The organism is Mycobacterium sp. D16Q13, assembly GCF_002013375.1.
GTDB lineage: Bacteria > Actinomycetota > Actinomycetes > Mycobacteriales > Mycobacteriaceae > Mycobacterium.
This window is the reverse complement of record NZ_MAEW01000020.1, coordinates 57528-115198: the sequence shown is the minus strand read 5'-3', so window position 1 is coordinate 115198 and position 57671 is coordinate 57528. Positions and strand designations below refer to the sequence as shown.

The following is a 57671-nucleotide window of genomic DNA, read 5'->3' as shown; positions in this document are numbered from 1 at the left end:
GGTGCTGTACTGAATAGGTTGCTGTTCGCCGTTGGCGGCGGTCTGCCATGTCCCGTCGGGGTTCTGGCCACGCTGGGCCTGGTTGGGGTATGAGTTGCCCTGACTCGGAGCACTCTGGACTCCGCTGTTGTAGATGGATACTCCGTTGTTCTGATCTAGCGGCGGCTGGTTTCCTCCGGTGTAGTCGGGCATTGATGGCATTGAGGGCGGGACGAATTCAGACCCGCCACCGGGAGGGCCGGTCATTCCTGCGCCTCCGGGTCCCGTCGGCCCGGTAGGGTCTGCTGCTGCTGTCTGAACAGTTGAAAATCCGCTGCCCGGGGCTGAGTAGATGCTGGCGACCTTTGCTCCACCTATAAGCAGTGCGATGATCGCGACGCTGGCCGCAGCCCGTCGTAGAACTGTCGGTGTCCGGCATTGGCCGTTCATCACGATCGGAGGGGTTTTACCCCCCTCCCTATGGGCGCTGCCATGGACTGGGCTAACCGGTCGGGAACGCACCAGATCATAAGATTCGTTAGGTTCCATAGCTTTCCGTTCTGATCGCGTTGTCATCGGCAGTATCTGTTTCCATTTGAGGGCAACAGACGTGTATTCGACTGTGGCGTAATGGGTTGGCACAGCGGCCCGGTGAGCATGTTGGCTTTTACCCAGGCGACTTCGTCGCTGGCGATGTGCTGGCAGGTGTCGTATTCGTCGCCTTGTTGTCCGAAGGCCGAGGTGCAGTTGGTGGACATGTTGGCGAACAGGGTGTTGTTGCAGACATCAACCGAGGTGTCCCGCGGTGTTGCGTCCAGGCACATCTGCTGGCGTTGGCAGGACACGGTGAAGTCCGCAGTACGGCCATCCGGCGACCGGAACTCGTTGGGTCCGCCCTGGCACATCCCTGAATGCCGTTCGGCATACAGCACCGGATCAACCCCTGCGGGCCGGTACTTGCCGCCTGGATCGGTGACGTAATCAGCTGGGACGGTGATGATTTGGGGCGGGCTGACGCCGGCAGGCATGCCGTCCCAGTCGGCGGTCAGCGCGCCCGAGGTGGGGGTGTTGGAGGCCCGGTACGAGAGGGTGATCTCGATGGGGAAGGCGAAGATGTTGGCCTGGCCCAGGTTGATCAGGATGTTGGTCTGGTTCGGGAAACCGGGCCCAATACCCGGGGATACCGACACCGGAGCACCCTTTGCGTCGCGGGCCACCGGAATCGAGAATGTGCCGATGACTGTTGCGGGGCGACCTGGGTGCGGGTCGGATTCGACCACGACGACGTTGGCGCCCTGACGCAGATGGGTGCCCTCAGGAATCCTGACACCGACCGCCATGTCCGATGGAGAGAAGATGGTTTTGCGGCGGATGATGATGTCGCCGCCTCCGCCGGAGAACGGGATCACCTGGTAGTCAACATCATTGGATGTGTAGGTGGCGCCGCCGTCACCGGACCAGGCCGCGGCCTGCAAGGTCATCTCACCCGGTAGGTGGATGGCGATGTTCTTGCCCGCCCACGTGGTGGGGAAGAAGATGCCGTCTTTGGCGAACATCGGCACGGTGAAATTCGACAGCTCGCGTGCGGCCGCCAGAGGCTGTCCCATCCCGTTGCCCTCACCCTGGGGCGCGCTCGACGAGACTTTCGCACCACCAATATTGTTGATACGCGGTGCATCCTGAGGCATCTCCCGCGACGCCGGTAGCGGCGGCGGAGTCGGAACGATCGGGTCGGCCGCCGCCACACCGGCGATCATCTTCGACCCCGCGGTGGGCAGCACCATGAATGTCGCAGCCAGGAGCGCCAGGCCCAACACAATCAGGCAGCCTCGCACAGTCGTTAACGAAGTCTTGGTCATCAGAGGTCTTTCGGTTCGCCGTAGACGGTTTGGGTGTCGTTGCCGTTTTCGGTGCGGATCCGGAATGTCGCGAAGGACTGGATCTTGACCTGGCCACCGCAGCCATCGGCCTCGACATTCTGGTTACGCACCTGCGAAACCGCATGCATATTCCGGAAGTTGATCCGGTCCATCGGCAACTGTGCCAAGCCACCGGGCTTGAGCAGCACACGCATATAGCCGCCGATGTGCTCCTGCGCACCGAGCGATCCGCCAGCCGACGCGCCACCGAAACCACCGCCCTGGCCACCGCCACCACCCGAGCCGCCCTGGCCACCGCCATACGCCCCGCCGTAGCCCTGGCCGAACACCGACTGGTTCAACGTCAAACCGAGGTCGCCGCCAAGCTCCACACCCGAGGAGGAATCGGTGCGGCAGCCCACGAAATACCCGGTCTCCAACTGCGCATCCTGAATGACCGCTGAACCCGCCCCCGAGATCGTCGCCTCGGCCCGATACGACACCCGGGCTTGCCACGAGTTGCTTGCCCCGGCGATGTTGTCGATGTGATCAATCACCTCATTGGTCAACGTCAACCCCACCGTCCACCCGTCATCAGTCACGAACTGCTGATACTGATCCGGCATCACCTGCGGGTCAGCGAAGGCATACGGGGCGCCGGCCAGGAGCGTGGCCGCAACTGTGACTGATGTTGCGACCCTGGCGCCACGGCTTGGACGCCTTCGCGTTAATGCAGTAGTCAACGGTGTATCTCTCCGTCGGAGCACGAACCTGTGCACGGGTGCCGTCCCCTTGGCTGGCACACGCAGATTTATAACAGTCAATGCTCCCTATAGCAACACTTACCGGCAAAACTATGCTTGTAGTGCGCTTACTGGTAAAGAATTGCGATAGACTGGCCGGCGGCCGGGAAAGCCGAAGAACGGATGGGGACAATGCCAAACAAGGGCCACGACCGACAGGTTGCTGAGGACATGCGCGCAGAGAGTCTGGCCGCTAAGCTCACCAAGTTGTACGAGGTGATGAGTCCTGCAGGCGAAGCTGTCTCCGATGCGACGGTCGCTGATGGAATCTTCGAGAAGACGGGGGTTCAGATGAGTGGGCCGTACCTGTGTCTGTTACGCACGGGCAAGCGCACCAACCCGACCGTGCAGAACGTGCAGGCCATCGCCGAATACTTCGGGGTACCCGCGTCCTACCTCATTGACGCCGGCGCCGACGCCGCGATCGAATCCGAGCTGCGCCTCGTCAAGGCCATGCGCGACAACGGCATCCGTGACATCGCCACCAGACTCTCCGGGCTCACACCCGAGTCGATCGGGAATCTGGCCGGCATCGTCGATCGCCTGCGCGAACTAGAGAACCTGCCGCCGATCGGACCGTCTGATGAGCCTTCGACGTAAACGCCCACAACACAAGGGCTTACCCGAAACTGATATGCGTCAGCTCATCGGACAACTTCCCGTACCCAGCCCCTTCGATCGGCTGGCGTTCGTGCGCACGGTCGAACAGTTGCGCGGGCGTCGTATCACCCTGCTGCCCGTCGACGCCGCGCTCTTGGCGGGAAGTGCATGTGGCCTGTGGCTGGTCCGCGAACACGACGATATCGTCCTGTATCAAGACGGAACCTCCCAGCTACACGCCGATCAGATCATCTTGCACGAGCTCGGGCACATGCTGCTCGGCCACGATAAGAACGCAAAAACCGATACCGCACAGATGGTCTCAGCGCTCACACCGAACCTGAACCCCGGCGCCGTCAAAGCCGCCCTAGGTCGCAGCGCCTACGACACCACCGCCGAACACGACGCAGAAATGTTCGCCAGCCTCATCCTGGCCCACACACCCAAAGATCGAACCCTCACGGACATTCTCCTGGGCCACGAGTGACCAGCGCGGTACCCGGCTTGATCTCGTGGCCCGTCTTCGCCTGTTTCGTGTTGGTGCTCGCATTTCGACGGCGTTGGCTCAACACCGGGCTCGCCGCCCGCCACCGCAATCGCGCACTGACGTACCTTGCCGCAACCCACCTGGCCAGCGAACCGCAGATACAGCACCTGCTCGCCGCCACTATCCCCAGCACGACCGGCACCACCTCCCAAATCCCCCTCGCACTGCTACTGCTGACATGCCCCGAGGTCATCGGCATCATCGCGATGACCGACGGCATCGATCCCGCCGCCTTGGTCCGCGGTTACCGCCACTACCGGATCGCAACCGTCGTCACCCTGATCGTGCTCTACTTCGTCGCCATCAGTCCCCGCAGGCAGGATCAACCCATCGCCCTGGCCGGTGACAACTCTGAAGTACTGGCCGCCGCCATCTGGTCGGTCCTGTCGGTCACCGCAACCGCCGTGATCCTGTGGCAGCTCGCCAAGAACCTACGCCAGACACGCACAACCACCGCCCAACGCCTCATCGCCGTCGAGCTGGGCGCAATCGCCGCTTTGATCTGCTTACCCGGCTTGAGCATCTTCACCCTGGCCCTGCTGGAGCGCCTGGACCTGGCCCATACCCTGCCTGTGCGCCAAGCCATCTACTCCTACGCCAGCTTCGGAGCCCTCCTGGCCGCCCTGCCCCTAGCGCTGGGACCCTGCTTCGTCGCCGCCCAATCCCTTCTGCACCGCGACGCCAACGGCCGCACCTGGAAGAAACTCCAGCCCCTATGGACCGACCTCACCACCGCCTACCCCGACACCGTCCTCAACGCGTCCCCGCAACGATTTCAACCGGTCACCGACTTCCAGTTGCACCGCGTCATCATCGAAATCCGCGACGCCCTGCTCCAACTGGCGCCCCACATCACCGAACTCGCCGACACCGACCGACAACGACTCGCTCAAGCCTGCGGACAATCAACCGTCGACCAGGGCGCACTACAGGCGTTACAGATCGCCAACGCCATCGCACACCCAACCAGCACAGACCCCTCGCCCACCAGCAGCGCACCCCTCGCGACCACCGCGACCCGCGACGACGAACTCACCCAGCTCATCGACATCGCCGCCTGGTGGCCGACAGTCACGCACATCGCGCAAGAACAGAGTCGGGTTCGGTCGTATTCGTAAATTGGCAGGCAGATCAGTTTGCCAGTAAGTTCATAACGCCTAAATATTGACTGATACAGCTATCCGGGCTTACGGTCGCATCCAGGGCCCGGTTCAAGGTCCGCCAACCGGCCTATCTGGTGGCCGCGAAAGGATGGTGCGTAATGGTCAATGTGTCTGATCAGCCGGTGCGGAGCCTGGATCCGTACGTCCTGTATGTACACGACCTGGTCGGATTCGGGGTTATGTATCAACACACCACAACCACCATCACGGTCCGCAAATCCAGTGTCGAAATGCGCGTCGCAGACAATCGCTGGCCGGCGGAGTCGGTCATCACGCGCCCCGTGAGTGCGGAGGTTTGGGATCGATTCGTTGATGCCGTGATCACGATCGTGCAGACGGCGCCCTCGCCGCCCGCACAGGCTAAGCAGGGGTATCCGATCGACGTCAACTACTCGCTTAGCTACCTCGGTACACCTACGGTCTATCCGACCGTGCATGTGCATGTGGTCAACAACGCCGCCGATGCGACCGCCGAGGCCATCACCGCGGCGTTCGCGCCCATCCGGCAATTGTTCGATGCCACCGAACCCAACCCGCTTGCCACGGCTGTCGATTCGTAACCGCCCGATTCAGCCGCAGCAGGCCCGTCCGCACGTGTAAATCTGCACAGAACAACTCGGGAACAGTGCGGCAGCAAGCACATTCCGACGTGGGCCCGCCCGCGCTCGGATGGCCAATCTACGTATGCCGCAGCAAGATGTGAGTGCAGCTCTATTTGCTAGCGTTATCGCAGGTGCGTGCCCATTGGCGCTAAGCCAACTAATTAGGGGTGGCGGTGAAGGTTGTCCGGATTGCCGCCATGCTGGCGGCCGCATCACTTACAGCACAGGCTTGTTCAGATACCTCGGCGCGCACACCGGCGGCTGTGCTGGGCAAGGCTGGGTCCGATGTCGTCGGGCGGCGAATTGAGGCACAACGGATGTCGAGCGCGGTGATCGGCCCCTGGGAGGTGGATCCCGATCTAAATCGCAAGGACATGCCGTACGCGGTAATGAAGTCCGAAGCACTACGTGATGTCTTCAGTCAAGAGGCGGTGCGCATCGCCATCGACCACGGCTACGTCACGGGATTCGCAAATGCCCGGTCCACCAACGACTCTGAGCTACCGCATGACCGGCGGCTGAAGAATTTCGTCATGAGATTTCCCGACGCCGATGCTGCGGCGGCTGCTGCTCCGTTACTGGCGGCCGCGGATCGATTTGGGCCAGGGCCGGTCTCGCCGATTTCCATACCGGACCATCCGGATACGCACGCAGCTGCGGGAGTCAACGACAAGGGCAAGCACGTGGTGGCGGCTTTCACCCCGCGGAGTCGATTTGTGTTGCACGAGTGGGAGGGAAGCGTCACAGCTAGTAGGCGCAACGCTAGACGAGCGGCTTCCCGCAATCGACCAGTTCACACCCACCGATGTCGCGGAGTTGATGAACCTGCCGCGCGATCCATCGGGATTGGTAGCGCGCACCATCCAGCAGAAAGCAACCCATTGCTTCTGCTCCATCCAGGGTTGTGGTTCGTTATCGCTTGGGCTAGCCGAGCGGCGAGGACTTACCGCTGGTGGGCCGGCTTGCCCCAGGTTCAAATAAGAATGCCCCGACTTCAATGAGAACGGACAACAGACGACCCCACAGAGGCGAGTCCTGTTCGACGAATCCGGCGATGACATAGTCAGTCCTGCATCGCGATCGCAGTCAAGCACCGCGGCCTACCCTCTGAACTTGGCCATGATCAGTGCGAACCACGTCTCTGGATACAGCGCACGGTCGATACCGTCAATGATGTGAGCCAGTCTTTCCTGCCGTAGCAAGGCTTCCCCCGTCAGTTCGTGCACCTTCCGTGCATAGCCATCCCTATCGTCCTTTCCTCGCAGCGATTCCAGTTTGTTGATGCTCTGTTGACCGAAGGCGTCGATGTGAAAGCTCCGCTTGTTATCAGTCAATGTAGAGAGCAAGCGGCGCGAGCTTCGGGGAGCACAGCGAGGCAGCACCCCTCTGGTGTCAGATGCGGTGGCCTCGACGCGGATAGCTGTCAGCTTCTCGTCGATCTGTTCACCTATCGAGACCAATCGGGACAGCTCCTCGGCGATCATCGCAGGGTCGGTCATGCGGTCGCCCGCGGTGATCGCGCCCGCGCGCAGACCGTACGGGTCCGGCGACTCGGCCTCATCTGTCGCACCCGCGCACACAGAATGCGGCCCTGCGGGTGCGGCCCGTGAAGCAATGTCAGCCCAGGACTGGATCGCCGAAATCTCCAGCCCCAGAATCTCGTAGGCCAGCGCGCGGACCCGGGCCAAGGTGTCGTAGGCATCACTGACATGTTGGGTGCGCCAGCTCGCCAGCCCTCGGCGCTTCCAGCCGACCACGTCCTTAATGGCGAACGTGACCATCGTAAAGAGCAAGGTCCAGAACGCAATTGGTGCCGTAGAAGCGTTGAAATCGTACAGGGCCCAATGCGCGACACTACGCAGAGTGTCAGGATGTACCGTCCACAGCGCTGCGATCAGTCCCAGCCCCCCGCCTGTGGTGAACAGGACCGCCGGAGCGAACACGCGGAACTCACGGAACACGTCAAGGACCCGGATAACCCTCCGGGCCCACAGGTTTGAATGTGCAGACTCCAACAGCACGGTGAAGTCGCCCTCCCCCATGAGCCCCTCGGTCTCCACCGGCCCGCGTGCCCTGATCGCCGCCGTTCGCGACATGACGCGAGTGAGCCAGCCTGCGTTGCGGCGACGCTGCTCAAGGTCTGCCCCACGGTCGGCGATCATCCAAAGTCGTTCGGCCACCGCATCAAAGCCCCTGGTGGCCCAATCCACTGCCACCCCCATCACGACGAACACCATCGTGTACAAGATGCTGCCCAATACCCACACAGCGAGCGTATTCAGCAACCACAAATCAGCGCCGCGGCCAACAAGCTCTGCAGCGACCGTGTAGGGCAACAAGACAATGTCGACCGCCAGGTCCATGCAGTCTCCCTCCGAGAACTGCTCACTCACACCCTTCGGCGACGCGCCGCCGCCGGTGAGCTCACGCCACCATTGTGACGTAGCTGGTGCGCAATCCTCCAGACACTCGGCAACTCTCACTCAACTCTCAGACGCGCCGCCCCCGCCAAACGCACAAGACCTGTAGTCCTCTTCGTGAGCCCAACGCCTGCCAGCATGTCTGCATCGGCTGAACTGGCCAACCGAGTCGAGCAAGTCTTAATCGAGATCAACGGCACTTATCACCCAGATGAGCTATCCCCAACCCCGCGAGTCATCGATGATCACCACCCCCGTGCTTGGGATACTGCGCGCCTTACCGCGGTTCATTGCTCGTCATCAACAGCGACGGGTTCTTCTTGTGCTTTCTGCCGAGGCTTTTTGGGTCTGTGCAATGCGGCCGAAGTACGGGATCTCACCACGGTGGCCGCGTCTGCTACTTGAAGTCTCCAAATCCTGTACCGCGTCACTGGGCTCCCGCGGCGCGGCTTCCTTACCTCACGAAGCTCACCGGTAAGAGCGTCTAGCCGCCATTTCCGGCCACGCGCATCATTGAAGTAGACGGCTAGCGACAGGAAGGGTGCAGACAGGTGCCCCCTGTGCACGAAGGTGATGCCATCTTGGGGCACGAGGGTGACGTGCTGGCCCCGGGTTGGTTCCTGCGTAAAAGAAGTCGCTTCTATAGCGTCCGGACCGTTCTCGCGCTTCCACTCGGACCTGGTGTATTCCGGCGCAAGCCTTTTACGCTGGTCGTCACCATACTCAGCACGCAACCGCATGAACTGATGTCTGTAGCGCCGATAGGAAACCGTCTCGGGCCCGCCATGCACGGTGTGTATCGACGACGACGAGTGGTTGTTGACATAAATCCGGAAGATATGGCAAGGCTTGCCCGACGCCGGGTCCATATCGGGGGAGGAGGGCTCCGCGTGTGCGCTGACCAGAGACGCCTGCTCGCGCCGCCTGCCCACGCTCTCACGCTTGATGACCAATAGCGTTGTGGCAAAAGCACTACCAGTCAACAGTGACGAAGCCCACTGGCCAACCGTCCCCCAAATGGTCACATCGAACATAACTTCCTCCCCCATGCACAGTATCGGAATCGGGTGCCGACAGCGCCCTGTTCGGGCAGTCAGCATCGCCGCAGAGCCAACTCAGGCCCGTACATGTGTGGCCGGTTGTCAGTGTTGATCGGCGCACTTAGCTCATAGGCCATCAGCGCATCGAGGATGACGGCAAAACAACTGACGCAGAAAACAGCACCGTGGTGGAGCTTCAGACTTGAGCTAACTCTTGCACAGGGCTTCAGAAGCCGCTATCTTGTCAGTTAATACTCAGTCGGCAGTCGTTAACTGTCAGGCATGATGCCCGGCGGGAGACGAATCAGAAGTTTCTAAAATTCTTCTAGGTTTTGGAGAGGTTCTCAAATGACGACCACATTTGCTTGGCTCGAAATAACGGGAAAGTGCCAGCTGGAATGCGCACATTGCTACGCAGACTCGGGACCTGCTGGGACCCACGGACAAATGGGTACCGCAGACTGGGTGCGGGTGATCGACGAACTCGCCAATGCGGGCTTAACCATGGTCCAGTTCATCGGAGGCGAACCGATGTTGCACCCCAGCCTCGGAACACTCATCGAGAGAGCTCTCGACCACGGGCTAAACGTCGAGGTGTACTCGAACCTCGTGCACGTACCTGCACATATCTGGTCGCTACTTGAGCGCGAGGGCGTCTCCCTCGCGACGAGCTACTACAGCGACAACCCCCAAGAGCACAACGACATCACCGGACGAAATAGCCACGCCAGAACTCGGGCCAACATTGAGGAGGCCGTGCGGCGAGGCATTCCTTTGCGCGCCGGGGTAGTCCAGGTAAATGGCGGTCAGAACGCGGCCGGCGCCGTTACAGAGCTCAAGATGCTCGGCGTCAAAGACGCAAGCACCGATGAGAACAGAGGCGTTGGGCGAGGCCGCATTCCGGATGTCTCGCAACTCTGCGGCAATTGCGCTTCCGGGGTTGTTGCTATCTCTCCGACCGGCGAAGTTTGGCCGTGCGTATTCTCTCGATGGCTGCCGATCGGCAACGTTCTCGACGAAACGATCGAACGAATCCTCGCGAGCGCGGAGGCAGAACAGACGCGCGCGGACCTAGAGCGGGAGTTCGCAGGCCGTACCGTAGCTTGCTCGCCCTGCCTGCCAGATACGGACGATTGCAACCCAAGACGTGTCTATTGCGATCCGTGCGGTCCGAACTGCAAACCATCCCACGGAGGACGTGGCCATGCGTAGCACCCACTAAGTTGTTGGCTCGCAGCGTCACATGGCGGCAACATCGGGTCGCGCTCTCGCCAGGGTTGCTGTCGCCGGGGCGTGCAGAGGCATACAACGATGTCGTCAAGCAACTCCCTCATTTCAGGACTACCGTGCCAAGCCATGAGTACACAGAATGGGATGAATTCCCTGCCGGGTTGAATCGTGACCTTGTCTCTCTATTCAGGAGCGAGATTTTCGTATCAACAGTTGAGAACCATTTGGCCATAGCTAACCTAAAGATCGACAAACTGAAATGCTGGGCTAATCGATTTCGTACAGGCGAAAGCATCGCCCGACATTGCGATGGAGAAGGAGATTTCCAGCTCTTGGTCTGCCTGAAGGCGCCCAAGCCGGAGGCGGGCGGAGTCCTTCACCTACAGACCAGCCACGGCGAGTTCGCTTGCCCACTGGCTGCCGGGGATGGCCTGCTATGGGAAGCCACCTCTCTCGAACACTGGACCACGCCGATCATTGCCACTACCGCTGAACCTGCGCCCGAACGGGTGACCTTGGTCGGTCGCTACTTCCTAAGCTAGTTGCCCACCACATGTCCAGGGGGGCGAAGGAGGCTCTCAGTTCGCGCACCCTCCGCAGACGAGTAGCACCCCGCTGTTCAAGCACGTCGCCATGTCCCTAATCATCCACTTGATTGAGTTTCATTTCGGTACCTGACCGGATTTCGGACCATCTCACTGACCCGTGCGAAGCCGAAGCGTCCACGGCAGCCGAGTGTGTAGGACACCGGTGCCTGCCAACACCGTCGCTTCACCAGCGATGATGCACGGTCTTGCTGTGAAGTGAACAGTCCCCCCCCCCCGATCTTGGTCCTCGCACAGATACGGCGGTCATTTGGAGGTTCAATGGTGTTGCCGGATGGTTGTTTTCGACTTCTTCAGGAGTGTGTCGCCCATGACCGAAATAGCATCAGCCTGGCGTAGCGTTGAGGCCGGGTAGCACCTCCAAGCCGACGTTCTGGATTGGATCGACCGCTGGTGGCGGGCAGCCAACTACTTGTCGGTTGGGCAGATCTATCTGTTGGACAACCCTCTGCTACGGCGCCCTTTGCCACGTGATGATGTCAAACCGCGGTTGTTGGGGCACTACTCCTGGTTTGAATTTTCTGTATGCGCACCTCAATCGTGTGATCAAGACACGCCGCCAGGCGACCTGGCAATACCTCGAACAGTGCGTCAGTACCGGATTAGCGATCGGAGAACACGCGGGACCGGCAAGGGATCGCAAGGCCGGTCAATGTGTGGAGATGAGCTCGGGGTGCAGCGTGTGCTGGGCGTAATCGCTGGCTGGGTCCGGCCGCCAGGACACGGGTAGATCATGGTCATCGATCACCCGACCGCAGCGGCGCAGTAGGTCATCGGTCAAGGGCTCGCCCAAGTGTGCGCGTAGTTGGGTTTGCGGGTCTTTCGGGAAAGCCCGCCAGATGGCGGCTGCGTTGAGAGACAACACGGCCGTGATGGGCAGACAGGCTCCGGAACCGGACCCTGTCACAGAGTGGACAGGAACTCCCGGATTCTCGACACGTCGGCCGGAGGCGGGACCAGTTGGTCGCGGATTGTCGAGGAGTCAACTGTGTGCCCGCGGGAGCGGCAAACAGCCGCGAGGCGGTCTGCCAGGTCCTGTTCGTTGCGGATGGCGATTGCGGCGGCGACTATGTCGTGGGCCTCAACGTAGGGGATCTGTCGGTCACTGAGTACCACCACAGCCCGATGGCTTCGAGCGTGCTCTCCCGCCCGTCCCAGGTTCTGCGCCATGTGTTCGACATCAACTGCCAGCCCGGCGATTAGAAGGGGGCGATAACCTCGAGCCCGCTTAGGCGCTCTGTCCGCCGCCTGCAGGGTCATCAATTGCCGTGCTATTGGGGTCGTCATCGACGCCTGGTTGTGTTATCCCTTGCAGGGTCCATTGCGCGATGCTCCGATGGCGCACTGCGTTTTTGGGGACATCGGCCAGGGTCACGTAGAAGTAGGGATCGTTTCCAGGTTCGAACTTCACTTCAAAGCCGTCGGCATTGCCGGCGTCCAGGGCGGCGATCGCTTCGGCACCGTTGATCGTTCTGGCCGCCGGATGTGTGACATACACGGGCCCGATTGGGATGTCGCGTCCGGCGACGCTCAGAACGTAGTTGCCGGCATCCCACAGGATCGCCCGTGTCTCCTGCAGGCTTGCACGGGTTTCCGGAGTGTCGGCGCCGGTGAGTTTCATGGTGAATAGTTCCGCGCGAGGATCTGCGACGACGTGCCCTTCGAGTAGCAGACGTGCAACCCGTAGCTTCACCCGATCTGCGGGCTGCGTTGCTTCGGGGATGTCGAAGTAGGTGCTGGTTTTTCGCTGAATGTAGGCCAGATCACCGGCGTACTGCTCGATGACAATCAGGGTCGGGTTGTACCTTTCCGGGCTCTCGGTGGTCGCGCGGTCTGCGATCGTCAGGGGTTCGCCGTTGACGGTGCACTCGAGCTTGTCAGCGAGGCTGAGTACGCGCGCGGTCGCTAGCAGCTCTTCGACCGCTGATGGGCGCCACGTGTTTAGCGCATAGGCGATATCGATTCCGGGTCCTGGGAATTCGGTGTCGTCGTCGATCTCGAAGGCGACGTCCTGCGTGATCACCGAGTCGTCCGCACCGTCGTCGACGCGGGGTAGTCGGAGTCGTAGTTGGAGCCGGCTGTCGCAGAAATCGGCCTCTATCGAGCCCCCGATCAATCCCGGGGCGGCATGGGTGATCGCGCCTTCATAGCTGGCCACGAAAGTGCCGCGGTAGAATGCCTTGATTCCCAACCGTCCACCGATCGCGCCGGACGGCGCAGTCGTCACATGAAGATCACCGGGAGGGTACTCCCCCGCGACGAAGTCCGGCCCTGAGATCACCACCCTTTCGACGAGCTCGCGTGGAATGTGCACCGGATCGGTCGTCGCGTACCCAATGTTCCTCTGCAACTGCTGATTCAACTCAGCGTGCTCCTCACCGAAATCGCCCAACTCGACCGCCAAGGTGATGGGGCTGCGGCTCGGGGCATCGGGATCGCGCGGACGGATCCGCACAGAGCTGGTGCCCTCGGACGCCGCGATGTCGACCGCCCAGTCCAGGTCGGTCGAATTCACGATGCCGCCCAGGTCCCGGACCCGCGCCAGGGCGTCGGGGACACCACCGAGCAGCGCGGCCTGCTCTTGCGTGTAGATGCGGGCAAGCCGCTCTAGCTCGCCGTTGGTGGTGCGTTGGACGTAGGAGTCGAGGTTCGGTGAGTCGGCGGCCCAGGTGTCCAGGTCGTCGCGGTCGAGGATGCTGATCGCTGGAAGTGTTTGGCCGCCGCCAAGGTTGCGCACAAAATTCGCCTCAGGGGCAGTGCACAGACATGGCGCAATCAACGACCATCTCACCGGATTATGCTGTTGCGCAGTCTGATACGACTTCTTGATCGACGCGCGGCGTTGGCCCCACATCGACGAGAACCCTTCGGGGTAGTACTTCAATTGCATGATCCACAGCCGGTCATTGCGCAGACGGACCTCGATGTCGATGCCTTCGTCGCCGCCACGACCGTTGACGGCTCTCACCTTGTCTCCGAATCGATATCGGATGAGAGCTTCGACGTATCGGTCGAATGCCGGTTGCCCCAATTGATCCCAGTCGATCACGCGCGTTATCCTGCCCCGTATCGCCGCGCTCGCGCACGGACTTGGTGTTTGGATGCCGCCGGCCGCCTATCGGCCATAGGCCATCCAGTGGCTCCGCGGCCACCGACACGATTATCGCCGGGCATGGCGACAAACCCATCCCCGACGACACGGCAACACGCCGCGTGCGTCACCGCTTGAGAATTTGTGCGACTGCGCCAATGACGGTGACCACGGCGGCGGCGTTACCGATGTCGGCTAGGTCGGGGGTGCTGCCGGTGACCGCGATCCCGTACGCACAGAGCGCCAGTTAGGCGCTGGCCAGGATCATCAGAAACACGAATGCCGCAATTTTCACGAGCGGTTCTGCCCTTTAGGGCTTTGCGCTGGCACACCGAGGGTCGAGCTGCACGAGCTCGTGACGGTCTCTACAGACAGGGGTGCACACGGGCGGCATGCGGCGCTGCCTAACGCCGGGCACTTCCGGCCAGCACGAGAAGATCCGGGTGATCGGCGTGTTTGGATTGCTTGTAGAGGTTGTTGAACTCCACCGCCCGCGTTGCATAGTCGGGGTAGGCGGGCACCGCGATAACCCCCCATCGCTAGCCGCGCATCATCGATCTGAGATTCTCATTTCGACGCCATTTATGACACGGCTATGACATCGCGGCTGAGAAAATGACACCAGAAATGAGAACCTACAACCGAATGTAGTTACCGCGCCATGTTGGTAAAGCGCGACAGGTGCAGCTGGTGCGCCACGGTGATGGTGGCCGTCGGACCGTTACGGTGCTTGCCAAGAATCAGGTCCGCCTCGCCGCCGCGCGGATCATCACGCTCGAAGGCATCCGGACGGTGCAACAGGATGACCATGTCGGCATCCTGTTCCAGCGAGCCAGACTCACGAAGGTCCGAGACCTGCGGGCGCTTGTCGGTGCGCTGCTCGGGACCACGGTTCAGCTGACTGATCGCGATGACCGGAACTTCGAGCTCCTTGGCCAGCAGCTTCAGATTTCGGGAGAACTCCGAGACTTCCTGCTGACGGGATTCGTGCTTCTTGCCGGAGGTCATCAGCTGCAGGTAGTCGACGACCACCAGCTTGAGTCCGGCCTTCTGGTTGAGCCGCCGCGCCTTGGCGCGGATCTCCATCATGGTCAGGTTCGGGGAGTCGTCGATGTACAGCGGCGCCTCGCTGATCTCACTCATCCGCCGCGCCAGCCGCGTCCAGTCGTCATCACTCATCCGGCCCGAACGCATATCACCCAGCTTGATCTTCGCCTCGGCCGAAAGCAGTCGCATGACGATCTCGGTCTTGCTCATTTCCAGGGAGAAAATGACGCTGGGCAGCTGGTGCTTGATCGAGCACGACCGCATGAAGTCCAGGCCCAAGGTCGATTTACCGACACCGGGTCGCGCCGCCACGATGATCATCTGACCCGGGTGCAGACCATTGGTGATCTCGTCCAGATCGGTGAAGCCCGTCGGCACGCCCTTGGACATACCGCCGGCCGACGCGATCGCGTCGATCTCGTCCATCGTCGGCTGCAGCAGCTCTTCCAGCGGCACGTAGTCTTCCGACATCCGCCGATCGGTGACGTCGTAGACCTCGGCCTGGGCGCGGTCCACCACCTCGGCCACATCGGCACCCTCGGCCCCGGCATACCCGTACTGCACCACGCGGGTCCCGGCCTCCACGAGCCGGCGCAGCAGCGCCTTCTCGGCGACGATGCCCGCGTAGTACCCGGCGTTGGCGGCGGTCGGCACGGTAGAGATCAGCGTGTGCAGATACGGCGCCCCGCCCACCCGGCGCAGCTGCCCGCGCCGGTCCAGCTCGGCGGCCACGGTCACCGCATCGGCGGGCTCTCCCCTGCCGTACAAATCGAGGACAGCCTCATACACGCTCTGATGATTGGGCCGGTAGAAATCGTGCGGCCGCAGCTTCTCCAGCACATCGGCGATGGCGTCTTTGGACAACAGCATCCCGCCCAGCACGGACTGCTCGGCAGCCACATCCTGAGGTGGTTGACGGCCGAACTCCTCCTCGGGAGGAGCAACCGGACCGGAATGGCCCAGATCGTCGACTATTGCCACGGCGCGCGGTCCTCCTACTCACATCAAGTCGAACACATGATCGCGGCAAGGTCCGACAAGTACGGTTCATCCCGGCGCGCCGCGGTAGACGTTAGATGTTGCTAGCGACCCTGCCAAGTGGCCCTGTGGATGAGCCTGGGCATGGGGTGTGGACTACTGTCCAACCCGGTGTTAGGGGGTTGGGGACAACCTGGGGATAGATACCTACATTCCTGCACTTTTCCCAGTTGGCAGCCGGTCAACTAATTGACAGGACTGTGGATGGGAATCCGTCCGGCGTGTCGCATCAGGTTGCGTACTCGGGCGTGTTCTGTTACCCCTCTCAACCCTCTAGGTTAACTAGAGGTAGCTTCGCTGGAGTGGCACACGCGTACAATACGTTCGCCAGCAGATACGGCAACGGCGCCGCGGAAACCCACGGCGCCGTTGACCCGGCACTATTTCGGATCGATCAGCCTGCGGCGACTACATCCACAGTGACCTTGGTCGCCACACCGGCGTGCAGATGCACGTCCAGTGCGTACGAACCGATCTGCTTGATGTGTGCCTTCGGCAGGGTGACGGTCCGCTTGTCCAGGTTCGGTCCACCGGCGGCCTTGATGGCACCCACCACGTCAGCGGCGGTCACCGAACCGAACAGCTTGCCCTCGCCGGCGGTCTTCACCGTCAGCTTCACAGCACCCAGACCCTCGATCGCCTGCTTGATCTCGTGGGCGTGCTCGACGCCGCGGATCTCCTTGGCCTCGCGGGCGCGACGGATGTCGGTGGCCTGGCGCTCCGCACCACGGGTGGCGACAATCGCCAGTCCGCGGGGCAGAAGGTAGTTGCGTCCGTAACCGTCCTTGACCTCAACGGTGTCACCGGCAGTGCCGAGGTGCTCGACCTCGGTCGTCAGAATCAGCTTCATCAGATGTCCCTCCGGTCCTACCGCGTCGCCGAGCTGAACGGCAGCAGGGCTACTTCGCGCGCGTTCTTCACTGCGATCGCGATGTCGCGCTGGTGCTGAACGCAGTTGCCGGTAACCCGGCGGGCACGAATCTTGCCGCGCTCACTGATGTACGTGCGCAGCAGGTTGGTGTCCTTGTAATCGATGTTCAGCGCCTTCTTGGTGCAGAACGCGCACTTACGTGTCTTGACCGGCTTTTCCGGGGCAGGACGGCGCTTAGTCGTCTTGGCCATGGTGAATCTCTTTCTTTCTAGCTAGATAAGTTGTGTCGCCCAGATCAGAAGGGCGGTTCGTCGTCCGCTGCGGTGGAACCGGAGGCCGGGGCGCTGCCCCACGGATCGTCGGCGGGCTCGCTGGGACGGGAAGTCCCGCCGCCACCTCCGCCGCCGAAACCTCCACCGCCGCCACCACCACGCGAGGCCTTGTTGACCTTGGCGGTCGCGTACCGCAGAGACGGGCCGATCTCGTCGACCTCGACCTCCATGACGGTGCGCTTCTCGCCCTCGCGGGTTTCGAAGGAGCGCTGCTTGAGCCGGCCAGTGACGATGACACGGGACCCTCGGGTCAGGCTCTCGGCCACATTCTCGGCGGCCTCACGCCAGATATTGCACCGCAGGAACAGCGCCTCTCCGTCCTTCCACTCCGAACTCTGTCGGTCGAAGATGCGGGGGGTCGACGCCACAGTGAAGTTGGCGACGGCGGCCCCGGACGGGGTGAAACGCAGTTCTGGATCGGCGGTCAAATTTCCGATGACCGTGATGGTGGTGTCACCTGCCACGGTTCCTCCTCGTGTCTGTCAGCTGGCGTGGTTAACCGGCAGCCTACGGAAGTCGACTGACTTCCGTAGGACCTCTAGCGGGCTCCGGTGCGCAGGACCTTGGTCCGTAGCACGGACTCGTTGAGGCCAAGCTGGCGATCAAGCTCCGATACGGTGGCGGGCTCTGCGACCACGTCGATCACCGCGTAGATGCCCTCGGCATGCTTGGCGATCTCGTAAGCAAGACGACGCTTGCCCCAGACCTCTACCTTCGAAACGGTTCCGCCGTCACCCCGGATAACGTTCAAGAACGTATCCAGCGATGGAGCTACGGTGCGCTCGTCAAGGGTTGGGTCGAGAATGACCATGATTTCGTACTGACGCATGAGAAACTCATCACCTCCTGTGGTCTAGTGCGGCCACGGCGTATCCGTGGCAGGAGAGTCGCCTGCGTCGGCAACCGGCCAAGGCTACCGCACAGCCCCCTGACCGGCGAAATCGCCGACTGAGAAACTACGCGCGGGCGATATGCGGTGTGGGTTTACGCGGCCGCAGCCAGGAGGGCAGCCATGCCGGAGCGTCGTCGGCGGCCCCGTCGCACGGCCCACCCGCCGGATCGTCGGTGTTGTCGCTGTGGGCGCGCACCAAATCCTCGCTGGGGTGATAGATCTGGCGCAGCACCAGGGCGCACAGACCGATCACCGCGATGTCCCGCACCAGCACCGTGCCGGTGAACCACTGCTCGGGAAGTCCCTTGTTCTCCATACCCAGCAGGTAGTACATCCGCGGAATCCATACGAGCGCATCAACGGTCATCCATGCCAACAGGATTCGGCGGTGCGGCACCGCCACCACGGCCAGCGGCACCAGCCACAGCGAGAACTGCGGGCTCCATACCTTGTTAGTCAGCAGGAACACCGCCACCACCAGGAAGGCCAGCTGCGCTACGCGCGGACGCCGCGGCGCCGTCAGCGCCACGTATCCGATACCCACACAACAGATCCCGAACAGCACCGCCGAGACCGCGTTGAGAATGACCGGGGGCTCCCAGAAGCCCAGCGAGCCGTCGAAGCCCTGCCACCCCGTGAAGGATTTGAAGACGTTGTACAGCGAATCCATGTCGTCGCCGCGCCGGGTGTTGAGCCGGAAGAACTCCCCCCACCCTCGCGGAAAGAGCATCGCCACCGGCGCGTTCACCACTACCCAGCTGGCCAGTGCGGCGGCGGCGGTCTTCGAGAACTCGTGCATCTTGCCACCCCGCAGGCTCACCAGCAGCAGCGGAAACAGCAGCAGTAGCGGGTAGAGCTTGGCGGACACCCCCAGCCCGATCAACACACCGGCGAGCCACGGTTTCTTACGCGCCCACGCCAAGAGCGCCGCCATGCTGAAAGCCGTTGCGAGAGCATCGAAATTCGTGAAGATCTGGAAGATCACAATCGGGGAAGCGGCGATCATCACCACATCCCATGGACGTGTGCGCGGGCTCAATCCCGCACTGGCCCAAATGGTCACCAGCCAGGCCAGCGCCAACCCGAAGGCCACGATGTTGAAGAACATCACGACTTCGGCGACGATGGGCAGCCCCAGCAGGTCGCTGGCCTGGGTGTACGTCTTGGCCAGGGCCATCGCGGTGTACTGGTACACCCCGGTGACCACCGGGTACTCCATGTACCGGACCGCCGGGGTGCCGTCGTACTGAATCTTCTGATGCCCGCTCGAGTCGGTTTCCAGCCAGCTCGACTTGTACGGGAAGCGGCCCTGGTTCAACAGCTCGGCGCCGTACAGCGGCACGGTATCCGAGTAGCACAGTTGGTAGTAGGCGCGGTTGTTGTCCCAATTGGCCACGCGCTGGGAGCCGCTGCCGGTTCCACTCTGCTGCAAACAGGGCGCCTTGCTGGTCCATCCCAGGATGAGGAACCCCAGCGCGATGATGAACACCACCCGCAGCGGCGTCCAGAACGGTTGCCTGCCGACCAACGCGTGCCGACCCAGCGGTCCGCCGACCACCTCGGACAGCTCGGCGCCCATCACATCTGTGCGACTGGGGAAGTCACGGTCGTCGGCGCTGCGCAGATCACCCGCGAGTTTTTCGGGAGACACCGTCGCACCCTGAATGTCGCCGACGCTGCGGCTCACAGACTCAATGTCGCCGACGCTGCGGCTCCGGGATTCGGCCGGCACCTGCCTACTGCCCCGGAGGTGGCGGTACGTCACCCGCCGGTGGCGCCGCCGGGCCAACCGGAATCGTTGTCGGGGGCCCCACCGGAATGGTGATACCCGGTGCGATCTCGATGGTCGGCTGGATGACCGTCACCTCGCCACCGCCGCCCGGCGCGGGCGCAGGCGGACCATTCGGCGCCGGAGGCGGGGGTACGTAGACGGGCACACCGGCATAACCACCGATGGCACCTGGCTTGGGGAAGGTCTCCTTGGTGGTGCCGTCCAGCGCACCATCCATGGTCTTCTTCCAGATGTCCGACGGCAGACCGGAACCGTAAATCGGCCCGCCCCAACTGTTCTTGATCGGCTTGCCGTCGTCGGTTCCCACCCACACCGCTGTCGAGAGCGACGGGGTGACACCGACCATCCAGGCGTCCTTGTTGTCCTTGGTGTCGCCCAACTGGGCGGTACCGGTCTTCGCGGCCGACTCTCGGCCACCGGCCAGCCCATGTCCACGCGAGTAGCCCGCAATCGGCTTCATCGCCGAGATCGCGTTGTTCGCAACGTCATCGGATATGCGCTTCTCGCCGGTGTTGTCGGAGGAGCCCGCGTCGAAAAGCACCTGACCGTCCGCGTTCACCACCTTCTGGATGAAGTGCGGCTTGCGGTAGGTCCCTGACGCCGCCAAGGTCGCATACGCCGAGGCCATGTCGATCACCCGGGTCTGATACTGACCCAACACGACGCCGTTGTTCGGCGGGCCGCCCTGACCGTCCTCGGACAGAGTGTGCGAGACGCCGGGAAAGTTCTCGGCGATACCGGCGTTGTGCGCGGCCGTCGCCACATCATCGGGCCCGTTCTTCAGCTTCAGCATGAGCCGGTAGAAGCTGGTGTTCAGCGAGCGCTTGAGCGCCTCGGCCACCGAACACGTTCCACACGAAGCATCTTCGCTGTTCTTGATGGTGATGCCCTGATACGTCAGCTCCGAGCTGTCCAGCTGATAGCCCAGGCCGATGCCCTGCTGCAATGCCGCCACCAAGGCAAACACCTTGAACGACGAGCCGGTCTGCAAACCCTGCTGCGCATAGTCCAGGCCCTGCGCGTTCGATCCGCCGTAATAGGCCTTCACCGCGCCGGTACGCGGGTCGACGGAGACCACCGCCGTCCGCAGATCAGGGTTCTCACCCTGCAGGGTGCTGTTGACCGCGTTCTCGGCGGCCTGCTGCGCCTTGGTGTCGATGGTGGTCGTGATCTGCAGACCCTCGGTGTTCAACGTCTGCTCATCGATGTTGAACAGGTCGGTCAGCTCCGCCATCACCTGACGTTTGATGAGGCCGTTCGGGCCCGTGGTCGCGTTCTGTGCGGCGGCCTGCTCGGGCGGCACCGTTGCCGGGTACACCTGCCCGGCGCGATCCTGCGCGGACAGGGCACCGATGGTCACCATGCCGTCGAGCACCCAATTCCACCGGTTGGTCGACTCAGGCAAGTCCACCGCGGGATCCAGTCGTGAAGGCCGTTGGATTAGCGCGGCCAACAACGCACCCTCGGACACGGTCAGCTGTTCGACCGGCTTGTCGAAGTAGGCCTTCGATGCCGCCGAGATGCCGTACGCACCGCGCCCGAAATAGATGATGTTGAGGTAGGCCTCCAGCACCTGATCCTTGGACCAGGACTGGGACATCTTGGTGGAGATGACGATTTCTTTGGCCTTACGGGTGAGGCCGCCGAGGCCGGCGCGCTGCGCGCCCACCATCGCGTTCTTCACGTACTGCTGAGTGATCGTCGATCCACCCTGAGTGTCGCCACCGAACATGTTGTTCTTGACAGCGCGCAGCAGCCCTGAGAACGAGAACCCAGGGTTGCCGTAGAAATCACGGTCCTCGGCGGCCATCACGGCCGCACGCACATGCTGGGGCACCTGGTCGATCTTGATATCGACCCGGTTCCCATCCGGTGGAACAACTTTGGCGAGCTCGGTGGTGCCGTCGCTGGCCAGGATGGTGGACACCTGGCTGGTACGAATGTCACCCGGCTTCGGGATGTCGACCACCGAATACGCCAGTGCGAACGTCGCCAGCGGGATAACGATCGCCAGCAAGACCAGCGCGATCATCACACGACGGAAAATTCTCCAGCCGTTGGTCTTCCGCTTACGGCGGCGCTGCGGCGGACGAGACTGGCCACCGGGCCTGCCGGGTGGCGGCGGCGGCTCGTGCCCCATGCCCTCGTCGTCACGTTCCAGTGCCGCGCGCGCGGCGGCCACGGCGTCCTCGTCGCGCCGGTACAACGGCAGATCCTCGACGGGGTCGAGGATCGACGTCGGGCGATCGTCCATGCTGGGGGTACGCGGTGAATCCGAGCCGCTGCTGGGAGCTACCGGATTCTGCCCGCCAACCACGCCGCCCTCACCTTGTGGCCTATTCACTGGCCGTCCGGGCACGAGTTGTCCGCTGACGTGGGGTGGTCCCCTTCGGCGCCGGGAGGGCGCCCATGACATACGACTTCACCAAATGATTCCAACTGCAGGTCCGGCATACCTCGACAACGTGCACGGCGAACTCCGGGTACCGAGTGGCAAGCATCACGAGTTCCTCGGCCGAACGGGCCGACCCGGATACCGCTCCCAAGTGCTCGCCGAAAACCCACGACACCAGCGTCAGTTGCTCCTTGCGGCAGATCGGGCAGACCACGGCACTCGATTTGCCGTGGAACTTAGCCGCGCGGAGCAGGTACGGGTTCGCGTCGCAGACTTCGGCCACGCCGGTACGCCCGGAATAGACCTCGGCCAGCAGGGATCGCCGCTTGAGCGCGTAATCCACCACCTGTCTCTGCAATCGCACGGTAACCAGAGTACGTCCGATTACCCGCAGGCAGACCCCGGGCCACACAGACAGCATGTCCTTTGCGAAGCCGAAGTCTGTCTGCGTTCCACTCGTTACGATGGGTCGGTTGTCAGGAAGAGGGGGCAAGGTGACATTTCTTCGACTTTCGCCGGCGCTTGCCGGCTTTGCGGTCATCGCCGTGATCACATCCGGATGCGGGAAATCTGCCGACATCTCGTCGACGCAAGCAGCCACCTCAGCGGCTACGTCGACGACGCGGCCGGCCCCGGTCGACGGTCCCGCGGCGACCGCCTCCACGCCCGTTGGGGTGAAGGGCACCGGCAAGATCGTCGGGTCCGCAGTCCTGAAGGTGATGGGCGCCGGAACGGCAACCGTCACCTGGCAGGAGAACGGCGGCCCCGCCCACATCGAGAAGGATGTCTCGCTGCCCTGGGAGCACACCATCGACGTCGTCGAGGAGGCGAACTCCGAGGTCCAGGCCAACGGCGCCGGCGCCACCGGCTGCACGATCACGATGGGCGACATGCTGGTGTCGTTCAAGAACGAACCGAACCCGGTCTGCGAGTTCGCGTACTGGGGCTGATTCCGGCCACTCTACGATTCCTCGCATGGCGACCCGTGCCAAGGACTCTGACCGAGACGTCACCTGCAAGGCGCTCGATGCCGCCTTTGGCGAAGGCCAGATCTCCTCGGAGGAACATCGTCAACGGATCGCCGTGGCCACCTCTGCGCAGACTCTCGGTGAACTCAACGGCGTGGTCTCCGATCTGCAGATCGCCGCACTTCCGGCCCACGTACCCGCACCGCAGCCGCAGCGGCGCCGCTGGCCGGCGATCGTTGTCACGGCTGTCGTCGCCGCCGCCGTCGGAGCCGGGGTGAGCAGCTACGCGACGCGGCCGGTGCCACCGGACCCGGGCGCGGCCGCCGACGGCGTCGCCCCCGTGGTGATCGCGCCGACCAAGCTGTTCTCCGTCCCGGGCCTGTCCGGCCTGCTGGATCAGATGCGCGCGAAGTTCGGCGACACCACGGGTATCGAGCTGACCGTGCGCTGGAACAACGCGTCGCTGGTCCGCATCGAGGCCGCGGATCCGGAACTGCCCATCACCTACCCGTATCAGGGCGGGTTCCGCGACGGCGGCGCGCAGCCCGGCACCTGGCGCAACGTGAAGATCGGCGACCTGAGCCGGTTCGATCCGGCCAAGATCGTCGGCGTCCTGCGCGGCGCACCCGAGACCCTGAACGTGCCCACAGCCGGAGAGAGCGGAACCGTCATGGTGATCCGGCCCAGCGACGAGGGCGTCGACATCACCGTCACCGTCTCAGAGAGGGACCGCACCGGACGGATGGTCGTCGCGGGTAACGGCGAGCCCAAAGAGGTCACGCCCGCATCCTGAGCATCAAGATCGCTCTACGATTCCTCGCATGGCGACAGTCACCCGGGCCAAGGACAGCGACCGCAACGACACCTGCAAGCTGCTCGACGATGCGCTGAGCGACGGACAGCTGTCCATGGAGGAGCACCGGGAAAGGGTCGCTGCGGCCACCAACGCCTCCACACTGAGCCAGCTGAGCGCCCTCGTCTCGGATCTGCAGAACGCAAAGTCCGCGGCGAGCATGCCCGTCCTCCAGGGGTCGCAACGCCCCTGGTGGCGGCGGTGGTACGCCCCCGCCGGGGTGGCCACGGCGCTGATCCTGGTGGGTGTTCTCGTCGGTTGGGGCGCGTACGGAAACACCAACTCTCCTTTGGACTTCCAATCAGACCCGGGCGCCAAGCCCGACGGCGTGGCGCCGATCGTGCTGACGCCGCCGCGGCAGTTGATGTCGCTGGGCGGTCTGACCGGGCTGTTCGAGCAGATGCGCCAAAAGTTCGGCGACACCACGGGGTACGAACTGAACATCTACGGGGAGTACGCCCTGCTCACCCGACCCGATCCGCGCGAGCCGCGCCGCACCCTGCGGTACCGCTACGAGGGCGGGTGGGACCACCCCGATGACGACAGTGGGTCGCATGCCGACCACGTAGTGGATCTCGGCAAGTTTGATGTGAAGACCATCATCGGGATCCTGCGCGGCGCACCCGAAACCCTCGGCATCAAGGCCAGCGAGGTCAAGAACACCTACCTTTTCATCAAGCCGAGCGAGGATAAGACCGCGCCGCCGGACACCGTGCAGATCGACATCTCGGTGAGCGGTGAGTTCCAGAATGGCTCGATCTACGTCAATCCCGACGGCACGCCGATTCGGACGATGTATCCATCCGAGAGATAACCCTCCCCCGTGTGGCGCCCGCATATATCGCGGCGATACTATGGCGCGATCGGTGCACGAGAGATGCTCCGGCGTCATACACGGTGTTGGGAGGTGACTTCATGTTGGAACTGGCAATCCTGGGCCTGCTGCTTGAGTCACCCATGCACGGCTACGAGCTGCGCAAGCGCCTGACGGGCCTACTGGGCGCCTTTCGGGCCTTCTCCTACGGCTCGCTGTACCCGGCCCTGCGCCGCATGCAGGCCGACGGGCTTATCGCAGAGGACTCCGCGCCCGCGGGCACCACGGTGCTGCTTCGCGGCAAGCGGGTCTATCAGATGACGGCCGCGGGCCGCGCTCGCTTCAGCGAGCTGGTGGCGGACACCGGTCCACAGAACTACACCGACGACGGCTTCGGTGTGCACCTGGCATTCTTCAACCGCACCCCGGCCGAGGCCCGGATGCGCATCCTCGAAGGCCGTCGTCGTCAGGTGGAGGAACGCCGGGAAGGTCTGCGCGAGGCCATTACCCGGGCGAGCAGTTCGTTCGACCGATACACAAAGCAGTTGCACCAGCTTGGCCTGGAATCCAGTGAACGAGAAGTGAAGTGGCTCAACGACTTGATCGCCGCCGAGCGCACCGCGCAGGCACGGGTCGAGGAGCGTTAAGTATGTCCATCGGTAAAGGAGAACCGTCCATGTCCAACAACACATCTGAGGTGCGGGTAGCCATCGTCGGCGTCGGCAACTGCGCGTCCTCGCTGGTCCAGGGTGTGCAGTATTACCAGGATGCGGACGAGAACTCCAATGTTCCGGGTCTGATGCACGTCAAGTTCGGCCAGTACCACGTGCGCGACGTGAAGTTCGTCGCCGCGTTCGACGTGGACGCCAAGAAGGTGGGCTTCGATCTCTCCGAGGCCATCTCGGCCTCCGAGAACAACACCATCAAGATCGCCGACGTGCCGCCGACCGATGTGATCGTGCAGCGCGGCCCCACCCTGGACGGCATCGGCAAGTACTACGCCGACACCATCGAGGTCTCCGACGCCGATCCGGTCGATGTGGTGAAGATACTCAAGGACAACGACGTTGACGTCCTCGTCTCCTACCTGCCGGTGGGCTCGGAAGAGGCCGACAAGTTCTACGCACAGTGCGCCATCGACGCCAAGGTGGCGTTCGTCAACGCGCTGCCGGTGTTCATCGCCTCGGACCCGGTGTGGGCCAAGAAGTTCGAGGACGCCGGTGTGCCGATCGTGGGCGATGACATCAAGAGCCAGGTGGGCGCCACCATCACCCACCGGGTGATGGCCAAGCTGTTCGAGGATCGCGGTGTCACCCTGGACCGCACCTACCAGCTCAACGTCGGCGGCAACATGGACTTCAAGAACATGCTCGAGCGTGAGCGTCTGGAGTCCAAGAAGGTCTCCAAGACCCAGGCCGTCACCTCGAACCTGAACGGCTCGCTGGCCGACAAGGTGTACGACAAGAACGTGCACATCGGCCCGTCCGACTACGTCGCCTGGCTCGATGATCGCAAGTGGGCCTACGTCCGCCTGGAAGGTCGCGCCTTCGGCGACGTGCCGCTGAACCTCGAGTACAAGCTTGAGGTCTGGGATTCCCCCAACTCGGCCGGCATCATCATCGACGCGGTGCGCGCCGCGAAGATCGCGCTGGACCGTGGACTCGGTGGCCCGATCCTGCCGGCCTCTGCCTACCTGATGAAGAGCCCGCCCAAGCAGCTCGCCGACGATGTCGCGCGCGTCCAGCTGGAGCAGTTCATCGAGGGCTGACCGCTCCCCGTACTCCTCAACAGGGAGGGCATACCCGACGGTATGCCCTCCCTGTTTATATGTTGGCGCGCAATCGATTCGCGATCACGGTGAGCCTGTCGAGCTCCACCAGCGTTTCTGTCTCACTTCGCGGATCAAGGTGAAACAGCACCCGATCCACACCGGCCGCCAAATACGCTGCGGCAACACGCTCGTCCCCGGCCGTGCCACTCACGCTCACGGGCAGGTCCGCGCGACCATGCTCGGCGAACAGACGGCGCGCCTCGCGCACATCATCGGGTGTCGACGTCGCCGCGTAGGGCAACCAGCCATCACCGAGCCGCACCGTGCGTCGTTGTGCCGCCGGGCTCGGACCACCGACATAGATCGGGAGCGGCGATTCCGGACGCGGACTCGCTGCGACGGGCCCGAAATCGACATGCTCTCCGTGGAACTCAGCCACCTCATCGGTCCACAGCAGCTTTAGGGCAACCACCTGCTCGTCAAGTTTCGCACCGCGCACCTTCGGGTCGGTGCCATGGTTGCGCAGCTCGCCCAGATTCCACCCGACACCGACTCCGAGCACCGCACGGCCACCAGACAACGTCGCCAGAGTCGCCCACGCCTTGGCGGTGTGCAGGACATCGCGCTGAGGTAGCAGCGCAACCCCCGAGCCGATCACAAGCCGTTCGGTGGCCGCGGCCGCGTAGGCCAGCACCACGGGAAGGTCCCGGATCAACGGAAGCCGGGCACGAAACTCCGCATCGATCTCATCGGGTGTGTCCATCGGGAAGTACGAGTGGTCATCGAACAACAGCCAATCGAATCCGCGCTCCTCCACCGCGCGGGCGATCGCGTCCGGACTCACGTATCTGTCGGCCGATGAGGTGGAGATACCAAAGTGCTTCACGACCACCAGGAACCTCCCGCCGCCCAACGAAATTCCTGGCAACGCGCTGCACGATCTGGTTACGGGGTGCAACATCGACCTACCCGGCTGAAGGAGACACCCCATGGGCACCACGGCGGAAACGCCCGACGGCGGCGGTCTGCAGCACTCGCTGCAGAAGCGCCACCTGACGATGATCGCGATCGGCGGCGTGATCGGCGCCGGTCTGTTCGTCGGGTCAGGTGCGACCATCAAGGCCGCCGGACCGGCTGCCTTCCTCACCTACGCCATTACCGGAGTGCTCATCGTGCTGGTGATGCGCATGCTCGGCGAGATGGCCGTGGCGAATCCGTCGACCGGCTCCTTCGCCGACTACAGCCGCCGCGCACTCGGTGATTGGGCCGGATTCTCGGTCGGCTGGCTCTACTGGTACTTCTGGGTGATCGTCGTCGGGTTCGAGGCGGTGGCCGGCGGCAAGATCGTCCAAGATTGGTGGCCGGATACTCCCCTGTGGCTCATCGCACTAGTCCTCATGGTGGCCATGACCGCCACCAACCTTTTCTCGGTGCGCTCCTATGGCGAATTCGAATACTGGTTTGCGAGCGTGAAAGTGCTTGCCATCATCGCGTTTCTGGTCCTCGGCACCATGTTCGTCGTGGGCTGGTGGCCGGATAGGCAGATGGACTTCTCTAACCTCACCAAGGGCGGGTTCGCACCGAACGGCACCGGTGCGATCTTCTCCGCCATCGTGGTCGTCGTGTTCTCCATGGTCGGCCCGGAAATTGCCACCATTGCCGCTGCCGAATCCAAGGACCCCGCGCGGGCCATCAGCAGGGCCACCAACTCGGTCATCTACCGAATTGGGCTCTTCTTTGTGGGATCAATCTTCCTTATCGCGGTGATCGTGCCGTGGGATAGCCCGACCCTGGGCACCTCTCCCTTCGTCACCGCATTCAAGACCATGGGGATTTCGCACGCCGACAACATCATGCGGATCGTGGTGCTCACCGCCGTACTGTCCTGTCTCAACTCGGCGATGTATACCGCCTCCCGCATGCTCTTCGTGTTGGCGGGACGGGGCGAGGCGCCACGCAGCTGGCTACGCGTCAATTCTCGCGGTGTTCCCGTGCACGCCATCCTGGCGTCCTCGTTCATCGGATTCGTCTGCGTGATCCTGGCATACGTCGCCGAGGACACCGTATTCCTGTTCCTGCTCAATTCCTCCGGCGCGGTAATCCTCTTTGTGTACTTCATGATTGCGATATCACAGCTGGTGCTCAGGCCCCGCACGCCTCCGGAGAAGCTGATCGTCAAGATGTGGGGCTACCCGGTGTTGACGATTCTCACCGCCGGTGCCATCGTGGCGATTCTGGTCGCCATGGGCTTTCAGGACGGCACCCGGTCGCAGCTGTGGGCCAGCCTGCTGTCCTGGGCGGTGATCCTGATCGCCTTCGTGGTGCTGCGCCTGACCCGGCGCCGCGACCCGTCACCCGAGGAACCGGTCACCCGGTAATTGCCATCGCCCGCCTGAACAGCTGCAAAGTCAGGCTGTGGAGGTAATCACCCACCGCCACAGGTGCTTTCCCAGCGTAGGCACGAGCATGCGTACCCTCCAGGATGATGCCTAGCTTGAAGCAGGCCAGCACCGTGTACCAGTCCATCGCGCTCAGATCGCGATCCGTGCGTTCGGCATAGTGCGCGACGAGTTCCTCGGGCGTGGGCAAGTTCCCGGCCTGCACGAGTGCCCCGCCCAGTGACGCATCGTCGGTCTCGGACGGCCAGGTCGCCAGCAGCCACCCCAAATCCAGCAGCGGATCGCCGATGGTCGACATTTCCCAATCCACGATGGCCGCCAACTGCGGGCCGTCATTGCGGAACATCATGTTGGCCAGGTGGAAATCCCCGTGCATGATTCCCGGCTTCCACTGCGACGGACGGTGCTGCTCAAGCCAATCCGCGACGGACCGCAGGCCCGGAATATCCGGACCCGGATATCCCTCGTGCTTGGCATACGAGTCGAGTTCCTTGAGCCAGCGCGGCACCTGGCGCTCCAGGAAGCAGTCGGGATTTCCGTAGCCGTCCAGTCCCAGCGTCTGGTAGTCCAGTGCGCCCAGCGCAGCGATGCCGCCGACAGCCTCCAATCCCATCTGATGCCGGATATCCGCTCTACCGGCGTGCAACTCCGGCAGGGTAACCGAGGCGTTGAAGCCGTCGACCGGCTCCATCAGGTAGAAGACCGCGCCACCCAGCACCGTCTCGTCGACGCAGGCCGCGATGAGCTCCGGTGCCGGAACTCCTTGCCCACGTATGGCTCCCAACAATCTCGCCTCGCGACGGATCACATTGTTGCTAGCCTCACGCAGATGCTTGGGTGGTCGCCGCAACACGTACTCGCGGCCACCCCGGGTGAACCGCACCATGATGTTCTGCGTGCCCCCCGTGATCGCGGAGACATCCGCAACCTCGCCCGCGGGGAGCCTCTGCTCGTCCATCCAGCGCGAAACAATGTCGAAATCAACGCTTTTCGGATCTACATGCTGCGGTGCGGCCATTACAGATTGCCCACCCGGTGCTCGAGCCGAGCCGCCACATGCGCCCGCGCCTTCTCCGTCAGCGCCGGGATGTGGCTCGGCGGGAACAGCCCCTCATACGGGGTGTAATCCTTGAGGACCTCCTTGGCGATGGTTACCTTGTGCACCTCGGTTGGGCCGTCGACCAGACCCATCACCTCCGAGTACAAGAACATCTTGGCCAGCGGCATCTCCTCGGACACCCCGAGCGAGCCGTGCAGATGCAGGGCGCGCTGGGCGACATCGTGCATGACCTTCGGCATGGCGGCCTTGATCGCCGCGATGTCCTTACGCACCTTCAGATAGTCCTGGTGCTTGTCGATCAGCCAGGCGGTGCGGAGCACCAGCAGACGGAACGATTCCATCTCGATCCAGCTGTCGGCGATGCGCTCCTGCGTCATCTGCAATTTGGCGATGGTGCCGCCACGCGCCTCCCGGCTGATGACGCGCTGACACATCATGTCGAATGCCTTGCGCACCTGGGCCACCGTCCGCATGGCATGGTGCACGCGACCTCCACCCAGACGGGTCTGGGCGATCACGAACGCGGCACCCTCGGCGCCCAGCATGTTCTCGGCGGGAATCCGGGCGTTGGTGAAGCGGGTATATGCCTCGTCCTCGCTGAACCCGTGCACGGTGATGTTTCTGACGATCTCGACTCCGGGGGCGTTCGGGTCGACGATGAACATGGACATGCCCTGGTACGGACTGACGTCCGGGTTGGTGACGGCCATGACGATCCAGAAGGCCGCGTGCCGCGCTTCGGAGTTGAACCACTTCTCCCCGTTCAGGATCCACTCGTCACCGTCGCGCACCGCGGTGGTCTTGAACAGCGTCGGATCGGATCCGCCCTGCGGCTCGGTCATGACGTAACAGGAGCCGATATCACCGTCCATCAGCGGCTGCAGATACGTGGCCTTCTGAGCTTCAGTACCGTAGTGCGCGAGGATCTCCGCGTTGCCGGTGTCGGGTGCCTGACATCCGAATATCGAAGGCGCCCAGACCGACCTGCCCAGGATCTCATTGAGAAGCGCCAGCTTGAGCTGCCCAAAGCCCGGGCCGCCCAGTTCGGGCCCGAGGTGGCAGGCCCACAGGCCGCGCCGCTTGACCTCTTCCTTGAGCGGGCGTACGTAGTCCATGGCTTCTTTGTCCGACTTGTCGTACGGATTGGGGAACACGTAGTCGAGTGGTTCAACCTCCGTGCGGACGAACTCCTCGGCCCAGTCCAGCAGCTCCTGGTACTCGGGGTCGGTTTCGAAATCCCATGCCATGTCAGTCACTTCCTGTCGGTTCGGATTCAACGAGACGGTTCATCTGGACACCGTCCAAGACCATGTCGGCGATGCGCTTGGCGATCTGTGCCGGGCTCTTGCCGTCGGCGCGATACCAGACCGCCACCATGTTGAGCATCCCGAGGATCGCATTGGTGATCAGGTGATCGGACGTGCGAAACACCCCGGCCTCGTGACCCTCGTCGAGGACGCGCTGCCAGCAGCGCTGCAACTCGTCACGTAGTTCCTGTAGTTCCGCGGCACGCTCACCGGTCAGCGCGGAACCGTCACGGACCTGTATGGCGACCTGCTTGCGGTACTTGACGATGAGGATGACGTAGGAGCCGATCAGCGTGCGCAGGCGCTTGGCCGGCGGGGTATTCATACCCGCGATATGGGCAGCCTCGGTGAGCATCTCGTCGATGTAGCTGCGCAGGATCTCCCAGAGAAGTTCCTCTTTTGATCCAATGTGATAGTACAGCGCACCACCGCGTACGCCCGCCGCCGAACCAATCTCTGCGACACCCGTAGCGTGAAATCCCTTGTCTGCAAACAGCTCTGTTGCCACATCCATGATCCGCCGACGGGTCGCCGCCGCATCACCGTCGGACGCGGGAGGCCGGCCTCGCCGCGGTTTGGCGCCGGCCTCCGTCACAAGATGCCGCCGTCCAGGCGAATGGTCGTTCCCGTGCAGTAGGCCGAGGCTTCGCTCGCGAGATACAGTGCCGCGCCGACGATGTCCTCCGGTTCCCCCACGCGGCGCAACGGAATGCTCGGAATGAGCGCCTCAGCGAACCCCTCCGGCCAGGCCGCCGCGATATCGGTATTGAACAGCCCGCACTGAATCGTGTTGGCGCGTACGGCCGGCCCGAAAGTGTGCGACAGCCCGAGGGTCAGGGCATTCAAACCGGCCTTGGCCGCCGCGTACGGCAGGGCGGTGGCGTCGGGCCGCACCGCTTCGATCGAGCTGATGTTGATGATCGAACCGCCCGCACCTGCCGCCATCTTGGTGGCAATCGACGCCGACAGCCGGAACGGGCCCTTCAGGTTGACCCCGATCACCTTGTCGAACAACGCTTCCGACACCTGATCCAGGCTGGGGTACAGCGGGGACAGCCCCGCGTTGTTGACCAATACGTCCACGCGGCCGAATTCGCGGTACACGGTCTCGACCAGCTCATCGCATTGTTCCCAGGAGCTGACATTGCAGGCCACCGGGAGCGCGCGGCGTCCATGCTCAGCTTCCACCTTGGCGGCCAGCTTGTTACAGGAGTCGATCTTGCGGCTCGCGATCACCACATCGGCGCCATGGGCCGCGAATGCCTGCACCATCGCTCGCCCCAATCCGCGGCTTCCGCCGGTGACGACGACGACCTTGTCCTGCAGCATTCGAGCCTCCTCCATTAATGTGGCGATCGATACATTAAAGACGCGACACCGATAACGCAAGGGCTGCTGCGATCGGTCACCGAGCGAGCTTGTCCAGCAACAACGTGAACAGCGCTTCGGTCTTATCGTCGTTGGGGTCTAGTCGGCAGAACATCACCGAGGCGACGTAGTTCGCGCGCTGTCGCGCCACCAGACGGCACGACCACGGTGAGCGGTCGGTGGTGCGCGTCCAGTTCACCTCGTCCTGACCGCTGTGCACGATGCTGAGCGTCCAGCTCTCCTGGACACCGGCAACCGCGGTAGAGCCATGCACTCCATCGCATCTGGACATGCGCTGGGCAAACTGCTCGAACTGCTGGCTCGCCGAACTGGCGGTCTCGAACGCGATGAGCGCGGTGCCGATGGTGTGCCTGCGCACCCCTCCGACGGTCTCGGAGTACGCCTGGATGCGTGCCGCGCTGAAGCTCAGGTACTGCTGCCGTGTGGCCAGGGAGTATCCGTACGCACAATCGGACACGGTGTTCGCCGTCGAGAGCACCGTGTCAAGCGGCGGGATGGTCTTGACCTCCGGAAGGCCCACTGCCGCACGAATATCCGATGCCGACAGCAGGCGATCTTCGAGGTCGGCCTGCCTCGGTGGTAACACCGGGTAGAGCTTCTCCGGCTTGGCGGGCGCGGCGGCGTCACCCGCGACCGCATGGGTGCACGAGGTAAACAGCACCGACATACTAAGCAAAATGATTGGCGCCCAGCGCATTAGCCTGTCTCCGAGAGTTTCAGCGTCAATCGGTTCAGCACGTCGCCCGCCTTATTATCGGAACCATGGGTGCAGAACATGGACGATGCCACAAAGTTGGCTCGCTGTCGTGCAGCCATATAGCAGGTCCAACTCGAGTCGACCACGCTACGCGTCCACGCCACCTCGTCAGCGGTATCGGCACTGGTGATGCTCAGCTTCCAGGTGTCGGCGGCGTCACGCCTCTTCTGCGTGGTGACGCCATCACATTGCGACATCCGGCCGGCGAATCTCCGAAACTCACGCTGCGCGGTGCGCGTATCACCGAAGACGACCAGCGCGTTCGCTACCGAGTACTCCCTGACCTCCTCGGTCTCTTGCGAGTACCCCTCAATACGCGCGGCCTCGTATCCCGAGTACTGCACAACCTCGGCAAGCGAGTAACCCAGCGCGCATGGCAGGCCGGGGTCGGTCGACCCGAACATGCCGTCTACCGGGTCCCATACCTTCAGAAGTCTCGGGAGGCCGGTAATTTCCCGAAACCTCCTCGGGAGTCAGCAACCGCCCACCGAGCTTGCCGTCAACCGGCCGAATCTCTCGGCCGATGCTCCCTCTGTCCGCCGACACCAACGCCTCACCATCGGAAATCCGCGTGCAACCAGCCAAACTAAGCGCCGCGCACAGCAGCACGATACCTCGATGCATGCACACCCCCTGTCCCCGAAACCCCCGATCGGGGTTTGCTAGGAGTGTAGCTACACCACCAGTGCCATGCGTGGATCGGTCAACATCGCACCCAGATCCGCAAGGAACTTCGACCCCTGCTCACCATCGACCAGCCGGTGGTCGAAGGACAGCGCCAGCGTGGTGACATCGCGGACCGCGAGCTCTCCGTTCACCACCCACGGGCGTTTGGCGATCGAGCCCAGCGCCAAGATCGCCGCTTCACCCGGATTGAGGATCGGTGTGCCCGCATCGATGCCGAACACTCCGATGTTGGTCAGCGTGAACGTTCCGCCGGTCATCTCGGCGGGCGCGGTCTTTCCCTCACGCGCCGTGCTCACCAATTCCGCGAAGGCCACCGCCAATTCACGCAGCGACATTCCGTTGGCGCTCTTGACGTTCGGAACCACCAGTCCGCGCTCCGTCGCGGCGGCGACTCCGAGGTTCACGTAGTGCTTGATGACGATCTCGCCGGCCTGCTCGTCCCAGGCGGAGTTCAGTGAGGGGTGCGACCGCAGGGTCAGCAGCACCATCCGCGCGACCAGTGTCATCGGAGTGAGCTTGAGATCGGGGTACTTGGCTTTCAAATCGGCAAGCAGTTCCATCGTCGCGGTCACGTCGACCGTCAGGAACTCGGTGACATGCGGCGCGGTGAAGGCGCTGCGCACCATGGCCGCGGCGGTGTGCTTGCGGACGCCCGCGATGGGAATGCGTGTCTCCCCTCCCACCGGCGCCGCGGCGGGTTCCACCTGCGGAGCACGGGCGGTGAGGCTGCGGGTGTAGGCCTCGACATCCTGTCGGGTGATGCTGCCCCCGATCCCTGTGCCGCTGATCAGGTCGAGCGTCACCCCGAGTTCGGCGGCGAGCTTACGAACCGACGGTTTGGCAGCGGAGCGGGGCTGGTCCAACGCCGCCGGCTGAACCGCTACTGGTGTGGGCACCTCGGTCTCTTCCACCAGGGCAAGCGCGGCGGCCCCAGTTCCCGCACGACGTCGACGCCGGGCCAGTCCACTCGATTCCGACGGACCGTAACCGACGAGGTTGGCGGGCGCGTCCGGTTCCGCGCCGGCCACCTCGATCGAGATCAGCGGTGAACCGACCGCAAGGGTCGAATTCTCGGCCGCCTCCAAGGCCACCACAGTTCCTTCGTAGGGTGAGGGCAGCTCGACCATCGCTTTCGCCGTCTCCACATCGGCGAGCACCTGGTTCAGCTTTACCTCGTCACCGACCTTCACCTTCCACGAGATCAGATCGGCTTCGGTGAGCCCCTCACCGAGATCTGGAAGCAGAAACTGTTTGACTGCCATGGATTTCGCACCTCTCCTAGGCAGCGATGGCGCGGTCGACCGCGTCCATCACGCGCTCAGCATCGGGCAGGTAGTGGTGCTCCACCTTGTTGGCGGGGTACGGCAGGGCGAAGCCGCCGACGCGCAGGACTGGAGCCTCCAGGTGATAGAAGCACCGCTCGGTGATGCGCGCGGCGATCTCCGCGCCCAATCCCATGAACACCGACGCCTCGTGAACCACCACCAGCCGTCCGGTCTTGCGCACCGACGCCTCCAGGGTCTCGAAGTCGACCGGCGAGAGGGAGCGCAGATCCACCACCTCGATCGACACCCCCTCCGCGGCTGCCATATCCGCCGCAGCGGTAGCGACGCCGACCATCGGACCGTATGCGGCGATGGTCGCGGCGGTACCGGGCCGGACGATACGGGCAGAGGACAGGGAAAGGGGCGGAGCCGCTGTGTCTTCCAGGTTGACCTCACCCTTCTCCCAGTAGCGGCGCTTGGGCTCGAAGAAGATGACCGGGTCATCGCATGCCACGGACTGGCGGATCATGTCGTAAGCATCCTGCGGCGATCCGCAAGCCACCACCCGCAGCCCGGCAGTGTGGGCGAAGTATGCCTCCGGCGATTCCGAATGATGCTCCACCGCACCGATTCCGCCACCAAACGGGATGCGGATGGTCAACGGCATGCCCACTACCCCCTTGGTCCGGTAGTGCAGCTTGGCCACCTGACTGACGATCTGGTCAAAGGCCGGGTACACGAAGCCATCGAACTGGATCTCACACACGGGGCGATATCCACGCATGGCCAAACCCACCGCGGTACCGATGATTCCGGACTCGGCGAGCGGCGTATCGATGACCCGATGGTCCCCGAAGTCCTTCTGCAACCCGTCGGTGACTCGGAAGACACCGCCGAGCTTGCCGACGTCCTCCCCCATGACGATCACCTTGTCGTCGTCTTCCAGGGCCGCACGCAAACCCGCGTTCAGGGCACCGGACATGGTCATTCTGGTCATGATGCGATCCCTTCATCTTCAAATCCCGCAAGGTATTCCAAATAGTCACGACGTTCCGCGGCGACAAGCGAGTGTGGTTCTGCGTATACGTGATTGAACATGTCCGCGGCGGTCGGCTCGATCGTGCCGAGGCACCCCGCGCGCATCTCGGCGGCGACCTTATCGGCCCTGGCCGCGATGCGCTGCGTGTCCGAATCCGTCAGGGCTCCTCGCCGCGCCAAGTACTTTTCCACCCGCGACAGCGGGTCCTTGGCGCGCCATTCCTCGAGCTCGGCAGAGTTGCGGTACTTGGTGGGGTCATCGGAGGTGGTGTGCGGTCCCATCCGATAGGTGACCGCTTCGATGAGAGTGGGCCCACTGCCCTCCCGCGCGCGCCGCAGCGCCGCCCGTGTCGTGGCCATCACCGCGAGCACATCGTTGCCGTCCACCTGAATTCCCGGCACACCGAATCCGGTGCCGCGCGCCGCCAGTGGCAGATGGCTCTGCACCCGGACCGGCTCGCTGATGGCCCACTGATTGTTCTGACAGAAGAAGACAACGGGCGCACCGAAACTCGACGCGAAGGCGAACGCCTCCGATACATCGCCCTGACTGGTGGCGCCATCGCCGAAGTACGCGATGACCGCGGTATCCGACCCATCGAACTTGACGCCCATGGCGTATCCGGTGGCGTGCAGCGTCTGCGCGCCGACGATGATCGCGGGTGCGGTGACGTTGTGGTCGCGGGGATTCCATCCCGACTGGGTGGAACCCCGCCAGAACTGGAGCATGGCGGTGGGTTCGACGCCGCGGCAGTACGCGACACCGTGCTCACGGAAGCTGGTGAAGGCGAAGTCATCGTGCGCCAGCGCACGCGCGGAGCCCACCTGCGCGGCCTCCTGGCCCAGCAGCGGTGCCCACAGCGCGAGCTCACCCTGACGCTGCAGAGCCGTGGCCTCGGTGTCGATGCGGCGGACCACCACCATGTCCTCATACAGCGCCACAAGCTGCTCGTCGCTGACATCAGCGACGAGCGGCGTGTACGCCGAATTCTCGACCCGGTTGCCTTCCGGATCCAGGAGCTGGATGGTTTCCATACCCGCCTCGCTAACGCAGTGAAGCACCGCCTACCGATAACCACCACCCTGTGGTTGTGTCATGACTCACAGTGCATCAGATAGTCATACTGCGCAACCGATGCGTGTCACATTGCGCATTCTGCCCATAATTGCCGTGCCGTTCTGTGCGATACTGCGCGCTATGACCACTCTCGACGCCACCGACGCCAAGTTGTTACTCGCGCTCACGCAAACACCCCGCGCGTCCGGAGTGGAGCTGGCGCAGCGTCTGAATCTGTCCCGCAACACCGTGCAGGCACGGCTCACCCGTTGGGACCAGCACGAAGCGCTAGCCGGTATCGACCACCAGATCGTGCCGCGGGCGATGGGCTATCCCATGACGGCCTACGTGACGGCTCGCATCGACCAGCACCAGCTGAGAACCATCGGAGTAGCGCTCGCCGACGTACCGGAGATCGTGCAGGTACACGGCCTGGCGGGCGCCGATGACCTGATGATCAAGGTGGTGGCGGTCGACAGCGACGACCTCTACCGCATCGCGGGAAACATCCTCGATATCCCGGGCATCACCCGCACGTCCATCGCGATCGCGATGCACGAATTGGTCGCATTCCGGATGACCCCACTGCTGCGCCGCCTCGCCGGGCAGGACTGATGCTCAGCCCAGCCAGTCCAGAACCGCTGCGGCCGTCCAGGATTGCTGCATGCTGCCCAACGGCTCGCCGGTAAACGGCTCGTAGTACTCCGCAAAGGATCCGTCACCCGCCTGACGCAATCCTTCCTGCCGTAGCAGGAACGCACGTTCACTCCATCCGCGCCGCTCGAACGCCCAACAGAACAGCCAGGTGAGCACCGGCCAGACCGGACCCCGCCAATACTCGCGCGGACGGAAGTCCCGAGACACCGGCGACGTCGACGGGACCAGCGCGTATCGCAGGTCAGGATGACCGCAGAATCGCGGACCCTCCAACAGCCTCAGCAGTGCCAGCTCCTGCGGGCGCGGCAGACCACCGGAGAGCAGCGGCGCGAACATGGCCACCGTGTCGGTTGCCACCCACTTCCCGGTCTTGACATCGAAATCCCTTGCCGCACCGCTACGTTCCTCGGTGGTATCGACAACTCCACGCCGGAATCGATCGGCCCAGCCGTGCAGTTCGCGCACATCAGCGCGCGGCCGGGCGTGCTCCTCGCCGATGGTGGCCAGCACCTCGCAGGCCACCGCGAAGATGGCCGAGACGAACACGTCCTCCATGACGAAACTCATCACGTCCGGCAGGCGGGCATCGTCGTACCCCACCGATTTCATCTCTTCGAGCAGCCAGAGGTACACGTCGTACTCGGCGTCCTTGGGGCGCTGCGAGGCGTCGGTGATGATCGCGGTGTCCTCCCGCACATACGGCGGCAGCTCGCCCGGAACCACATTGGCGTACGCGCTGTCCCAACGCGGCGAGTTGTCCATCCCCGATTCCCACCCGTGGTACAGGGTGATTCGACCGTGCTGGTTCTGATCTCGCGCCTCCGCGAGCCAACGATGCCACCGCATCAAGTCGGCCCAGCGCCGGTCCAGGAAGGCCTCGGCGATCCCCCGGGCACTACGGCCCCGGCGGCGCGCGTGGTCCAAAATGCGTTGCACCGCTATGGCATGTACTGGCGGCTGGGTGATACCCGAGGTCTGATAGTTCGACGGCGCGTTCGCGGCCAGTGTCGAAGTCTGCCAGCGTGCCGGCCCGGGAAAGTAGCCGTCGACACCATTGGCGAAGACGATATGCGGGATCATCCCGTTGGCCCATTGCGCGGAGAGCAGGGTGTCGAGTTCGGTGACGGCACGTTCGACGCTCAGCGGCGCCAGCCCCACCGCCACAAACGCCGCGTCCCAACTCCACATATGCGGGTACAGCTTGGGTGCGGCACTGGTCATCGTTCCCCGGTCATTTCCTCTGAGCAGGTACGCCGCACGCGCGGCCAGCTGCGTGGGAGTGAACATCGGGTGGGACGGCATCCGTCCATTGTGCGGCGTACCCGGCCATTCCCTCTCGCCGAAAGCGCAGTTTCGGTGCGAAAGTGCCAGGAGAAGCCGCCCGAGGTCGACATTTGGCGGAAGGAGGCTAGCCTGGCGCGCATGCCCCTGGCTCTCATCACCGGCGCAAGCGGCGGACTCGGCGCCGCGATCGCGCGCGCACTCGCCCCTACGCATGCACTCCTGCTTGGTGGACGGCCCTCCGGACGGCTCGACGAGTTGGCCGCGGGATTGGGCGCGACCGCGTGGCCGGTTGACCTGGGCGACGAGGACGCGGTGCTGACGGCCGCTGCCGATATCGGCGAACTCGACCTACTGGTGCACAACGCCGGGGTTTCCTACCCGGCGACGATCGCCGACTCGAAGCTGGCCGACTGGCGAAAGACCTTTGAGGTCAATGTATTAGCACCGGTAGCGCTCACCCAGGCGCTTCTTCCCGCCCTGCGCGCGGCGCAGGGCGACGTGGTCTTCATCAATTCCGGAGCGGGGATCAACGCACACCCGGGCATCGGCTCGTACTCGACGAGCAAGTTCGCGTTGCGCGGATTCGCCGATGTGCTCCGCGCCGAGGAACCGCTGCTTCGGGTGACCTCGGTGCATCCCGGCCGGATCAGCACACCCATGCAGCAAGAGCTCACCGAACATGAAGGGCGCGCGTACGATCCGGCCGACTACATGCGGCCCGAGTCCGTCGCGCAGCTGGTCGCCGATGCCGTGAACCTTCCGCGCGACGCGCGTGTGCACCAGATCGTAGTGCGGCAGAACTAAATCAGCTGTCGTCGCGGTGGCGCAGGGGCAGGCACCAGATGTCGCTGTATGGCAGCGCCTGATTCAGGTAGGCCAGGAATTCACCCTTACCGCGATCACCTGCACGGATCGTGGCTGCGACCGCCTCGGCAACGGCCGCCAAACCCGGCATCACCCCGGCGTCGGTATTGCGTGCGTCCATCTGCCCATCCTGGCCCCCGTGATCTTGAAATGGAAGGCTCTATCTGAGCGAGCGCCCTAGACGACCAGATTCACCATGCGACCCGGCACCACGATGACCTTCTTCGGAGTGGCACCCGCCAGGAACTCCAGCACCTTCTCCTCGGCGAGCGCCGCCGCCTGGATATCGTCCGCCGGTGCATCGGCGGCAACCGTGATGCGGCCACGTACCTTGCCGTTCACCTGGATCGGGTACTCGACAGTGTCGGCCACCAGCCATCGCTCATCGGATTCCGGGAAGGGCCCGTGGGCCAACGACACGTCGCGCCCGAGCTGGCTCCACAGCTCCTCGGCCAGGTGCGGCGCCAGTGGCGCGAGCAGCAGCACCAGTGGTTCCACCGCCGCGCGCGGGGCACCCTCCGGGTACTCCTTGGTGAGGTGGTTGGTGTACTCGATCAACTTGGCCGCAGCGGTGTTATTACGCAGGGCCGCATAGTCTTCGGTGACTCCAGCGATCGTCTTGTGCAGCGCCCGCAGCGTGTCTTCACTCGTCAGGTCGTCGTCGGTAACTCGGATCTCGCCGGTCTCCTCATCGATCACCGCACGCCACACCCGCTGCAGGAACCGATGTGCGCCAACGACATCCTTCGTCGCCCAAGGGCGTGACAGCTCCAGAGGGCCCATTGACATCTCGTACACACGCAGGGTGTCGGCACCGTAGTTGTCGCAAATGTCATCCGGTGAGATCGAGTTCTTGAGGCTCTTACCGATCTTGCCGAACTCTTGTTTCACCTCGACTTTCCCCTCCGGACCGGCCCAGAAGAACGTTCCGCCCTCCTCAACCACCTCGGCGGCCGGGACATACATGCCGCGCGCGTCCGTGTAGGCGTAGGCCTGGATGTAGCCCTGGTTCAGCAGCCGTCGATACGGTTCCCGGGAACTGACGTGCCCGAGGTCGTAGAGAACCTTGTGCCAGAACCGCGAGTACAGCAGGTGCAGCACGGCGTGCTCCATGCCGCCGACGTACAGGTCGACGCCACCGGGATCATTCGGACCATGCTCGGCCGGGCGTGGACCCAGCCAGTAGGCCTCGTTTTCCTTGTCGCAGAAGGCTTCCGCGTTGTCGGGGTCCGCGTAGCGCAGCTCATACCACGAGCTGCCAGCCCACTGTGGCATCACGTTGGTATCCCGCGAGTACTGCTTGAGTCCGTCTCCCAGGTCCAGCTCGACGCTCACCCAATCGGTGGCCTTGGAAAGGGGGGGCGACGGTTCGGTCGACGCGTCGTCGGGATCGAAGGACACCGGTGCGTAGTCCTCGACCTCTGGCAGTTCGACGGGCAGCACGTCCTCGCCCAGCGCGTGCGGTCGCCCGTCCTCGCCGTAGACGATCGGGAACGGCTCGCCCCAGTAGCGCTGACGCGCGAAGAGCCAGTCGCGCAGCTTGTATTCGATGCGTGATTCGCCGTGTCCGTCGTTGACCAGCCGGCGGGTCACCTCGGCCTTCGCCGCGACGACGTCCAGCCCGTTCAGGTAGTCGGAGTTCACCAGCACGCCGTCACCCGTGTATGCGGCCTCCGTGACATCACCACCGGAAATCACTTCCCGCACAGGCAAACCAAAGGCGTGCGCGAAATCCCAGTCGCGCTGGTCATGCCCCGGCACCGCCATGATGGCGCCCGTGCCGTAGCCCACCAGCACATAGTCCGCGATGAAGACCGGCACCGGATCACCACTCACCGGATTCGTCGCATGCACGCCGGTGAATACGCCCGTCTTTTCTTTGTTCTCTTGACGTTCCAGATCGCTCTTGGCCGCGATGGAGCGCCGGTACTGGTCGATCGCCGCATGCGGCGAGTCCTGACCACCGGTCCACCTCGCGTCGGTCCCTGCCGGCCAGCTGTCACCGACCAGCGAATCGACCAGCGGGTGCTCAGGGGCCAGCACCAGGTAGGTGGCACCGAACAGTGTGTCGGGTCTGGTCGTGAACACCTCGATATCGCCCACGCCCGCAACGGGGAACAACACAGACGCGCCCTGTGATCGGCCGATCCAGTTGCGCTGGATCGCCTTGACCTTGTCGGGCCAGTCCAGGTATTCCAGGTCTTCGATAAGCCGGTCGGAGTACGCGGTGATGCGCATCATCCACTGCCGCAACCGCTTACGGAAAACTGGGAAGTTGCCGCGCTCGCTGCGGCCATCCGAGGTGACCTCTTCGTTGGCCAGCACGGTGCCCAGTCCAGGACACCAGTTGACCATCGAATCCGATTGGTACACGAGGCGGTATGAGTCGACGAGGTCGGCGCGCTCGCCATCGCTCAGCTCGCCCCACACCGTGCCGTCGGCAGGCGTACGTACACCGGAATCGAATTCGGCTATCAGCTCGTCGATGCGGCGGGCCCGCTGGGCCTCGACGTCGTACCAGGCGTTGTAGATCTGCAGGAAAATCCACTGAGTCCACTTATAGAAGTCGACGTCGGTGGTCGCGAAGCTGCGGCGTGAGTCATGGCCCAGTCCGAGCCGCCCCAGCTGACGCTTGTAGTTGACGATGTTGGCCTCGGTGCGCACCCGCGGGTGTGTGCCGGTCTGCACCGCGTACTGCTCGGCGGGCAACCCGAACGCATCGAACCCCAGTGCGTGCAGCACGTTGGCGCCGCGCATCCGGTGAAAGCGGGCATAGACATCCGTCGCGATGTAGCCCAGCGGGTGTCCGACGTGCAGCCCCTCACCGGACGGGTACGGGAACATGTCCTGGACAAACATCTTGTCCGCGGGAATCGGGGTGCCGTCGGCCGGTGCCAGCGCCCCCACTGGGTTCGGGACGTGGAAGGTGCCGCGGTCGGCCCAGCTCTGTTGCCAGTCGCGCTCGATCTGCCCAGCGAGCTGCGCCGAGTAGCGATGCTTGGGGAATTCAGCGGTTTCCTCAATAGCTCTGCCGGCGTCCTGCTGGGCTTCAGTCACGCATCAAGGGTAAATGCGGCAGCTCAGCGAACAGAAATCGCCGCTTTGGCGACGAGAGTTAATCACTCTGGTCACAATCCGGCCACTTCCGGGGGTGTCCGGGGTGGTTTCTCAGCTGCGCTCATTAACTTCGGGACCGCCACAACCGAGAACCTGCCTGTCGACATCGCGGTCGACACCTCCGCGTTCACGGTTGTCGTCCACAACGCGCAGACAACTCACACAACGCATTGGACAGAGCCGGAAGGACAAAGAAGGTGACGACCAAACGGTATTCAGTCAGGTTCGCGGCGGCCACGGCCTCCGTTGCGGCGCTGCTCGCCGGGACTACCGCCATCGCGCTGGCGGACCCACAGCCTGTGCCCCCGGCACCGGTGGCCACTCCGAACGCCGCCACGTCGGCTCCCGTCGCACCGGCGGCGGCGCCCACGGCGTCAACGAATCCGCTGCAGCCTTCCGCGCCGATCAGCGGGCTCGCACCCGCCAACGAGGGCACGCTTGCGGAGTTCTTCGCTTCCAAGAACGTCAAGCTGGAACCGCTGACCAAGAACAGCCACGGCGCACCCCGCATCAGCATCCCGATACCGAACAACTGGGCGAACGTGCCCGATCCCAATGTCCCCAACGCCTACCAGGTGATTGTCAGCAAGGCCAACGGCACCGGGCTCTACCAGTCCAACGCACAGGTCACGATGAGCAAGCTTGTCGGCGAGTTCGACACCAACGAGGCCGTGTCCCATGGTCCCGTCGAGGTCAAGTCGCTGCAGGGCTGGCAGCCGACCGACGCCTCGCTGGTCACCTACCAGGGCGCCCCGTCCTCGATCGTGGAAGGCACCTTCCGTCAGGACGGTGAGACCCTCAACACCTCGCGCCGGGCCGCGATCATCACGCAAGGTAAAGACCGGTACCTGGTCCAGCTGGCCGTCACCACGACCGTGGGCAACGCCATCGCCGAAGCTCCCGCCACCGACCTGATCGTCAACGGGCTGCGTTTCGGAGATGCCGCGCCGGTCACCGCGCCGGCGGCCGATCCCAATGCGCTCGCCGACCCGGACGCCGTGCCCGGCGCGCCCGTCACGCCTGCTCCGGGGGCGCCCGTGCCCGCGGACCCCAACGCACCGCCTTCGCCGGCGCCGGGGGTTCCGGGACTGCCACCCCTGCCCACCCTGCCTCCGCTGATCCCACCGGCGCCGCCCGCGGCATAACCGGCCTCGCATCCCGCTTAAACTGAGCGGGTGTTGATCGCCGCCATCGTGACCATTGCCCTGGCCGGGCTGCTGGCTGCGCTGTCCGTGGCGGCGTTCCTGCGGGCACCGCACGGCAGCCCTCGGCGCATGCTCGCGCCCGCCCAGGCGGCGGCCGCCGTGATCCTCGCCGCCGGCGCACTTGCCGCACTATTCGGTTCCACCGCAATTGGTTTGGTGGGACTGGTGGTATGTGGCGCCGCTGCCATCGCGACAATGGGTGCGGCGGCCTGGCAGGTCGCGCGATACACCACCGCCGCACAACAGATGTCGTCCTCGGGTGGCTGCGGTAGTTCCTGCGGCGGCTGCCCCAGTGCCACCACTTCCGGCCGTGACGGTCTTGGCGCAAGCGGCTCATCTGTGTGCGCGCGGCCCTGACATGTCCAATCTTTAGACACGTCGGCGCTACCTCATCTGAATGTGATCCGTATTCGCCCATGTCGGCCCATTTTTTGGTGTTATGTTCCCGGGCACTCGTAGACAGGTGTGGTCAGAAAGGGAGCCGTGAAAGACACCAAGCAGATGGTCAAGTTCATCCTCGTTGGTGTTCTCACGCTCGCTTCCGGTATCGCCGCGTACATCTATCGCGACGACCAGCTGGTGGTGGATCTGCTCACCGTGCCGTTGTTCACCGGCATCATCGGGTACATCACCAACTGGACCGGTGTGCTGATGCTGTTCGCACCCTTGCGTTTCTACGGCTGGCGCATCCCCGGGCTGCGCACCCTGTACGCCTTCCTGCCTCGCCGCGTACAGGTCATCCCCGCCATCACCTCCGACGGACGGTTCGGATGGCAGGGCATTGTGCCGTCACGTGCGGAAAAGATGGCCAGCATCGCCGTCGACAAGAGCCTTGCCAAGCTCGGTAGCATCTCGGACTTCTACGAGCAGCTCGAACCGGACCTCATCGCGAATCACCTTGCACTGATTGCCAAAACAGAGATTCGCAGCGTCATCACCAAGATCATGGAACGCGAGGACCCGCAGCTGTGGCACAACCTGCCACCGGCATTGCGGGAGATGATGTTCAAGCGCATCGAGAATCAGCTGCCGCAGATCGTCAAGAACATGACCGATCAAATCGGCGAGAACATCGGGCAACTCGTCGACGCCAAGCTGATGATCATCCGATACCTCACCGCTCATCCCAAGCTGCTCAACGACATCTTCCGGACCATGGGGCACAAAGAGCTGCAGTTCATGCAGAACTTCGGTTTCTACTTCGGCTACCCCATGGGCTTCGTTCTCGTCGCGATCCTGCATTCGGTTCCGCACCACTGGTGGACACCGTGGATCGTGCTGCCGCTGGGCGGCATCGTCATCGGCTACATCGTCAACTACCTCGGTATCACCATGATTTTCGAACCCGTGCATCCCAACAAGTGGGTGCCGTGGCGTCAGGGTCTGTTCATCAAGCGCAAGTCGGAGATCTCAGAGGAGTACGCCCGCACCATCTCCGAGAACGTCATCACCCTGGAGAACATCGGTAACGAAATGCTCAACGGACCGCGGTCGGACCGCACCCGGCAGATGCTGGCCGACGGCATCCGGCCGGCGCTGGAGCAAGCGCTTGGGCCTGCCCGCCGCGCCATTCGAGTAGCCGTTGGTCGGCGCCAATACGACCAGATCACCGAGTCCGTCACCATCGAGGCAACCGAATTCGCGCCCCTGGCGTTTTCCGATCCGGAGTTCAACAAACAGCGCCAAGGTAAGATCGGCGCCTTCGTCTCGACCCAGATGCACAAGCTCTCACTCGATGATTTCAACGAGTTGCTGCGCTCGGCGGTCAAACAGGACGAGTGGTTGCTCTTCGTGCACGGCGCCGTTCTCGGTGCGGCCGGCGGGCTGGCCCACCTGCTCATCTTCCCGCCAGCAGGGTGACACGTGTCCCGAATCGACCTGACAAGATGATGCCCGATGAGCAATAACACGCCCGTACCCGCGCACAACAATCAGCCGCTGCGGCCCGATCGCGTTGTCCAGGGCGTGGCCATGCTGGCCGCGAAAACCTGGTGGCGCGGCGTGAAGTGGTCGGCCGATATCGCCACCACCACCGGCACCAAGATCATCGACGACGTCCGGGCCGGCCGGTCGGCCACCGATATCGCCCTGTCGGCCACCGAGCATGTCCTGGGTGCCGTGCGAGACGCGTTGCAGCTGCCCACCGATTCCACCGGACTCACCATCACCAAGCCACAACGGCCCGCACCATCTCGGGTCACCATCGACATCACCGAGTCGGGTTCGCCCGACTGCGACGAATTGCGCCGCCGGGGTGCCGAATTGCTGCGGCGCTCAGCCGATGTCTCGGACGTTGAGGACACCCATCCCGCCTATGCCCGCATTCTCAATCAGCTGGCACCCGACGAGGCACGCATCCTGCGGTTCCTGGCCGCGCACGGCGCACAGCCGGTGGTGGACGTACGCACCAGCCGGCCGTTTGACGTCGGCTCGGAGATGATCGCCGAGGGCCTCTCGATGGTCGCGGAACGATCCGGCTGCCGCTACACCGACCGCAATAACGCCTACACCAACAACCTCGTGCGCCTCGGCCTGGTTCGCGCATCTCCGGAAGCGGTTGCGGCCGAGCGCTATCAGGTCTTGGAGGTGCAGCCAGATGTGGTCGCGGCGTGCCGCCGCGCGGGCCGTGCGCATAAGACCGTCCGCCGCAGCATCCACCTGACGCCATTCGGTGAGGACTTCTGCCGGGCCGTCATCCCCCCGGATCCGTCGGTCGGCGACGACCTGTAGATCTAGTTGCGGCTGACGTCAATGGGGTGTGTCGCCAACAACGACAACGGCAGCGGCTGCCGCCGCAGCACTGTGGCCCACAGGTCATGGCTCGCATCGGTCAGCACATCGGACGGCAGCGCGGACAACACGATCCAATCGTCGCGCTCAACCTCGCCCTCCAGCTGACCGATCGTCCACCCCGAGTAACCGGCGAAAACCCGGACACCCTCCACCAGCGGGGCGATGTCCTCGGGCTCGGCATCCAGATCGACCATGGCCATACGGCCCGCCACGTGGCGCAGACCCTTCACACCCTCGATGCTGACCCCGGCCCGCAGAGTCGCCAGACACAACGCCGCATCGCGTTTGACCGGGCCGCCGATGAACATCGTCTTGGGCTTGCTGGCGAGCTTGGCCCACTGCGGCAACACGTTGTACACCGCGGTCTCGCTTGGGCGGTTGAGCACCACACCCAGCGTGCCGCCGTCGTTGTGTTCGACGATGAAGATCACGCTGCGCCGAAACGTCGGCTCGAACAGGTTGGTATTAGCGACCAGTAAGGTACCCGCCCGCAAGCGATGTGCGGGCGGCGCGATGTAGCCCTCGCCATATGCCTCGCCCTCTTCGGGCTCGTCGCCGTGCGCCACCTCAATATCATGACATCGTTTGCCGTTTCATGACTTGTGCTCAGCCAACCGCTACACATTTGTAGTGTGGGCGTTAAGCGGTGCGCCTAATTCCCGCCGCCTGTACTCCGAGTAACCCGATCTCCACATACGAAAGCGACTCACATGAATGCGCGCCACTCGCCGCTGAGCTTGTGGCACGCCATCCAGGATCTTCCCGACTTCGGGCGGCTCGTGTGGGTACGGCTGCTCACCCAATTCAGCGATGGACTCTTTCAGGCGGGGCTGGCGGGAGCGCTGCTGTTCAACCCCGAGCGTGAGGCGGAGCCGTGGGCCATCGCCGGCGCGTTCGCGGTGCTGTTCCTGCCCTATTCGGCGATCGGTCCGTTCGCGGGTGCGCTACTGGACCGATGGGACCGGCGCGCGGTCTTGATCTGCGCCAACCTGCTCCGGGTACTGCTCGTGGCCCTCGTCGGCATCGCACTGGCCTTCAGCGCCGGCGATGTGGTGCTGCTGTTGGGTGCGCTGATCGTCAACGGGGTCACCCGCTTCGTGACATCTGGTCTATCGGCTGCCCTCCCCCATGTGGTGCCTCGCGACCAAGTCGCGACCATGAACTCGGTGGCCACCGCCGTCGGCGCCACCGCCACCTTCGCGGGTGCCAACTTCATGCTGATGTTGCGCGCCGTCTTCGGGGCCGGGGACTTGGGTTCTGCCACAGTCATTTTCCTGGTGATCGTGCCGGCAACGGCAGCGGCCTGGGTGGCCTCGGGCTTTCTCGGCGACCGGTTGGGCCCGGATGACAGCGTGCGCGCTGTGCACGGTTCAGCTGTCTACGCCGTGGCCACCGGCTGGGTGCACGGTGCCCGCACCATCGTCAGCACACCCTCGGTGTTTGATGCCCTCATCGGTCTGGCCGCCCACCGCATGGTGTTCGGCATCAACACCTTGCTGGTCCTGGTCCTGGTGCGTAGCAACGCATCGCTGTTCGCCGGGATCGGCGCCGCGGCATTGTTCCTGGCGTGCACCGGTATCGGCTCATTCCTGGGAACGGTCTCCACCCCGGCCCTGCTGCGGCGATTCGGCCGTGGGCGGACCCTCGGCATGGCTCTTGGCGGTGCAGTTGTCCTGCAGCTGATGGCCTCCGGTCTTTACGTGCCCATCGTGCTCGGTGCCGCGTTCGGCCTCGGGATGGCGGGACAGGTGATCAAGTTGTGCGCCGATGTCGGCATGCAGACCGATGTCGATGACGCCCTGCGCGGACACGTATTCGCCGTGCAGGACTCGTTGTTCTGGGTGACCTTCACCGGCGCCATGAGCGTGGCCGCCGCCTTCATCGCGCATGCGCACTGGCTGGCCTTCTCCGGTGCAGTGATCTACTTGATCGGCCTGATCGTGCACATGACCCGGACCCTTTGGCCCAGCCCGGCCGAACCGAATCACACCGACCCGGAAGGACACACCCGTGACCTCGACCGCTGACGCTGTCATCGATGACCTGCGCGACGAGAGCGATGGACTCGACGTCCTCGTGGCACCGCTGTCCGCAGAGGACTGGGCCCGCGACACTCCCGCGGCGGGCTGGACGATCGCCCACCAGATCGCACATCTGCATTGGACCGACGCGCAGTCGCTGCTAGCGGTCACCGATCCGGAGGGCTTCGCCAACGAGCTGCCCAAGGCGCTGGCCGATCCCTTCGGATTCGTGGACAAGGCCGCCGAGGAGACCGCGCAGACCCCTCCGGCCGAGCTGCTCACCCGCTGGCGCGATACCCGCAATCAATTGCACGCCGCGCTGCGCGCCGTGCCGGACGGAGTGAAGATCCCCTGGTACGGGCCGCCGATGAGCTCCGCCTCCATGGGCACGGCACGCCTGATGGAGACGTGGGCGCACGCGCTTGACGTCGCCGACGCGCTCGGAGTGGTTCCCGCGCCCACCGCTCGGCTGAAATCCATTGCTCACCTTGGTGTTCGAACCCGGGACTACGCCTTCTCGGTGCATTCACTACCCGCCCCGGCCGAGCCATTCCGCGTGGAGCTGACCGGACCCGGCGGCGACACCTGGGCCTGGGGTCCCGAAGATGCCGCGCAGCGCGTCACCGGATCCGCGATCGATTTCTGCTACCTGGTGACCCAGCGCCGTCCCCGCGCCGAGCTGGATCTGCGGGCCACCGGCGAGGACGCACAGAAGTGGCTGTCCATCGCACAGGCCTTCGCCGGCCCGCCCGGTGAAGGCCGCGGATAGCAGCTGCTCGGTTAGGTGTTCCACCGCCTGCTCGATAGCTCGGAGGCGATGTTCGCGGGCAATCGCAGCACCGTCGCGTACTCGGCGTTCGGAAACGGCGTGCTCGATATCGACGCCCTGACAACAGCTTTCGATGCGCTGTTGGCGAGCTATCCGGTGCTGAACGCCGAGATCGTTCCCCATGAACGCGGCTACGCCCTGCGGCAGGCTCACCGCGCGCCCGCGCTGCGGGTGGGGACAGTCACCGGCCTACCCGCGACGGGTTTCACCGTCGTCGACGCCGATGCGGTGTGCGCCGTGGATGTGGCCCAGCATGACAACGACTTTCGCTTGAGCCTGCTGACCCATCACAGCATCGCCGATGCCGCCGCCTCGCTGCGCTATCTGGAAACGTTGTGCGCGTTGTATACCCGCGTGGTCGAGACGGGCCGGCCCGGGACGATCGTCGCGCATCCGCTGGCCATGTCGCTGGAACAATTCCTCACCGACCGCGGGTTCGCCATACCCGAGCCGGAGAAATCGGATCCACCGGAGGTCCCGCGTGAAGCCGCCGCTGCTGTGACGGTCCGGCATGGACGCACCCGTCTCGGGCACGACGACACCGCACGACTATTCGCCGCCGCTCATGCGGCGGGTCTCACGGTGCACGGCATCGTTTGCGCCGCGATTGTGATTGCCGCTCACGACCTTTCCGGATCGAACGGGTCAGAAGAATACGGCGTGGTGTCCTCGGTGGATCTGCGTGCGCGGGTCGGGCCGCCCCTCGCGGCCGAGGCGGGGACTGTCATCCAGGGCTCGGACACTACGACCGTCGAGATCGGGGTGCAGGATGACCCCGCGCGCATCGGACACGCTGTGTTGGACTCTCTCGCCGAAGGCCTCACTCGCCGCACAACGCATCACGCGTTGCTTTCGCCGCGAGATATCTGGCGAGAGCCCATATCGAATCCCCTCATGGTCACGAACTGGGGACGCATTCCTGCGTTGCGCCTGCCCGACGAACTGCGAGTCGACGACTTTCGGGCCTCCGCAGGCGGCCTGCGCACTGGTCGAGCCACAACTGCTCCGCCGAGCTTCTTCATCACCACCTGCGATGGACGGCTCAGCCTCGACCATCCGGTATGGGTGGCCGGCGAGTCCGATCCCACGGTCGCGTGGACAGCGGCGCTAGGGCGGGCCTTCGACCGCATTCTGCGCTGACGGGCGCGGAGGCCCCAGCGGCCTGGCCGCATCGGCGGCGCCATCGCCGTCAACGTCGATAAGCTCGACATCCCAGCGACCGTCACCCGTAGTGTCGGCATAGACGGATGATCCGGATTCGCTGTTGCGGAAAGCTCTTTCGGCGTCGCCATCGCCATCAACGTCGAGCAGCTGCTCGGGTCTGCCATCCCCGTCGACATCGGCTGCGCCACCGGTGTGTTCGACACCGTCCAGACCGAACCAGCTGATCGATCCGCTTCGTTCCACGTGAAACGCCCAGGTGCCCAAGCCATCATCGGTGAAGTACGCCTCGGGCCTGCCGTCGTTGTCCACATCGAGGACGCTGTGGTCGGCCGATCCATCACCGTCGGCATCCCACATCACGTCGTCGAACAACCCGTCGCCATCGAAATCCAGGCGCACCGCGTCGAGAATCCCGTCACCGTCCAGGTCGACATTGGGTGGCGCTTCCCACGCCGTGACGACCCCGTCTCCCCCACCAAGGCAATAGTCCATATCTGATACGAGCCCCCGACGAGCCCGGGCGTTCCGTCCTCTTCGGGCATGTGGATAACCGCCCGGACAGAACGTGCGCTGATTTCGGTTCACATAGATAGGAGGGGAACCACAGCGATTCGGTTCCATCCGTAATCTCTGACCCCGTGGATTCCCCTACGCTCACGCTGCTTCTCAGTGCAGCGGCCGCCGCCGGCTGGGTCGACGCGGTTGTGGGTGGTGGCGGGCTCGTTCTCATCCCGGTGTTGCTGCTCGTCTTCCCCGGGATGACCCCGGCGACCGCGCTGGGCACCAATAAACTCGCCGCGCTGTCGGGTACCGCATCGGCGGCTATCCGGCTCTTCCCCAAGACGCCCTTGAACTGGCGCGCGCTACTCGGAGCCTTCGTCGTCGCGGCGGCGTTCTCCAGTGCCGGTGCCTACACCGCCTCGCGGCTACCGGTGTCCGTCTTCAAGCCCGTCGTGCTGGTCCTTCTGCTGGCTGTGGGGGTGTTTGTCGCGACACGCCCCCAGTTTGGAACCTCCGCCACAGACACCGTGCGCACCAAGACCGCCACCCTCACCGCCCTCGCAGTGGCCGCCGTTCTCATCGCGTTCTACGACGGCATCATGGGCCCCGGCACCGGGACCTTCATGATCATCACGTTGACCGCCGTCTCGGGGATGACCTTCCTGGAAAGCTCGGCCACCGCCAAGGTGCTCAACTCCGGAACCAACGTGGGGGCGCTCATCGTCTTCGCCTCGCAGGGCCATGTGCTGTGGCTGCTGGGGCTGGCGCTCGGTATCGCGAACATCGCGGGCGCTCAGCTCGGTGCGCATATGGCACTCGGACGCGGGGCGGGGTTTGTCCGGGTGGTGCTGCTGGTGGTTGTCGTGGTGATGGTCGGCAAGCTCGGCTACGACATGCTCGGCTGATCAGGAGCCGTCGCGGGCCGCCCACCATTCCTGCAGTGCCTCGACCGCCTCGTCGTGGTCGAGTGGACCCCGTTCCAGCCTGAGCTCCTTCAAGAACCGCCAGGCCTGTCCCACAATCGGTCCGGCGGGAACACCCAGCAGCTCCATGATCGCGTTGCCGTCGAGATCGGGCCGCACCCGCGCCAGATCCTCCTGAGCGGTCAGCTCGGAGATTCGCTCCTCGAGCCCGTCATAGTTGGCCTGCAGCCGGGCCGCACGCCGCTTGTTCCGCGTCGTACAGTCCGCGCGCACCAGCTTGTGCAGCCGGGGCAGCAACGGACCAGCATCCGTGACGTACCGGCGCACCGCCGAATCGGTCCACTTGCCGTCCCCATACCCGTGGAACCGCAGATGCAGATACACCAGCTGCGACACGTCGTCGACCATCTGCTTGGAGTACTTGAGAGCGCGCATCCGCTTGCGCACCATCTTGGCCCCGACAACCTCGTGGTGGTGAAAGCTCACCCCGCCGCCGTCCTCGTGCCGGCGGGTGGCCGGCTTACCGATGTCGTGCAGCAAGGCCGCCCACCGCAGCACCAGATCGGGGCCCTCGTCTTCGAGATCCACGGCCTGCTCCAGCACCGTCAGCGAGTGGCGGTACACGTCCTTGTGCTGGTGGTGTTCGTCGATGGTCAGCTGCATCTCGCCGACCTCGGGCAGCACCACCGCGCCCAGTCCACTGTCCACCAGCAGATCGATTCCGGCGACCGGATGCGCACCCAGGATCAACTTGTCCAGCTCGACCTGCACTCGTTCGACGGTTATCCGGCCCAATTGGCTGGACATCGCATCCAGCGCCGCCAGCACCCGCGGCGCCACCGTGAATCCGAGCTGCGAGACGAACCGGGCCGCCCGCAGCATGCGCAGCGGGTCATCTCCGAAGGAAATCTCCGGAGCCGCCGGGGTATCGAGCACCCCGGCGCGCAGTGCCTCCAGCCCATGGAGCGGATCGCGGAATTCTCCGGGGCCGTCCGGCCCGATCTTGACCGCCATCGCGTTGACGGTGAAATCTCTGCGCACCAGATCGCCTTCGAGGCTGTCGCCGAAAACCACCTCGGGATTGCGCGTCTGCTGGTCATAGCTGTCGCTGCGGAACGTGGTGATCTCCACCCGCTGCCCCTTGCGTGCCACCCCGATGGTGCCGAAGGCGATACCGGTATCCCAGATGGCCTCGGCCCACCCGGCCACCAATTCCTGCACCTGCTCGGGGCGAGCATCGGTGGTGAAGTCCAGATCGGTGCCCAACTTGCCCAGCAGGGCGTCGCGGACCGTGCCGCCCACCAGATAGAGGTCAAAGCCCGCCGAATCGAAGAGCGCGCCTAACTCCGACAGCATCTTCTGGTGCCGGTTCAGGGTCACTGCGGCGGTGGCCAACAGTTCGGTGGTCGGTATCGATTCGGGCACGTCGGGCAGCCTACCGGCGCGTATCGATAGGGCTCTCAGTAGCGGGAACTACTATCACATGGGTGTCTGACTCCTCCGGCGGTTCCCGCACGGGTGGGTCGTCGGACGAGCCCAATGGTTCAGCGCGCGGCAAAGGGTCGCGCCGCGGTCGGCGCAACCGATCGCAGGGCCGAGCACAGGGCCGGGCGCAAAGCGCCGGCACTCCGGCGGCCGCACCTGCCGCTGGCGCTTCCTCCGAATCCAATGGGGCAGCTGCCACCGGCGGAAAGGGCCGCGGCCGTGGGCGGGCGAAAGGCGGCGCCGCAGGAGTCTCGCTGCGTACGGTCCGTGAAACCTCTGCCGGTGGCCTGGTCATCGCGGGCATCGACGGTCCCAAGGATGGCCAGGTGGCGGCCCTGATCGGGCGCACCGACCGGCGTGGCCGGATGCTCTGGTCACTGCCCAAGGGCCATATCGAACAGGGCGAAACCGCCGAGCAGACCGCGATCCGCGAGGTCGCCGAGGAGACCGGAATCCGCGGCAGCGTGCTCGCCGCACTCGGCAGCATCGACTATTGGTTTGTCACCGAGGGCCGCCGCGTACACAAGACCGTGCATCACTATCTGATGCGTTCCCTGGGCGGCGAGCTGTCCGACGACGATGTCGAAGTCACCGAGGTGGCCTGGGTTCCCCTGGGCGAGCTGCCCACCCGTCTGGCGTACGCCGACGAACGACGGCTGGCTGAGGTGGCCGGCGACCTCATCGACAAACTGCACTCCGGGGGGCCCGAATCGCTGCCACCCCTACCCCAATCCACGCCGCGACGGCGACCTCAAACGCACTCGAGTACCCACAGGACACCGGCCCGGCGAACCGGGCGCGGTCCGCAACAATGACCCGACTCACGCATCGCAGCGCGACGCGTGTGGCGGCAGTACTTGCCGTCCTCGCGCTTGTCTTGCTTGGCACTCCATGGTTCGCGCCCCGCGCGCATGCCTATCGCGACGGGCAGTTCCTCAAGGTCGTCCTCGACGAGGTGACACCGCAGACCGTCACCACCGTCGATTCGATGGTGACCGTGCGGGGCACCGTGACCAATGTCGGCGACCGACCGGTCACCGATGTGGTCGTCCGGCTGGAACGCGCCGAAGCGGTCGCCACCAGCTCCGAGCTGCGCGCCAGTCTTCACGGCCGCCACGACCAGTACCAGCCCGTCGGCGAGTTCGTCACTATCGCAGGGACTCTCGCACAGGGGCAGCAACGCCCCTTCACACTTGCCTTCCCGCTGCGCGGAGGCACCGGACCGACCTGGAACATCACCGCTCCAGGGGTCTATCCGGCTCTGGTGAACGTCAACGGCACCCCGGACTACGGGGCCCCGGCGCGGCTCGACGACGCCCGCTTTCTGCTCCCGGTTCTCGGAGTTCCACCCCCGACCGGTGCTGCCTCCGAACCCGAAGTCGCCCCCGACACCTCTCGTCCCGTGGGTCTGACTCTGCTCTGGCCCCTGGCCGACCGGCCGCGGCTGGCGCCCGGCCAGCCGGGTGGACCGACGCCGATACGTCTGCTCGACGATCAACTGGAACGTTCGTTATCTCCCGGCGGCCGGTTGGACGCACTGCTGGGCGCCCTGGAGTTCGCGACCGAACCGGCAGTCGACCCCAAGGGAGATCTGGGCCGTACGGTCTGCATGGCCGTCGACCCCGACCTCCTGGTCACGGTGAATGAAATGACTCTGGGCTACCAGGTTCTCGACAACGCGGCCGATCCCGCAGGTCCCGTGCACCCCGGCACGGGGCAGGGACTCGCCGTCGCATGGCTCGACCGGCTGCGCGCGTTGGCCAGGCACACCTGCATCACACCGCTGCCGTACGCGCAGGCCAGTCTGGACGCTGTCGCGCAGATGGCCGACGAAGGCCTCGCCCACCAGGCCACCACCGGTGCCGCCGATGTGCTCGATCAAATTCTGGGAATCAACAGCCTGCGCGGCGCCACCCTGCTGGGCGACAGCCACCTCTCCAAGGCGGGTATCGACCTGCTCACCGGACTGGGGCCGACCGTCGCGGTGTCGGCCCTGCCCTCGGGTCAGGAAACGCCACCCGACTTCAACGCACGCCGCGTGTCCGACACCGTCGTCGCGTCACCCTTTGACCCGTCGGTCGGTGCCGCGCTGAGCGCCGCCGGTCGCACACCCACCACCCCCGAATACGTGCCGACGTCACTTCGCTTTACCTTGCAACATGATTCGCGCGTGGCACGGATGCAGGACGCGCTCGGCGCGATGGCCTGGCAAGCGCTCACTCCCCAGCAGACTCCCCGCCAGACGATTCTGCTGCCGGACGCCACCTGGGACCTATCCGACGGCGAGGCACGTGCCATCCTGTCCGCCACCTCCACACTTCTGCACGCCGGACTCGCGCTACCCCGATCACTGCCGACGGTCATCGGCGAGGCTCGTGCCGGCGCCCAGGCCAATCCGGTGGACACCGCGTTCGGAGTGGATTCCCCCGGTGCCGTGGGCGATGGGGTGTCACTGGCGCTGGGCGACGAGGTCCGGAGGCTGTGGGGACTGACCGCCGCCTTGACCGTGGATGCTCGTACCGGGCTCACCGGTGCCCAGTACACCGAGCCGCTGCGTCAGGACGCCCTGCGCGCCGTGAGCCAAAGCGTGCCGCCGGACGCACGCGACGACACCGCCCAGGAACGGCTCTCCGCCATCCGCCGGACGGTCGGCGACCTGTTCAACGCCGTCACCGTCGTCAATCCGGGAGGTTCCTACACCCTGGCCACCGAGCACAGCCCGCTGCCGTTGGTGCTGCGCAACGAGCTTCCGGTACCGATCAGAGTCGCCCTCCGTGTCGAGACACCCGCCGGCATGAGTGCGACAGATGTTGGTGTACAAGAGATTCCGCCCGGCTTCTTACCGGTGAAGGTTCCCGTCGAGGTCAACGTGTCCCAGCGCATGGCGGTGGACGTCACGCTGCATACGCCCGACGGTCTGCCGCTGGGCGATCCGGTACGTCTCTCCGTGCACTCCAACGCCTACGGCAAGCCGCTGTTCTTCATCACCATCAGTGCCGCGACGGTGCTCTTCGCGTTGACGGGCCGGCGCCTGTGGCACCGGTTCCGCGGTCAACCGGACCGGGCGGATCTGGATCGCGACGACGACGTGTGGCAGCCGTGAGACAACCGCTGGACCCCCTCCCCGATCCCGAGTCCGACGACACGATCGAAGAGC

Annotated in this window: 55 protein-coding genes and 2 pseudogenes (1 of these 57 only partly in view); 27 read left to right on the top strand and 30 right to left on the bottom strand. The window is 64.2% G+C overall.

Translation table 11 applies throughout. From position 1 onward, the window contains the following. Window positions 1-551: 551 nt before the first annotated feature. Both B4400_RS20765 and B4400_RS20760 read right to left on the bottom strand, forming a co-directional pair. Entirely contained in the window at window positions 552-1838 is a 1287-nt protein-coding gene (locus B4400_RS20765; protein WP_078312373.1) for a hypothetical protein, read from the bottom strand. Beyond that, window positions 1838-2464, bottom strand: a complete 627-nt coding sequence (locus B4400_RS20760) for an MspA family porin (protein ID WP_286151402.1) — start codon at window positions 2462-2464, stop codon at window positions 1838-1840. The genes B4400_RS20765 and B4400_RS20760 overlap by 1 nt, the downstream gene beginning before the upstream one ends. Before the next feature lie 309 nt (window positions 2465-2773). On the opposite strand from B4400_RS20760, the gene B4400_RS20755 reads away from it, so the two are divergent. The 5 genes from B4400_RS20755 (at window position 2774) to B4400_RS25160 (ending at window position 6554) form a co-directional block, all read left to right on the top strand. Next, window positions 2774-3241, top strand: a complete 468-nt coding sequence (locus B4400_RS20755; protein ID WP_078312375.1) for an XRE family transcriptional regulator — start codon at window positions 2774-2776, stop codon at window positions 3239-3241. Window positions 3242-3275: 34 nt separating this feature from the next. Next, complete coding sequence (locus tag B4400_RS20750) at window positions 3276-3728, top strand: regulator (RefSeq protein ID WP_078312376.1); 453 nt, start codon at window positions 3276-3278, stop codon at window positions 3726-3728. Then, entirely contained in the window at window positions 3725-4906 is a 1182-nt protein-coding gene (locus B4400_RS20745; RefSeq protein WP_078312377.1) for an MAB_1171c family putative transporter, read from the top strand. The genes B4400_RS20750 and B4400_RS20745 overlap by 4 nt, the downstream gene beginning before the upstream one ends. A gap of 143 nt (window positions 4907-5049) precedes the next feature. Beyond that, the gene (locus B4400_RS20740) at window positions 5050-5511 is read left to right on the top strand and encodes a hypothetical protein (protein WP_078312378.1); all 462 of its coding nucleotides are present in this window, start codon (window positions 5050-5052) and stop codon (window positions 5509-5511) included. A 239-nt stretch (window positions 5512-5750) separates the two neighbouring features. Beyond that, a complete protein-coding gene (locus B4400_RS25160) occupies window positions 5751-6554 on the top strand; it encodes a DUF7373 family lipoprotein (RefSeq protein ID WP_502688421.1) in 804 nt (267 codons plus the stop codon). 99 nt (window positions 6555-6653) lie between these two features. Here the strand turns inward: B4400_RS25160 and B4400_RS20730 are convergent, their stop codons facing one another. Beyond that, entirely contained in the window at window positions 6654-7916 is a 1263-nt protein-coding gene (locus B4400_RS20730; protein ID WP_078312379.1) for a hypothetical protein, read from the bottom strand. 344 nt (window positions 7917-8260) lie between these two features. Beyond that, complete coding sequence (locus B4400_RS20725; RefSeq protein WP_139361510.1) at window positions 8261-9007, bottom strand: hypothetical protein; 747 nt, start codon at window positions 9005-9007, stop codon at window positions 8261-8263. A 354-nt stretch (window positions 9008-9361) separates the two neighbouring features. Between B4400_RS20725 and B4400_RS20720 the strand changes: the two genes are divergently transcribed. Next, window positions 9362-10225, top strand: coding sequence for a radical SAM/SPASM domain-containing protein (locus B4400_RS20720; protein WP_078312381.1), 864 nt, complete (start codon window positions 9362-9364; stop codon window positions 10223-10225). 996 nt (window positions 10226-11221) lie between these two features. Further along, window positions 11222-11405 (top strand): annotated as a pseudogene (locus tag B4400_RS20710) (phosphoketolase family protein); the annotation flags it as partial. Window positions 11406-11497: 92 nt separating this feature from the next. Here B4400_RS20710 and B4400_RS20705 read toward each other — a convergent pair. Continuing rightward, window positions 11498-11755 carry a hypothetical protein gene (locus B4400_RS20705; RefSeq protein WP_286151403.1) on the bottom strand — a complete coding sequence of 86 codons (258 nt, stop codon included), beginning with the start codon at window positions 11753-11755 and terminating at the stop codon, window positions 11498-11500. 83 nt (window positions 11756-11838) lie between these two features. On the opposite strand from B4400_RS20705, the gene B4400_RS24475 reads away from it, so the two are divergent. Then, window positions 11839-12051 carry a hypothetical protein gene (locus B4400_RS24475; protein ID WP_139361509.1) on the top strand — a complete coding sequence of 71 codons (213 nt, stop codon included), beginning with the start codon at window positions 11839-11841 and terminating at the stop codon, window positions 12049-12051. 25 nt (window positions 12052-12076) lie between these two features. Here B4400_RS24475 and B4400_RS20695 read toward each other — a convergent pair whose 3' ends face one another. The 9 genes from B4400_RS20695 to B4400_RS20655 all read right to left on the bottom strand — a co-directional run bounded on the left by B4400_RS20695 (window position 12077) and on the right by B4400_RS20655 (window position 22670). After that, on the bottom strand, window positions 12077-13897 hold the full coding sequence (locus tag B4400_RS20695; protein WP_078312384.1) for a hypothetical protein: 1821 nt from the start codon (window positions 13895-13897) through the stop codon (window positions 12077-12079). A gap of 693 nt (window positions 13898-14590) precedes the next feature. Next, complete coding sequence (dnaB, locus tag B4400_RS20690) at window positions 14591-15967, bottom strand: replicative DNA helicase (protein ID WP_078312385.1); 1377 nt, start codon at window positions 15965-15967, stop codon at window positions 14591-14593. Window positions 15968-16418: 451 nt separating this feature from the next. Then, the gene (gene rplI / locus B4400_RS20685) at window positions 16419-16874 is read right to left on the bottom strand and encodes a 50S ribosomal protein L9 (RefSeq protein WP_078289820.1); all 456 of its coding nucleotides are present in this window, start codon (window positions 16872-16874) and stop codon (window positions 16419-16421) included. Between the two features lie 17 nt (window positions 16875-16891). Next, window positions 16892-17146: a 30S ribosomal protein S18 gene (rpsR, locus tag B4400_RS20680; protein WP_005064619.1), complete on the bottom strand. Its 255-nt coding sequence runs from the start codon at window positions 17144-17146 to the stop codon at window positions 16892-16894. 44 nt (window positions 17147-17190) lie between these two features. Next, entirely contained in the window at window positions 17191-17691 is a 501-nt protein-coding gene (locus tag B4400_RS20675) for a single-stranded DNA-binding protein (RefSeq protein ID WP_078312386.1), read from the bottom strand. Window positions 17692-17765: 74 nt separating this feature from the next. After that, window positions 17766-18056: a 30S ribosomal protein S6 gene (rpsF, locus tag B4400_RS20670; protein WP_030097640.1), complete on the bottom strand. Its 291-nt coding sequence runs from the start codon at window positions 18054-18056 to the stop codon at window positions 17766-17768. Between the two features lie 127 nt (window positions 18057-18183). After that, complete coding sequence (locus tag B4400_RS20665; RefSeq protein WP_078312461.1) at window positions 18184-19770, bottom strand: glycosyltransferase family 87 protein; 1587 nt, start codon at window positions 19768-19770, stop codon at window positions 18184-18186. An 85-nt stretch (window positions 19771-19855) separates the two neighbouring features. Continuing rightward, window positions 19856-22228: a transglycosylase domain-containing protein gene (locus tag B4400_RS20660; protein WP_078312387.1), complete on the bottom strand. Its 2373-nt coding sequence runs from the start codon at window positions 22226-22228 to the stop codon at window positions 19856-19858. Between the two features lie 19 nt (window positions 22229-22247). Continuing rightward, window positions 22248-22670, bottom strand: coding sequence for a DUF5318 family protein (locus B4400_RS20655; protein WP_078312462.1), 423 nt, complete (start codon window positions 22668-22670; stop codon window positions 22248-22250). A gap of 130 nt (window positions 22671-22800) precedes the next feature. On the opposite strand from B4400_RS20655, the gene B4400_RS20650 reads away from it, so the two are divergent. From B4400_RS20650 to B4400_RS20630, 5 genes are all read left to right on the top strand, one after another. Then, window positions 22801-23256 (top strand): hypothetical protein, encoded by a 456-nt coding sequence (locus B4400_RS20650; protein WP_078312388.1) that lies wholly within the window; start codon window positions 22801-22803, stop codon window positions 23254-23256. A gap of 25 nt (window positions 23257-23281) precedes the next feature. Continuing rightward, a complete protein-coding gene (locus B4400_RS20645; RefSeq protein WP_078312389.1) occupies window positions 23282-24067 on the top strand; it encodes a DUF1707 SHOCT-like domain-containing protein in 786 nt (261 codons plus the stop codon). Window positions 24068-24095: 28 nt separating this feature from the next. After that, complete coding sequence (locus B4400_RS20640) at window positions 24096-24941, top strand: DUF1707 SHOCT-like domain-containing protein (RefSeq protein WP_078312390.1); 846 nt, start codon at window positions 24096-24098, stop codon at window positions 24939-24941. Between the two features lie 101 nt (window positions 24942-25042). After that, window positions 25043-25588, top strand: a complete 546-nt coding sequence (locus B4400_RS20635; protein ID WP_030097647.1) for a PadR family transcriptional regulator — start codon at window positions 25043-25045, stop codon at window positions 25586-25588. A gap of 29 nt (window positions 25589-25617) precedes the next feature. Next, window positions 25618-26709 carry an inositol-3-phosphate synthase gene (locus B4400_RS20630; RefSeq protein WP_078312391.1) on the top strand — a complete coding sequence of 364 codons (1092 nt, stop codon included), beginning with the start codon at window positions 25618-25620 and terminating at the stop codon, window positions 26707-26709. Window positions 26710-26764: 55 nt separating this feature from the next. On the opposite strand, the gene B4400_RS20625 is transcribed toward B4400_RS20630, so the two are convergent. Continuing rightward, on the bottom strand, window positions 26765-27598 hold the full coding sequence (locus tag B4400_RS20625) for an LLM class F420-dependent oxidoreductase (protein WP_139361516.1): 834 nt from the start codon (window positions 27596-27598) through the stop codon (window positions 26765-26767). 103 nt (window positions 27599-27701) lie between these two features. Between B4400_RS20625 and B4400_RS20620 the strand changes: the two genes are divergently transcribed. Next, entirely contained in the window at window positions 27702-29090 is a 1389-nt protein-coding gene (locus B4400_RS20620) for an amino acid permease (RefSeq protein WP_078312393.1), read from the top strand. Here B4400_RS20620 and B4400_RS20615 read toward each other — a convergent pair. The 9 genes and pseudogenes from B4400_RS20615 to pdhA form a co-directional block, all read right to left on the bottom strand. Beyond that, a complete protein-coding gene (locus tag B4400_RS20615; RefSeq protein ID WP_078312394.1) occupies window positions 29080-30129 on the bottom strand; it encodes a phosphotransferase family protein in 1050 nt (349 codons plus the stop codon). The genes B4400_RS20620 and B4400_RS20615 overlap by 11 nt on opposite strands. Beyond that, window positions 30129-31418, bottom strand: coding sequence for an acyl-CoA dehydrogenase family protein (locus B4400_RS20610; RefSeq protein ID WP_078312395.1), 1290 nt, complete (start codon window positions 31416-31418; stop codon window positions 30129-30131). The genes B4400_RS20615 and B4400_RS20610 overlap by 1 nt, the downstream gene beginning before the upstream one ends. A gap of 1 nt (window position 31419) precedes the next feature. Further along, the gene (locus B4400_RS20605; protein WP_078312396.1) at window positions 31420-32073 is read right to left on the bottom strand and encodes a TetR/AcrR family transcriptional regulator; all 654 of its coding nucleotides are present in this window, start codon (window positions 32071-32073) and stop codon (window positions 31420-31422) included. Beyond that, window positions 32070-32807, bottom strand: a complete 738-nt coding sequence (locus B4400_RS20600; protein WP_078312397.1) for an SDR family NAD(P)-dependent oxidoreductase — start codon at window positions 32805-32807, stop codon at window positions 32070-32072. The genes B4400_RS20605 and B4400_RS20600 overlap by 4 nt, the downstream gene beginning before the upstream one ends. Before the next feature lie 76 nt (window positions 32808-32883). Continuing rightward, a complete protein-coding gene (locus B4400_RS20595) occupies window positions 32884-33564 on the bottom strand; it encodes a sensor domain-containing protein (RefSeq protein WP_078312398.1) in 681 nt (226 codons plus the stop codon). Next, window positions 33564-34248 (bottom strand): annotated as a pseudogene (locus B4400_RS20590) (sensor domain-containing protein). Before B4400_RS20590 ends, B4400_RS20595 begins: the two are co-directional and overlap by 1 nt. A gap of 50 nt (window positions 34249-34298) precedes the next feature. Beyond that, window positions 34299-35573: a dihydrolipoamide acetyltransferase family protein gene (locus tag B4400_RS20585; protein ID WP_078312400.1), complete on the bottom strand. Its 1275-nt coding sequence runs from the start codon at window positions 35571-35573 to the stop codon at window positions 34299-34301. Window positions 35574-35589: 16 nt separating this feature from the next. Beyond that, window positions 35590-36558 carry an alpha-ketoacid dehydrogenase subunit beta gene (locus tag B4400_RS20580; protein ID WP_078312463.1) on the bottom strand — a complete coding sequence of 323 codons (969 nt, stop codon included), beginning with the start codon at window positions 36556-36558 and terminating at the stop codon, window positions 35590-35592. Between the two features lie 11 nt (window positions 36559-36569). Next, window positions 36570-37649, bottom strand: coding sequence for a pyruvate dehydrogenase (acetyl-transferring) E1 component subunit alpha (gene pdhA, locus B4400_RS20575; protein ID WP_078312401.1), 1080 nt, complete (start codon window positions 37647-37649; stop codon window positions 36570-36572). A gap of 163 nt (window positions 37650-37812) precedes the next feature. Here pdhA and B4400_RS20570 point away from each other — a divergent pair, with 163 nt between their 5' ends. Beyond that, window positions 37813-38286, top strand: a complete 474-nt coding sequence (locus B4400_RS20570) for an Lrp/AsnC family transcriptional regulator (protein WP_078312464.1) — start codon at window positions 37813-37815, stop codon at window positions 38284-38286. A 3-nt stretch (window positions 38287-38289) separates the two neighbouring features. On the opposite strand, the gene ggh is transcribed toward B4400_RS20570, so the two are convergent. Next, window positions 38290-39630: a glucosylglycerate hydrolase gene (ggh, locus tag B4400_RS20565; protein WP_078312402.1), complete on the bottom strand. Its 1341-nt coding sequence runs from the start codon at window positions 39628-39630 to the stop codon at window positions 38290-38292. A gap of 120 nt (window positions 39631-39750) precedes the next feature. Here ggh and B4400_RS20560 point away from each other — a divergent pair, with 120 nt between their 5' ends. Next, window positions 39751-40416: an SDR family oxidoreductase gene (locus B4400_RS20560; RefSeq protein WP_078312465.1), complete on the top strand. Its 666-nt coding sequence runs from the start codon at window positions 39751-39753 to the stop codon at window positions 40414-40416. Window position 40417: 1 nt separating this feature from the next. Here the strand turns inward: B4400_RS20560 and B4400_RS20555 are convergent, their stop codons facing one another. Both B4400_RS20555 and leuS read right to left on the bottom strand, forming a co-directional pair. Further along, on the bottom strand, window positions 40418-40597 hold the full coding sequence (locus B4400_RS20555; protein WP_078312403.1) for a hypothetical protein: 180 nt from the start codon (window positions 40595-40597) through the stop codon (window positions 40418-40420). A gap of 56 nt (window positions 40598-40653) precedes the next feature. Next, a complete protein-coding gene (gene leuS, locus B4400_RS20550) occupies window positions 40654-43533 on the bottom strand; it encodes a leucine--tRNA ligase (RefSeq protein ID WP_078312404.1) in 2880 nt (959 codons plus the stop codon). A gap of 257 nt (window positions 43534-43790) precedes the next feature. On the opposite strand from leuS, the gene B4400_RS20540 reads away from it, so the two are divergent. The 4 genes from B4400_RS20540 to B4400_RS20525 all read left to right on the top strand — a co-directional run bounded on the left by B4400_RS20540 (window position 43791) and on the right by B4400_RS20525 (window position 47528). Next, window positions 43791-44738, top strand: coding sequence for an LpqN/LpqT family lipoprotein (locus B4400_RS20540; protein ID WP_078312406.1), 948 nt, complete (start codon window positions 43791-43793; stop codon window positions 44736-44738). 30 nt (window positions 44739-44768) lie between these two features. Continuing rightward, window positions 44769-45155: a hypothetical protein gene (locus B4400_RS20535; RefSeq protein WP_078312407.1), complete on the top strand. Its 387-nt coding sequence runs from the start codon at window positions 44769-44771 to the stop codon at window positions 45153-45155. A 126-nt stretch (window positions 45156-45281) separates the two neighbouring features. Continuing rightward, window positions 45282-46658 carry a hypothetical protein gene (locus tag B4400_RS20530; protein WP_078312408.1) on the top strand — a complete coding sequence of 459 codons (1377 nt, stop codon included), beginning with the start codon at window positions 45282-45284 and terminating at the stop codon, window positions 46656-46658. A 36-nt stretch (window positions 46659-46694) separates the two neighbouring features. Then, complete coding sequence (locus tag B4400_RS20525) at window positions 46695-47528, top strand: DUF4393 domain-containing protein (protein WP_078312409.1); 834 nt, start codon at window positions 46695-46697, stop codon at window positions 47526-47528. A 2-nt stretch (window positions 47529-47530) separates the two neighbouring features. Here the strand turns inward: B4400_RS20525 and B4400_RS20520 are convergent, their stop codons facing one another. Next, window positions 47531-48157 (bottom strand): YqgE/AlgH family protein, encoded by a 627-nt coding sequence (locus B4400_RS20520; RefSeq protein ID WP_078312410.1) that lies wholly within the window; start codon window positions 48155-48157, stop codon window positions 47531-47533. 144 nt (window positions 48158-48301) lie between these two features. Between B4400_RS20520 and B4400_RS20515 the strand changes: the two genes are divergently transcribed. The 3 genes from B4400_RS20515 to B4400_RS20505 are packed head-to-tail and all read left to right on the top strand — an operon-like array spanning window position 48302 to window position 51581. Further along, a complete protein-coding gene (locus B4400_RS20515; RefSeq protein ID WP_078312411.1) occupies window positions 48302-49618 on the top strand; it encodes an MFS transporter in 1317 nt (438 codons plus the stop codon). Next, on the top strand, window positions 49602-50381 hold the full coding sequence (locus B4400_RS20510) for a TIGR03084 family metal-binding protein (protein WP_078312412.1): 780 nt from the start codon (window positions 49602-49604) through the stop codon (window positions 50379-50381). The genes B4400_RS20515 and B4400_RS20510 overlap by 17 nt, the downstream gene beginning before the upstream one ends. Window positions 50382-50429: 48 nt before the next feature. After that, window positions 50430-51581 (top strand): phthiocerol/phthiodiolone dimycocerosyl transferase family protein, encoded by a 1152-nt coding sequence (locus tag B4400_RS20505; protein WP_078312466.1) that lies wholly within the window; start codon window positions 50430-50432, stop codon window positions 51579-51581. Here B4400_RS20505 and B4400_RS20500 read toward each other — a convergent pair. Beyond that, a complete protein-coding gene (locus B4400_RS20500; protein ID WP_078312413.1) occupies window positions 51549-52097 on the bottom strand; it encodes a pullulanase in 549 nt (182 codons plus the stop codon). The genes B4400_RS20505 and B4400_RS20500 overlap by 33 nt on opposite strands. Before the next feature lie 167 nt (window positions 52098-52264). Here B4400_RS20500 and B4400_RS20495 point away from each other — a divergent pair, with 167 nt between their 5' ends. Continuing rightward, window positions 52265-53011 carry a sulfite exporter TauE/SafE family protein gene (locus tag B4400_RS20495; protein ID WP_078312467.1) on the top strand — a complete coding sequence of 249 codons (747 nt, stop codon included), beginning with the start codon at window positions 52265-52267 and terminating at the stop codon, window positions 53009-53011. On the opposite strand, the gene B4400_RS20490 is transcribed toward B4400_RS20495, so the two are convergent. Next, the gene (locus B4400_RS20490) at window positions 53012-54454 is read right to left on the bottom strand and encodes a CCA tRNA nucleotidyltransferase (RefSeq protein WP_078312414.1); all 1443 of its coding nucleotides are present in this window, start codon (window positions 54452-54454) and stop codon (window positions 53012-53014) included. 62 nt (window positions 54455-54516) lie between these two features. On the opposite strand from B4400_RS20490, the gene B4400_RS20485 reads away from it, so the two are divergent. The 3 genes in view from B4400_RS20485 to B4400_RS20475 are tightly spaced (each overlapping or abutting the next) and all read left to right on the top strand, a layout consistent with a single transcriptional unit that may run on beyond the window. Continuing rightward, entirely contained in the window at window positions 54517-55329 is an 813-nt protein-coding gene (locus B4400_RS20485) for an NUDIX hydrolase (protein WP_139361505.1), read from the top strand. Further along, window positions 55326-57617, top strand: coding sequence for a DUF6049 family protein (locus B4400_RS20480; protein ID WP_078312415.1), 2292 nt, complete (start codon window positions 55326-55328; stop codon window positions 57615-57617). The genes B4400_RS20485 and B4400_RS20480 overlap by 4 nt, the downstream gene beginning before the upstream one ends. Next, on the top strand, window positions 57605-57671 hold the beginning of the coding sequence (locus B4400_RS20475) for a lipid II flippase MurJ (RefSeq protein WP_078312416.1). It continues 3362 nt past the right edge of the window; 67 of the gene's 3429 nt are visible here — the first part of the coding sequence; its start codon is at window positions 57605-57607; its stop codon lies off the right edge, out of view. Before B4400_RS20480 ends, B4400_RS20475 begins: the two co-directional genes overlap by 13 nt.

What these genes read in the sequence shown, in the direction of transcription:
- B4400_RS20765 (WP_078312373.1), bottom strand. Translation starts at nt 1,838, where the DNA reads ATGACCAAGACTTCGTTAACGACTGTGCGAGGCTGCCTGATTGTGTTG.
- B4400_RS20760 (WP_286151402.1), bottom strand. Translation starts at nt 2,464, where the DNA reads ATGCCGGATCAGTATCAGCAGTTCGTGACTGATGACGGGTGGACGGTG.
- B4400_RS20755 (WP_078312375.1), top strand. Translation starts at nt 2,774, where the DNA reads ATGCCAAACAAGGGCCACGACCGACAGGTTGCTGAGGACATGCGCGCA.
- B4400_RS20750 (WP_078312376.1), top strand. Translation starts at nt 3,276, where the DNA reads ATGCGTCAGCTCATCGGACAACTTCCCGTACCCAGCCCCTTCGATCGG.
- B4400_RS20740 (WP_078312378.1), top strand. Translation starts at nt 5,050, where the DNA reads ATGGTCAATGTGTCTGATCAGCCGGTGCGGAGCCTGGATCCGTACGTC.
- B4400_RS25160 (WP_502688421.1), top strand. Translation starts at nt 5,751, where the DNA reads ATGCTGGCGGCCGCATCACTTACAGCACAGGCTTGTTCAGATACCTCG.
- B4400_RS20730 (WP_078312379.1), bottom strand. Translation starts at nt 7,916, where the DNA reads ATGGACCTGGCGGTCGACATTGTCTTGTTGCCCTACACGGTCGCTGCA.
- B4400_RS20725 (WP_139361510.1), bottom strand. Translation starts at nt 9,007, where the DNA reads ATGTTCGATGTGACCATTTGGGGGACGGTTGGCCAGTGGGCTTCGTCA.
- B4400_RS20720 (WP_078312381.1), top strand. Translation starts at nt 9,362, where the DNA reads ATGACGACCACATTTGCTTGGCTCGAAATAACGGGAAAGTGCCAGCTG.
- rplI (WP_078289820.1), bottom strand. Translation starts at nt 16,874, where the DNA reads ATGAAGCTGATTCTGACGACCGAGGTCGAGCACCTCGGCACTGCCGGT.
- rpsR (WP_005064619.1), bottom strand. Translation starts at nt 17,146, where the DNA reads ATGGCCAAGACGACTAAGCGCCGTCCTGCCCCGGAAAAGCCGGTCAAG.
- rpsF (WP_030097640.1), bottom strand. Translation starts at nt 18,056, where the DNA reads ATGCGTCAGTACGAAATCATGGTCATTCTCGACCCAACCCTTGACGAG.
- B4400_RS20645 (WP_078312389.1), top strand. Translation starts at nt 23,282, where the DNA reads ATGGCGACCCGTGCCAAGGACTCTGACCGAGACGTCACCTGCAAGGCG.
- B4400_RS20640 (WP_078312390.1), top strand. Translation starts at nt 24,096, where the DNA reads ATGGCGACAGTCACCCGGGCCAAGGACAGCGACCGCAACGACACCTGC.
- B4400_RS20635 (WP_030097647.1), top strand. Translation starts at nt 25,043, where the DNA reads ATGTTGGAACTGGCAATCCTGGGCCTGCTGCTTGAGTCACCCATGCAC.
- B4400_RS20630 (WP_078312391.1), top strand. Translation starts at nt 25,618, where the DNA reads ATGTCCAACAACACATCTGAGGTGCGGGTAGCCATCGTCGGCGTCGGC.
- B4400_RS20620 (WP_078312393.1), top strand. Translation starts at nt 27,702, where the DNA reads ATGGGCACCACGGCGGAAACGCCCGACGGCGGCGGTCTGCAGCACTCG.
- B4400_RS20615 (WP_078312394.1), bottom strand. Translation starts at nt 30,129, where the DNA reads ATGGCCGCACCGCAGCATGTAGATCCGAAAAGCGTTGATTTCGACATT.
- B4400_RS20610 (WP_078312395.1), bottom strand. Translation starts at nt 31,418, where the DNA reads ATGGCATGGGATTTCGAAACCGACCCCGAGTACCAGGAGCTGCTGGAC.
- B4400_RS20600 (WP_078312397.1), bottom strand. Translation starts at nt 32,807, where the DNA reads ATGCTGCAGGACAAGGTCGTCGTCGTCACCGGCGGAAGCCGCGGATTG.
- B4400_RS20595 (WP_078312398.1), bottom strand. Translation starts at nt 33,564, where the DNA reads ATGCGCTGGGCGCCAATCATTTTGCTTAGTATGTCGGTGCTGTTTACC.
- B4400_RS20585 (WP_078312400.1), bottom strand. Translation starts at nt 35,573, where the DNA reads ATGGCAGTCAAACAGTTTCTGCTTCCAGATCTCGGTGAGGGGCTCACC.
- B4400_RS20580 (WP_078312463.1), bottom strand. Translation starts at nt 36,558, where the DNA reads ATGTCCGGTGCCCTGAACGCGGGTTTGCGTGCGGCCCTGGAAGACGAC.
- pdhA (WP_078312401.1), bottom strand. Translation starts at nt 37,649, where the DNA reads ATGGAAACCATCCAGCTCCTGGATCCGGAAGGCAACCGGGTCGAGAAT.
- B4400_RS20570 (WP_078312464.1), top strand. Translation starts at nt 37,813, where the DNA reads ATGACCACTCTCGACGCCACCGACGCCAAGTTGTTACTCGCGCTCACG.
- ggh (WP_078312402.1), bottom strand. Translation starts at nt 39,630, where the DNA reads ATGCCGTCCCACCCGATGTTCACTCCCACGCAGCTGGCCGCGCGTGCG.
- B4400_RS20560 (WP_078312465.1), top strand. Translation starts at nt 39,751, where the DNA reads ATGCCCCTGGCTCTCATCACCGGCGCAAGCGGCGGACTCGGCGCCGCG.
- B4400_RS20555 (WP_078312403.1), bottom strand. Translation starts at nt 40,597, where the DNA reads ATGGACGCACGCAATACCGACGCCGGGGTGATGCCGGGTTTGGCGGCC.
- B4400_RS20525 (WP_078312409.1), top strand. Translation starts at nt 46,695, where the DNA reads ATGAGCAATAACACGCCCGTACCCGCGCACAACAATCAGCCGCTGCGG.
- B4400_RS20515 (WP_078312411.1), top strand. Translation starts at nt 48,302, where the DNA reads ATGAATGCGCGCCACTCGCCGCTGAGCTTGTGGCACGCCATCCAGGAT.
- B4400_RS20505 (WP_078312466.1), top strand. Translation starts at nt 50,430, where the DNA reads ATGTTCGCGGGCAATCGCAGCACCGTCGCGTACTCGGCGTTCGGAAAC.
- B4400_RS20500 (WP_078312413.1), bottom strand. Translation starts at nt 52,097, where the DNA reads ATGGACTATTGCCTTGGTGGGGGAGACGGGGTCGTCACGGCGTGGGAA.
- B4400_RS20480 (WP_078312415.1), top strand. Translation starts at nt 55,326, where the DNA reads ATGACCCGACTCACGCATCGCAGCGCGACGCGTGTGGCGGCAGTACTT.